Origin of the sequence: Nocardioides sp. Leaf285 (assembly GCF_001422955.1) — a bacterium.
Classification (GTDB): Bacteria; Actinomycetota; Actinomycetes; order Propionibacteriales; family Nocardioidaceae; genus Nocardioides; species Nocardioides kribbensis.
In genome coordinates this window covers 510,973-568,643 of sequence record NZ_LMNH01000001.1, presented here as the reverse complement: position 1 = coordinate 568,643, position 57,671 = coordinate 510,973, and the positions used below count along the sequence as shown (strand labels likewise).

Below are 57,671 nucleotides of genomic sequence, written 5' to 3'. Positions count from 1 at the left end.
ACGTCAACGCCGCCCGCCTCGCGATGTCGGCCGACGCGGTGCAGCCCGACGAGGTCATCAACGGCGCCGAGGTCGACGTCGTGGAGCGGGTCATGGAGCTCACCGACGGTCGCGGCGCCGACGTCATCATCACCGCCACCGCGGCCAACGTCACCCAGGAGCAGGCCATCGCCATGGCCGCGCGCAACGGCCGCATCTCCTTCTTCGGCGGGCTGCCCAAGACCGACCCGACCATCACCTGCGACTCCAACGTCGTGCACTACCGCCAGCTGCACATCCACGGCGCCAACGGATCGGCCCCCGAGCACAACAAGCGCGCGCTGGAGTACATCTCCACCGGTCAGGTGCCGGTCAAGGACCTCATCACCGAGCACGTGCCGCTCGAGCGCGCCCTCGACGCCTTCGCGATCGTCAAGGCCGGCGAGGCCATCAAGGTCACCGTCGAGCCCTGAGCGGGCCGACGGTCAGCGACACAGGGACAGATGAAGGCCCGCACCCCGAGGGGTGCGGGCCTTCGTCGCGTCCGGTCCCTCCCCCACGGAGGACCGGGTCCGCGACCAGGTGGGACCGTGCCGTTTCCGTCCGGCACGAGCCCACGGTCAGGGGGCGTGCCGGGTCAGGCCACGCTCACGGCGCTCCAGGCCGCGGCCACCGCCGACTCCTGGGCGCTCCCGGCGCCGTAGAGGTCGCGGGCGGCGGACAGCGTCGCCGCCCGGGCCTGCGTGTAGGTGGTGCCGGAGGTCATGTAGACCGTCAGCGCGCGGAACCAGATCGCGTCGGCCTGGTCGCGGCCGATGCCGGTGACCGTGGAGCCGTCGCAGGTCGTCGAGCGGTGCGCGACCCCGCCGATCGTCTTCGCACCCGAGCCCTCGGCGAGCAGGTAGAAGAAGTGGTTGCCCACGCCCGAGGAGTAGTGGACGTCGAGGTTCTTGGTGTCGGCGGAGTAGCAGTTCGGCGAGCTGCCGTCGGCGATCGGGTCGTCCATGCGCCGGAAGCCGACCTTCTCCTTCAGGTCGAACTCCTCGCCGATCAGGTAGTCGCCCGGGTCGGCGGGGTTGGCGGCGTAGAACTCGACCATGGTGCCGAAGATGTCGGAGGTGGCCTCGTTGAGACCGCCCGACTCCCCCGAGTAGGTCAGGCCGGCGGTGTTCTCGGTGACGCCGTGGGACATCTCGTGGCCCGCGACGTCGAGGGAGACGAGCGGACCGAAGTTGGTGCCGTCACCGTCGCCGTAGGTCATCTTCTCGCCGTCCCAGAAGGCGTTGACGTAGTTCTTGCCGTAGTGGACCCGGTTGAAGGACCCCGAGCCGTCGCCGAAGATGCCCTCGCGACCGTGCACGTCGGAGTAGTAGTCCCACGTGACGTCGGTGCCGTACTGCGCGTCGACGCCGGCGGAGTCGGGGTCGCTGGTCGTGCCGTTGCCGAAGCTCGTCGTGGGGCTGGAGACGACCTTGCCGGTGGCGCAGCCGACGCCGAGCACACCGCACAGGGCGGAGTCCTGCTTGCCCGCGAGGTCGACGGTGTAGGTGCCGCCGCGGGTCACGTCGCGCAGCTCGTACGCCGACCCCGCGGGGGCGACCTGCAGCGGCACCGTGCCGCCGTAGAGCGACTGGCCGGAGCCGTCGACGGTCTGGATCTGCTCCTCGCGCCGCAGCACCTGCCCGGTGCGGGCGTCGACGTAGCTGGCCAGACGGCTGGGGGTGCCGTCGTCCTGGCGACCGGTCGTGACGACCTCCCACGCGAGGCGGGGCGTGCCGGCCAGGGCGTCGACGACCAGGCGGGGAGCCTGGTCGGCGGAGACCTCCATGCGGGCGATCGAGCGGGTGCCGGCCGCCGGGGCGGTGGCCCGCGCGGCGGCACGGGAGGCCGCGACGGTGGGCGTGACCGACAGGTCGAGGGGGGTGTCGAGCGACTGGCTCACGCCGCGCCAGGCGTCGGAGGCCCCCTGGTGGACCACCAGGTCACCGCCCAGCACGGGCAGGCCGCGGTAGGTGCGCTCCATGCGCACGTGGGTGGCGCCGCTGGGGTCGAGCATCGTCTGGGTGGCGCGCACCTGCTGGCCCGGGGCGTCGAGCGCGGCGCGCGGGTGGGCGGCGAGCGCCGCGACCGCGTCGCGCGCCGCGCCGGTGGCGCCGTCGAGCTGCTGCACCGTGCCGCCCGCGGCGGGGCCGGCGGACGGGCCCTCCCCGGGGCCCGCGAGCGCGCCGGTGGTCTGGGCGCCGAGCGCCCCCAGCGCCAGCACTGCGGCCGCCGCGATCCCCGTGGTCCTTCTCATGCGTGCATCCCTCTCGCCTGCGCCGTCCGGAGGGACGGCGTCGGGGACGACCCTGCCAAGCGGGGAGCGGGCGCGGAACCGGCGCCGCACCTCAGGTTCGTGCATCGCACGAACCTGCAGATGTCCGCGACGCCGCGTCAGCGCGGGCCTGCGGACGGATCGCCGGCCAGCGGCGCCCGGCCCCTCGGGTGTCGGTCCGGCCCCGGGGCCGGTCGACCCCCCGTCGACCCTCAACCCAGGTCGAGCAGGTGCTCCAGCCCCACCGTGAGGCCCGGGCGCGACCCGATGACGCGCAGGGAGGCCAGCACCCCGGGGGTGAAGGAGGCCCGGTCGAGGGAGTCGTGGCGGATGGTGAGGGTCTCCCCCACGCCGCCGAGCACGACCTCCTGGTGGGCCACGACACCGCGCACCCGCAGGGCGTGGACCGGCACGCCGTCGACGTCGGCCCCGCGGGCCCCGTCGAGGGCGGTCGACGTCGCGTCGGGCGCAGGGCCCAGCCCCGCCTCGCGGCGGGCGGCGGCGACGAGCTCCGCCGTACGACGGGCCGTGCCGGAGGGGGCGTCGGCCTTGTCGGGGTGGTGCAGCTCGACGATCTCGACCGACTCGTAGTGCGGCGCCGCCAGGGCCGCGAAGCGCATCATCAGCACCGCCCCGATGGAGAAGTTGGGGGCGATGAGCACCCCGGTGCCCGGGGAGTCCTCCAGCCAGCCGCGCAGCGTGGCCAGGCGCTCCTCGTCGAAGCCCGTGGTGCCGACCACGGCGTGGACGCCCTCGGCGACGCAGCGCTCGAGGTTGCCCATGACCACGTCGGGGTGGGTGAAGTCGACAACGGCCTCGACCCGCTGCTCGGCCAGCACGTCGAGGGAGTCGCCGGCGTCGACCTGCGCGACGAGCTCGAGGCCCTCGGCCCCGCGCACCGCGGCGCAGACGGCGCTGCCGACCTTGCCGCGCGCGCCGAGCACACCGACCCTCAGGGCTCCCGGGGCGTGCCCCTGCCGACCGTCCTGCGACTGCGCTGCTTCCACGGCGCCAACCTACCGGCCACGCGCTCGCGGACTTCTGGCAGTCTTGCCCCCATGGTGCTGCAGACGATCCCGGCCCGGATCCGCTGGTCGGTCGACCTCATGGACGTCCAGCCGGGTGACCACGTGCTCGAGATCGGCTGCGGACCCGGCGCGGGCGCGGAGCTGATCTGCAGCCGGCTGGAGACCGGCAAGCTCTTCGCGATCGACCGCTCGGAGTCCGGCGTCGACCGCACCAAGCGCCGCTGCGCGCGCTACGTCGAGTCGGGGCGCCTCACCGTGCGCCAGATCGACCTGGCCACCCTGCGGGTGCCGGTCAAGCGCCTGAACAAGGTCTACGCCTTCAACGTCAACCTCTTCTGGGTGCGCGACTGCGCCGACGAGATCGCGCTGCTGCACGAGCGGGTCGTGCCGGGCGGCGCGGTCTACCTCTTCTTCGAGGCCACGCGCCCCGAGGAGGTCCCGACCATCGTCGAGAAGTGCTCCGCCGCGCTCGCCGAGGGCGGCTTCCGCGTGCAGGTCGTGCAGCGCAAGGTGCCCTCGGTGGTCGGCATCGTCGGACGGCGCTGAGCGCGCCGCCCGACGACGCCGCCCGCCGCAGGGCGCGCGGGACGGGGCCGGCTCAGGCCGGCCCGACCACCGCGAGGATCTCGGGGCGGGCGAAGATCTCGGCCGCGATCCGCCGGGTCTCCTCCAGGGTCACCGCGTCGATGCGCTCGATGACCTCGTCGATGCCGAGCAGCTCGTCGTAGACCAGCTCGGCCTTGCCCAGCCGTGACATCCGCGAGCCGGAGTCCTCCAGGCCCAGCACGAGGCCGCCGCGGAGCATGCCCTTGCCGCGCTCGAGCTCCTCGGCGGTGATGCCCTCGGCGGCCACCCGGGCCAGCTCGGCGCGCACCACGGCGAGCACGTCGTCGAGCTTGGCCGGCAGGCAGCCCACCGAGACCCCGACCAGGCCGGAGTCGAGGTGGTGGCTCTCGAAGGAGTAGACCGAGTAGGCCAGTCCGCGACGCTCCCGCACCTCCTGGAAGAGCCGGCTGGAGGTGCCGCCGCCCAGGGCGGTGTTGATGACCCCGAGCGCGAAGCGGCGGGGGTCGTTGCGGGTGATGCCCTCCATGCCGAGCACGACGTTGACCTGCTCGAAGGGGCGGGTCGTGGCCACCGTGCCGGGGCGCACGGGCAGCAGGGCCCGCCCGCCGGCCGCGTCGTCCGCGCCGCCCGGGGCCAGGGTCACCGGCTCCTCGTCGCCGTCGAGGAACCCCCCGCGGCCGAAGGCGGCCTCGACCTGCGCCACGACCACGTCGTGGTCGACGTTGCCGGCCACCGCGACCACCATGGTGGCGGGGCGGTAGTGGCGCCGGTAGAAGGCCACGATGCGCTCGCGCGTCATCGCGGTGATCGACTCCTCCGTGCCCGCGATCGAGCGGCCCAGCGGTGAGGTGGAGCCCCACGCCTGCTCGGCGAAGAGGTTGTGCACCACGTCGTCGGGGTCGTCGTCGTGCATCGCGATCTCGTCGAGGATGACGTCGCGCTCGGCCTCGACGTCGTCGGCGTCGATGCGGCTGGCGGTGATCATGTCGCCGAGCACGTCGACGGCCAGGGGCAGGTCGTCGTCGAGCACCCGGGCGTGGAAGCAGGTGTACTCCTTGGCGGTGAAGGCGTTGAACTCACCGCCCACCGCGTCGAGCGCGATGGAGATGTCCAGCGCCGAGCGCTCCGCGGTGCCCTTGAAGAGCAGGTGCTCGAGGAAGTGCGAGCAGCCGTGCAGGGTGTCGTCCTCGTCGCGGGAGCCGACGCCGACCCACACCCCGATGCTGGCCGAGCGGACCCCGGCCATGTGCTCGGTGATGACCCGCAGACCCCCGGGCAGGACCGTACGCCGCACCAGCGACACCACGGCGCCCGCGGCGTCGGTGACGGTCTGCAGCGTGTGGGCCGTGCCCGTGCCGCGGGCGGCGAGCCCACGGTCGGACGGGGCGAGGGGGCCGGGCGCACCGGCCTGGGAAGCGGTCGACCCGCCCGAGGTGCTCGGGCGGGTCGACCGGGGTGCAGCAACCACGAAGGGTCAGGCCTCCTCGGGGGCGGTCTCCGCGGCGGCGTCGTCGCCGCCCTCGGTCTCCTCGACCACGGGGATCAGGGAGAGCTTGCCGCGGTCGTCGATCTCGGCGATCTGGACCTGGACCTTCTGGCCCACCGCGACGACGTCCTCGACGGCGTCGACGCGCTTGCCGCCGGCCAGGCCGCGCAGCTTGCTGATGTGCAGCAGCCCGTCCTTGCCCGGCATCAGCGACACGAAGGCGCCGAAGTTCGTCGTCTTCACGACGGTGCCGAGGTAGCGCTCGCCGACCTCGGGCATCGTCGGGTTGCCGATCGCGTTGATCGCGGCCTTCGCGGCGTCGGCGGCGGCACCGCTGGTGGCGCCGATGTAGACGGTGCCGTCGTCCTCGATGGAGATCGAGGCGCCGGTGTCGTCCTGGATCTGGTTGATCATCTTGCCCTTCGGGCCGATGACCTCGCCGATCTTGTCGACGGGCACGCGCACGGTGATGATGCGCGGCGCGGTCTCGGCCATCTCCTCGGGCTCGTCGATGGCCTCGGCCATGACGTCGAGGATGGCCAGGCGCGCGTCGCGGGCCTGGGTCAGGGCCGCGGCGAGCACCTCGGCGGGGATGCCGTCGAGCTTGGTGTCGAGCTGCAGGGCGGTGACGAACTCGCGCGTGCCGGCGACCTTGAAGTCCATGTCGCCGAAGGCGTCCTCGGCGCCGAGGATGTCGGTCAGCGCGACGTACTGCGTCGAGCCGTCGACCTCGCCGGAGATGAGGCCCATCGCGATGCCGGCGACGGCGGCGCGCAGCGGCACGCCGGCCTGGAGCAGCGACATCGTCGAGGCGCAGACCGAGCCCATCGAGGTGGAGCCGTTGGAGCCCATGGCCTCGGAGAGCTGGCGGATCGCATAGGGGAACTCCTCGCGGGTGGGCAGCACGGGCAGCAGGGCGCGGCGCGCGAGCGCACCGTGGCCGACCTCGCGGCGCTTGGGCGAGCCCACGCGGCCGGTCTCGCCGGTGGAGAACGGCGGGAAGACGTACTTGTGCATGTAGCGGCGCGACTTCTCCGGGGAGAGGGTGTCGAGCTGCTGCTCCATCTTGAGCATGTCGAGGGTGGTGACACCCAGGATCTGGGTCTCGCCGCGCTCGAAGAGCGAGGAGCCGTGCACGCGCGGGATCACGCCGACCTCGGCGTGCAGCGGGCGGATGTCGGCCAGGCCGCGACCGTCGATGCGGACCTTGTCGCGCAGGACGCGCTCGCGCACCAGCGACTTGGTCAGCGAGCGGAAGGCGGCGCCGAGCTCCTTCTCGCGACCCTCGAACTGGCCGGCGAGCTTCTCCAGGACGGCGGCCTTGACCTCGTCGGTCTTGGCCTCGCGCTCCTGCTTGTCGCCGATGGTCATCGCGGCGGCCACGTCGGACTGCGCGGCGGCCTCGACGGCGGCGTAGACGTCGTCCTCGTAGTCGAGGAAGATCGGGAACTCCTGCACGGGCTTGGCGGCCACGTTGGCCAGCTCGACCTGCGCCTCGACCAGCTGCTTGATGAAGGGCTTGGCCGCGTCGAGACCGCCGGCGACGATCTCCTCGGTCGGGGCCTGCACGCCGCCCTGGACCAGGGTCCAGGTCTGCTCGGTGGCCTCGGCCTCGACCATCATGATGGCGACGTCGCCGGTCTCGGTCACGCGGCCGGCGACGACCATGTCGAAGACGGCGCGCTCGAGCTCGGAGTGCTTCGGGAAGGCGACCCAGCGGCCGTCGATGAGGGCGACGCGCACGCCGCCGACCGGGCCGGAGAAGGGCAGGCCCGAGAGCTGGGTGGAGATCGACGCGGCGTTGATGGCCAGCACGTCGTAGGGGGTGTCGGGGTTGAGCGCCATCACCGTGATGACGACCTGGACCTCGTTGCGCAGCCCCTTCTTGAAGGTCGGGCGCAGCGGGCGGTCGATGAGGCGGCAGGTGAGGATGGCGTCCTCGCCCGGACGACCCTCGGAGCGGAAGAAGGAGCCGGGGATCTGGCCCGCGGCGTACATCCGCTCCTCGACGTCGATCGTCAGGGGGAAGAAGTCGAAGTGGTCCTTGGGGTGCTTGCCCGCGGTGGTCGCGGAGAGCAGCATCGTGTCGTCGTCGAGGTAGGCCGTGACGGAGCCGGCGGCCTGGCGGGCCAGCAGCCCGGTCTCGAACTTGACGGTGCGGGTGCCGAAGGGACCGTTGTCGATGACGGTCTCGACGGCGGAGATCACGGGCTCAGCCGTGGTGTTCTCGGTCAAGGGGTGTCCTTGTTCTGTGCTCGCGGAGCGGACCGCGGCGTCCCCGCTCGAGGTGGCGGGCGTCTTGCGACGAGGATCCCGCGTGGGTGACCCTCCCGATAGCTGCTGGGAGGGGGCCGGTCTTCGATCGAGGCCCGCAGCGCGTCCGCCTCCTGGCGGGTCTGAGGGCCACTACCGAGGACCGGGCCGACGATGCGGGTCGCTCCTGGTGGGTGGAGATGGTGTGGAGATTCAGTTGTTCCGTCTCCGAGCGTAGTGCCCGGAGCCGTAAATGCGAGGGAGCGGCTGCCCACGAGGGGCAGCCGCTCCGCCCGTCAACGCGGTGTCAGCGACGCAGGCCGAGACGCTCGACGATCGAGCGGTAGCGGGCGATCTCCGTCTTCTGCAGGTAGTTCAGCAGGCGACGGCGCTGGCCGACGAGCAGCAGCAGACCACGACGGCTGTGGTGGTCGTGCTTGTGCTGCTTGAGGTGCTCGGTGAGGTGGCTGATGCGGTGGCTCAGCAGCGCGATCTGCACCTCGGGCGAGCCGGTGTCGCCCTCGGTCGTGGCGTACTCGGCGATGATCTTCTTCTTGGTCTCCGCGTCGGTACCGATCGACATGCGGTCTCCTTCCGTGCCCGAGGTGGGCGTTCGCTGCGCGGCGCGCCGGGGCCTGTTCTCCCGGGCACTCTCGTTCCGCGGCCGTTGGACGGCGGTGTTCGTGTGAAGGTCGTGCGAGGTGGTGCCGCTGCCCGTGGCCACGTCGTGCGACGTGCTGCGGGCAACCGGTGAAGGCTACCGCGCGCACACCGGGGCCCCCAAAAGGGCGTCAGCCGACGCTCACGTCGACCCAGGCGGGGGTCGCGTCGGCGCGACCGCCGCCGTCGCGCGCCCGGGCGCCCATCCGGTAGGACCCCGGCGCCAGGGCCGGCCAGGTCCACGACCAGGTGGTGGGGCTGGCGAAGCGCGCGGCGGGTGTCGAGGCGCCGTCGTTCCAGGTGAAGGCTCCCCAGCCCCCGGTCGCGGCGTCCCACCACAGCCCCGTGGCACGGTCCTGCAGCGCCACGTCGACCCAGCCCACCCCCGAGAGGTCGGTGGCCCGGCCGGTGACGACCACGTCGCCCGGCGGGAGCACCTGGCCCGCGGTCGGTGCCGTCACCCGGGTCTCCGCGCCGGTCTGGTCGGGCTCGGCGAGGCCGACCACGAAGCCCGCCGAGGCGCCGACGGGGTCCTCTCCCCCGCCGGTGTCGACGGCGCGGGCGACCACGACGTACTGCTCCGCGGCCGGCGGGGTCCAGGTCGCGCTCCAGCCGGTGGCGGTGGCGCCGGGGGCCGCCAGCGTCGCGGTCGACCAGGTCGGGTCGAGCGCCCACGCGCTGCCGGTCCACCAGCGTCCGCTGCGCACGTGCTGCACCGCCCAGCGCACCGCGGCCACGCCGCGGTCGTCGCCCGCGTCGCCGGAGAGGGCGACCGTGCCGGGCAGGAGGGTGGTGCCGGGCGGGGTCACGGTGGTGCTCGGCGCCACCTGGTCGGGCTCGCGCACCGAGACCTCGGTGCTGCGCACCGGGGCCGAGACCGTGCCGTCGGCGTCGCGGGCCCGGGCCTCGAGGTGGTAGTCGTGGTCGGTCTCGGCGCCGGGGAAGACCCAGCGCCACCGGGCCGAGGTGGGGCTCCCCGACCACGGGGCGAGACCCCAGGTCTGCGCGGTCGCCCAGGTCGCCGTGGTCGGGTCCCACCACAGGCCCGTGGCCCGGTCGCGCACCGACACCTCGACCGAGGCCAGCGACCGGTCGTCGCCCGCCAGGCCCTCGACCACCACCGGGCCGGGCGTGACCGAGCCCGTGGCCGGCGAGGTCAGGGTCAGCGTGGGCCGTGAGAAGAGGTACGCCGGGCGCGCGCGGCCCGGGTCGAGCACGACGACCCGGTCGTTGGAGGAGTCCGCGACGTAGAGCAGGCCCGCCGCGTCGTGGGTGATGCCGGCGGGGTTGCGCAGCTGCAGCGGACCCGAGCCCACCGAGCCCCAGCGCCCCAGGAAGGCCCCGCCGGTCGTGAAGGCCTGCACCCTCGACTGCGCCTCGTCGGTGGCGTAGACGACGCCGTCGGAGACGGTGACGCCCCACAGGCCGGTGAACTTGCCGGCCGCGGTGCCCCTGCCGCCGAAGCTGCGCAGCGCCGGACCGCCGGTGGGGCCGTAGACGTAGATCTTCTGCTGGTTGGTGCCCGTGTCGGCGACGTAGACCAGACCGGTGGCCTCGTCGACGGCCACGGTCCGGGCGTTGCGCGCGATGGTGGCGACCTGCGCGCCGGTGTCGGCGTCGAGCACCTTGACCTGGGCGCTGCTGTTCTCGTAGGTCGACCCGGGGTCCGCGACGTAGGCGTAGCCGCTGCCGAAGGCCATCCCGAAGGGCTTCTCGAGCATGCCGGGCTCGTTGTTGCGCCGGTTGCCCTCCTCGCCGACCTGGAAGAGGAAGCCGGCCTCGTCGTCGTAGACGAAGATGGTGCCGCCGGCGTTGTTGCTCACCCAGACGCGGTCGCGCGCGGCGTCGACGGCGATGCCGCGGGGGTACTTCACGCCGTAGGGCGGGGTGTTGCCGCGCCCGCCCCAGCAGCCGGTCCACGTGCCGTCGGCGGCGTAGCGGCAGAAGCGCTGGTTCCAGGAGTCCGCCACCCAGACCTCGCCGGTCGCGGGGTCGACGCCGACGTCGCGCGGCTGGCCGAGCTGCCCGCCGGGGCGCTCGGGCAGCGGGGTCGGCTCGACCCCGCGCGAGACGCCGGTCAGGGGGTCGAAGGCCTGGATGCGGTAGTTGCCGTACTCGCTGACCCACAGGTCGCCCTCGGGCCCGAAGGCGAGCTGGCGCGGGGCGACGAGGCGCCCCGGCTCGGTGCCGTGGCCGCCGATCTGCAGCAGCGGTCGGCCCTCGAGGTCGAAGACCTCGACCTGGTCCTGCACCGCGTCGACGACGTAGAGGCGCCCGGCCTCGTCGTCGACCACCACGCTGCGCAGGTCGCCCGAGAGCGCGCCGGGCACGTCGGCCTCGCCGGAGGTGCCGATCGAGCGGATCAGGGTGCCGTCGGGCGAGAGCACCTGGACCCGGCGGTTGACGGCGTCGGCGAGGTAGACGCGTCCGTCGGAGCCCACGTCGATGCCGTAGAACTGGCCCGGCTTCTGGCCCGGGAAGGACAGGTCCCACGAGGAGACCTGGGCGCCCCCGCCGGGAGCCAGGCGGATCAGCCGCGAGGGGTCGGCGTCGGTGTTCCACAGGTGGCTGTCGAGCACCCACACGTAGCCCTCGTCGTCGACGGTGACCCACGCGGTGTAGGTCTGGGAGCCGGACGTCGGGTCGACCACCACGTCGGGCAGTCGCGTGCCGTCGGCGGCGTAGTGGGCCAGGGTGTCGGGCTTGGGCTTGCCGACGTAGGTCTCGCCGGTGCGCGGGTCGACGGCCACCGAGGCCAGGACCGACTCGGGGTCGCCCGAGGCCGCGCTGGGCTGCGGGAGCACGCCGGTGGAGCGCCAGTCGGCGTCGAAGGTGCGCACCTGGTAGTTGAAGTAGTCGCCGACGATCCAGCGCTGCGAGACGGGGTTCCACGCCAGGCCCCAGGGGAAGAGGCTGGCGCGACCGGTGCCGCCGATGGTGCGCACCAGCGCGGGGGGCTTCCACGGCTCGGCCGCCGCCGCCGCGCCGGGGCCGACCCCGGCCCGGTGCGGGCCCGGCGCCGGGAGGAGCGGGAGGAGGGGCAGGGCGAGGGCGAGGAGCGCGACGAGCGCCCCGGTCACCGCACGGCGCGCAACAGGCTTCACCCAGCGAGTCTGCGAGCGCACCGCCGCACCCGCGACCCCCATTGTGGGGAGCCGGTCCGGGCCGGGCTCCCCCGGCCCGGACCCGCTCAGCCCTCCAGCAGCGCGAGCACCGCGGCCCGCGCGGCCTGCGGGTCGGGCGCCGACAGCGCGGCCTCCGCAGCCTCCTCGCACGTGGCCATCGACACGGTGCCGAGGCGGGCGCCGACCGACCGCACGGCGGCCGAGGCCATCGACAGCGAGGTGACCCCCATGCCGACCAGCGCGCAGGCCAGCAGCGGGTCGGCCGCGGCCTCGCCGCACACGCCCACGGGCTTGCCGGCCTCCTGGCCCGCGTGGGCGGTGATGGCGATCAGCTGCAGCACCGCGGGCTGCCACGGGTCGGTGAGGTGCGCCAGGTCGGTGGCCATGCGGTCGGCCGCCATGGCGTACTGCGTGAGGTCGTTGGTGCCGATCGAGAGGAAGTCGACCACCTCGAGCATCCGGTGGGCGAGCAGGGCGGCGGAGGGCACCTCGACCATGACACCGGCCTTGAGCCCGCGGGAGCGCACCGCCTCCGCGAACCCGGCCGCCTCGGCGACCGTGGCGACCATGGGCGCCATCACCCAGGTCTCGGTGCCGGTGCGCTCCGCGGCAGCGGCGATGCCGTCGAGCTGACGCTCCAGGAGGCCGGGGTTGTCGAAGGAGAGCCGCAGCCCGCGCACGCCCAGGGCGGGGTTCTCCTCCCCGTCGTGGGTGGCGAAGGCGACCGGCTTGTCGGAGCCGGCGTCGAGGGTGCGCACGACGACGTAGCGCTCACCGGAGAAGGGCGACAGGACGTCGGAGTAGATGTCGGCCTGCTCCTCGACCGAGGGCTCCTCGGTGCGGTTGAGGAAGCACAGCTCGGTGCGGAAGAGCCCGACGCCCTCGACGGGGCCGGTGGCCGCCCCCGCGGCGCTCTCGCCGTCGGCGACGTTGGCCAGGATCTTCACGCTCGTGCCGTCGGTGGTGCGCCCCGGGCCGGTCCAGCCCTCGACCGCCGCGCGGACCTCGCGGTCGGCCGCGACCCGGCGGGCCGTGTCGGCCTCGTCGGGGTCGAGCTCGACGACGCCGGTGGACCCGTCGACGAGCAGGCGGGTGCCCGAGCGCAGGCCCATGGCGCCCGCCGTGCCGACCACGCAGGGGATCCCGAGCTGGCGCGCGATGATCGCGGTGTGGCTCGTGGGCCCGCCGCGCTCGGTCACCAGCGCGACGACCACCGTGGGGTCGAGCCCCGCGGTGTCGGAGGGCGCGAGGTCCTCGGCCACCAGCACCGAGGGCTCCTGCGGCGTGGGCACGCCCGGCTCGGGCTCGCCCACGAGGTGCGCCAGCACCCGGCGCTCGATGTCGCGCAGGTCGGTGACCCGCTCGGCCATCAGCCCGCCCATCTGCGTGAAGACGCCCACGAACTGCTCGACGCCGGCGGCGAGGGCGCTCAGCAGGTCCTCACCGGAGCGCAGGTGCTTGCGCACGGCGATGCGCAGGCCCTTGTCACGGGCCAGGCCCGCGCTGGCGGTGAGCACCTCCGCGGCCGCGCCGTGGGCGCTGCCCGCGCGGCGCTCGAAGCCGGCCGCGACCGCGCCCGCGGCGTCGTCGTAGGCCCGCAGGGCCGCCTCCTCGTCGAGGGAGGCGCCGTCGAAGGCCTCGATCGCGGCGGGGCTGATCTCGGAGCGGACCACGAGCGCGGGCCCGGTCGCCAGCCCGGGCACCACCGGGGTGCCGAGGAGCTGGTCGGTGGACGTCTGGGTGACCATGGCCACAACTTATCCCCGGAATCACTTGACAGTCAAACAGAAACGGGGATAAAACAACATGAACGCAGAACCACACCGGCCGAGCCGGTGACCGACCAGACCGGCAGGAGCCGGCAACCGAGAGGGGGGACGAGGGCAATGTACGCAGAGGAACGCCAGCAGGCCATGGCCCAGCTCGTCGCCGACCGCGGCCGACTGTCGGTGACCGCGCTCGCCGAGACCTTCGAGGTCACCACGGAGACCGTGCGCCGCGACCTGTCGGCCCTCGAGCGGATGGGCCTCGTGCGGCGTGTCCACGGCGGGGCGATCCCGGCCCACACCCTCGCCGCCATCGAGTCCGGCCTGCTCGAGCGCGACCAGGCCAACGTCGCGCAGAAGGACCGCATCGCCCAGGCCGCACTCGACCTGCTGCCCGCGCCCGGCTCGGTCGTGCTCTTCGACGCCGGCACCACCACCGCCCGCCTCGCCAGCCTGCTGCCCCGCGACCACCAGCTGATCGTGCTCACCCACTCGGTGCCGATCGCGGCCCGCCTCGCGACCGTGCCCCACATCGAGCTCCACCTGCTGCCCGGACGCGTGCGCACGACGACGCAGGCCGCCGTCGGCGCCGACACGGTGGCCGCCCTCGAGCTGGTGCGCGCCGACGTCGCCTTCGTCGGCACCAACGGCATCACCGTGGGCCACGGCCTCAGCACCCCCGACCACGACGAGGCCGCCACCAAGCGGGCCATGGTCGCCGCCGCACGCCAGGTCGTCGTGCTCGCCGACGCCGCCAAGGTGGGGCAGGAGGCCCTCGTGCGGTTCGCGTCGCTGGAGGACGTCGACCTGCTCGTCACCGACGACGCCATCGACCCCGAGCACGCCGTCGAGCTCAAGGACCACGACGTGGAGGTCGTCATCGCATGATCGTCACCCTGACGCCCAACCCCAGCCACGACCGGACGGTCACGCTCGACGCCCCGCTCGAGCGCGGCGCCGTGCAGCGCGCGGCCTCGGTGCTCTCGCAGGCCGGAGGCAAGGGCGTGAACATCTCGCGCGCCTCCGTGGCCGCAGGAGTGCCGTCGATCGCGGTGCTGCCCGCGCCCTCCGACGACCCCTTCGTGCTCGAGCTGCTGGCCGCCGGGATCGACTGCCGCCCCGTCGACGGCACGGGCAGCCCGCGGGTCAACATCACGATCACCGAGCCCGACGGCACGACGACCAAGCTGAACAGCCCCGGGCCCGACGTGACCCCCGAGGTGCTGCGGGCGCTGGTCGACTCGCTGCGCCGCCGGGCGGGCAGCGCCGACTGGATCGTCCTGGCCGGATCGCTGCCCCCCGGCGCGCCCAGCTCCTGGTACGCCGAGGTCGTCACCGCCCTGCGCGACACCCCCGCCCGGGTGGCGGTCGACACCAGCGACGCCCCGCTGCGCGCCCTCGTCGACGCCCTGCCCGGGGCGGCGCCGTACCTGATGAAGCCCAACGGCGACGAGCTGGCCTCCTTCACCGGCGGCGACGCCGAGGAGCTCGAGCGCGACCCGCACGCCGCGGCCCGCGCCGCCCGGCTGCTGGTCGACCGCGGGGTCTCCACGGTGCTCGCCACCCTCGGCGGCAACGGCGCCGTGCTCGTGACCGCCGACGGCGCGTGGCACGCCACTCCCCCGCCCACCACCGTGGTCTCCACGGTCGGTGCGGGCGACTCCAGCCTCTTCGGCTACCTGCTGGGCGACCTGCGCAAGCACTCGCCCGCCCAACGACTCGCGCTCGCCGTCGCCTACGGCAGCGCGGCCGCCGGACTCCCCGGCACCACCATCCCGCTGCCCGCCCAGGTCCGCCCGGACCTGGTCGCGGTCCGCGACCTGCTCGACACCCAGGAGGGTGAACGTGTCTGACCTCATCACTGCCGACCTGGTCCGCCTCGACGCGGACCTCGGCTCGGAGAAGCACGACGTGATCCGTGCGCTGGCGGCGACGGTCGGTGAGGCCGGCCGCGCCACCGACGTCGCGCAGCTCGCCGACGACGCGATCGCCCGCGAGGGCACGTCGCCCACCGGCCTGCCCGGCGGCATCGCCATCCCCCACTGCCGCACCGCCGGCGTGGAGGAGCCGACGCTCGCCTTCGCCCGGCTCTCGCCGCCGGTCGACTTCGGCGCCAAGGACGGGCCGGCCGACCTCGCCTTCCTCATCAGCGCTCCCGCGGGCGGTGACGCCACCCACCTGCAGCTGCTGACCAAGCTGGCCCGCGCCCTGGTGAAGCCGGCCTTCACCGACGCGCTGCGCGCCGCCGAGACGCGCGAGGAGGTCGTGGAGATCGTCGCCGACGTGCTCGGCACGGCCCCCGCGGCCAAGCCGGCCGCCGCCGCGGCCCCGGCCGCCGCGAGCGCGTCGGCGTCCGCCGGCGGTGCTGCCGCCACCGCGCCCGCCGCCGCCCCGGCCGCCGCCACCGCCACCCGACGCCGCCTGGTCGCGGTCACGGCGTGCCCCACCGGCATCGCCCACACCTACATGGCCGCGGAGGCCCTCGAGGCCGCCGCCGAGCGGGCCGGGGTCGACCTCGTCGTCGAGACCCAGGGCTCGGCCGGCTCGACGCCGCTGGGCGCCGACGTGATCCGCCAGGCCGAGGCCGTCATCTTCGCCGTCGACGTGGGGGTGCGCGACCGGGCCCGCTTCGCCGGCAAGCCGCTGGTCTCCTCGGGCGTCAAGCGGCCGATCGACGCCGCCGACGCCATGATCGCCGAGGCGCTGCGCAACGCCGACGACCCGGCCGCTCCGCGCGTCGAGGGCTCCGGCTCCGACGCGGGCGCCGGCTCGGGTGCCGGCACCGGCGGCGGCGAGACGTGGGGCGGCCGCACGCGGCGGGTCCTCATGACCGGCGTGTCCTACATGATCCCGTTCGTGGCCGCCGGCGGTCTGCTGATCGCCCTGTCGTTCCTGTTCGGCGGCTACGAGATCGTCGGGCCCTACGGCGAGATCGCGGTCAACAACACGCTGTTCAACCTGCCCGACGTCGACGCCCTCGGCCTCGACCACGCCCTCTTCGGCTCCGGCCTCATGGCCTACATCGGCGCGCTCTTCTTCATCATCGGCAAGACCGCGTTCATGTTCTTCATCCCGGCCCTGGCCGGCTACATCGCCTACGCCATCGCCGACCGTCCCGGCATCGCGCCCGGCTTCATCGTCGGCGGTCTGGCCGCCAACATCTTCGGCGTCGTCGACGGCGACGGCGTCGGGGTCCCGGCCACCGGCTTCCTCGGGGCCATCGTCGGCGGTGTGCTCGCCGGCGTCATCGCCCACTGGATCGGCTCGTGGAAGGTGCCCGCCTGGGCGCGCGGCCTGATGCCCGTGCTGGTCATCCCGCTGCTGACCTCGATCATCGCCGGCCTGCTGATGCTGGTCGTGCTCGGCCGCCCGATCGGCTGGCTCATGGACCAGCTCAACGACGGTCTGAACTCGATGAGCGGCAGCTACGCCATCCTGCTCGGTGTCGTGCTCGGCCTGATGATGGCCTTCGACATGGGCGGTCCGCTCAACAAGGTCGCCTACTCCTTCGCCGCCGCCGGCGTCGGCGGCGCGGCCCTCGCGGCCGACGCCCCCGAGCTCAAGATCATGGCCTCGGTCATGCTCGCCGGCATGGTGCCCCCGATCGCGCTGGCCCTGGCCACCGTCGTGCGGCCGAAGCTCTTCACCCAGCCCGAGCGGGAGAACGGCAAGGCCGGCTGGCTCCTGGGCGCCTCCTTCATCACCGAGGGCGCCATCCCGTTCGCCGCGGCCGACCCGCTGCGCGTGATCCCCTCGATCATGCTCGGCAGCGCCGTCACCGGCGGCCTCTCGCAGGCCCTCGACGTCAGCGTCCGGGCACCGCACGGCGGCATCTTCGTGCTCTTCGCCGTGGACGGCGTGCTCGGCTTCATCATCGCCCTGGTCGCCGGCGTGCTCGTCGGCGCCGCCGCGGTCATCGTGCTGAAGTCCACGGCCAAGAACCCCGCTGTCGCGCCCGTCGCCTGACCCCGCCACACCCGCCCGCACCCACCCCCTCCGAAGGAGCACCATGCCCAGCAAGACCGTCACCGTCGGCTCCGCCGTCGGCCTGCACGCCCGCCCCGCCGCGATCATCTCCGAGGCGGCCGGTGAGCTCGACTCCGAGGTCATGCTCGCCGTCGAGGGCGAGGAGCCGGTCGAGGCCAGCTCCGCGCTGCTGATCATGACCCTGGGCGCCGGCAAGGGCGACTCGGTCACCGTCTCCGGTGACTCCGAGGCCGACGTCGAGGCCATCGCGGCCCTCGTCGAGAAGGACCTCGACGCCTGACGTCGTCCCACCCGCGCGGACGCAGCGGCCCGGCACCCTCCAGGGTGCCGGGCCGCGGCGCGTCCGGAGGCGTCGCGGCGACGCCGCCCGTCGACCCTCAGTCCGCCGCGCGGGCGCGCAGCGTGAGGTAGACCGCGCGCATCCCCACCGCCCGCTCGACGTGGCGGGTCACGCCGGAGAAGAACTGCTCGCGGTAGGTCTCGTCGGTGACCGCCGAGACCGTGAAGTAGAGACCGGAGAAGGCGGCGAGGAAGAGCGCGACCTTCACCAGCTCCACCGAGACGCTCGGCAGCCAGGTGAGGCTCGTGATGCTCTCGCGGGCGGTCCAGGCCAGCTGCACCTGCTCCCCCATGGCCAGGGAGCCGAAGAGCAGGAAGAAGGCGAAGACCATCGCCACCAGCAGCAGCACCTGCACGGCCTGGATGACCAGGAGGACGAGCACGAGGTTCCACCGCTCGAAGCCGGTGACCTCGGCGCGGGACGCAGGATCGGCCGTCGCGTCGGCGAGCAGCTCCTCGCAGGCGGCCTCCAGCGGTGTGCCCCGGCAGGCGCGTCGCAGGAACGCGTCGTCGACCGCGTCGTCGGCGCGGTCGACCTCCTCGGGCAGCCGCACCAGCAGGAAGGCCACGGCCAGGCCGCCGAGCAGCAGCACCAGCAGCCACAGCACGCCGGGGGCGAGGCTGGCCGAGAGCTGCCACACCTCGGCGTTGATGAAGAGGAAGGTCATGAAGAGCAGCAGCAGCGGCAGCGCCCGGGTGGCCATCGGCAGCAGCAGCCGCAGGCTGCCGAACGTCCGGCCCAGCGCCCAGGCGAGGATCGGGCGCAGCCGCAGCGCCGTGAGGGCGTACCAGCCGAGGGCCGCCAGCCCGAGCGAGACGAGCAGCGCCGGCGCCGCGCTGAGCTCACCCACCCACCAGGCCAGCAGCCCGCCCAGGGTGCCGGCCACGACCGCGACGACCAGCAGCAGGGGTGCGGTGCGCCCGGGCTTGAGGGCCTGGCGCGCCGCGGCCCGCTCGGAGGGCACGAAGTAGGTCAGGCCGTTGCGGGAGAACCAGGTCTCCGCGGCGGCGAGCTCGGTCCGGGTCGACGACTCCCCCATCAGCCGCGGAGCAGGTCGCGGGCCCGCGCGACGTCGTCGGCCATCTGCACCAGCAGCTCCTCGACCGAGGCGAAGGCGGTCATGCCGCGCAGGCGCTCGACGAAGGAGACCTCGACCTCGACGCCGTAGAGCTCGAGGTCGGTGCGGTCGAGCACGTAGCTCTCCACGCGCCGGTCGCGCTCCCCGGCGAAGGTCGGGTTGGTGCCGACGCTGATCGCGGCGGGCAGCGGGTCGCCCGTCGCGCCGACGCGGCGCAGCCAGCCGGCGTAGACGCCGTCGGCCGGGGCCGCGACGCTCGCGTCGATCGGCACGTTGGCCGTGGGGTAGCCGAGCTCGCGCCCGCGCTGGTCGCCCTGCACCACGAGGCCGCGCACGGCGTAGGGCCGACCGAGCGCCTCGGCCGCGCCGGCCACGTCGCCGGCGGCCAGGCACGTGCGGACGTAGGTCGACGACCACACCATCGGGCCGCCGTCGAGCGGGATGCCCTCGGCGGCGAAGTCGTGGCGCAGCCCCTCCTCGACCAGCGTGGTCACGTCGCCGGCGGCCTTGTGGCCGAAGCGAAAGTTGGCCCCGACCACGACGCTCGCGGCGTGCAGCGCGTCGACGAGGACCTTGACCACGAACTCCTCCGGCGTCCAGGCCGCCACGGCGCGGTCGAAGGGCAGGGCCAGCACGGCGTCGGCGCCGGCCTCGTCGAGCAGCGCGGCGCGCGCCTCCATCGTGGTGAGCGTCGTCGGCGCGTGCTCGGGACGCAGCACGGCCATCGGGTGCGGGTCGAAGGTGACCGCGACGACGGGGCGGTCGCCGGCGAGCGAGCGCGCCCTCGCCAGCACGCGACGGTGACCGAGGTGGACGCCGTCGAAGTTGCCGACCACCACGACCGAGCGCGGCTGGTCCGGGGGGACGTCGTCGAGGGAGCGCCAGATCTGCACGGTCAAACCCTAGACCCGGGCCCTCAGACGAAGACGGCGACCGCCCGGGCCCGGTCGTCGCGGGGCTCGTAGAGGGCCAGGAACTCCCCCGCCGGGTCGAAGAGGGCGGTGAGGCCGTCGAGCGCCAGGTCGAGCGGCCGCCCGATGCGCACGTCGCCGGCCTGACGCGCGTCGAGGTCGAGGGACGCGAACGCCGCGCGTGCGGCGGCGGCGACCGGCAGCAGTGCGCCGGGACCCTGCTCGGCCAGCTGCTCCAGGGTGGTGGCGACCGTGAGGTCGTAGGGCCCGACGGCCGTGCGGCGCAGCGCGGTGAGGTGGCCGCCCACGCCGAGCACGCGACCCGCGTCGCGGGCGATGGCGCGCACGTAGGTGCCGCTGGAGCAGCGCAGCGCGACGTCGACGTCGACCACGTCCGTGGTCGGGGACCCGCCGGCGCCGTCCCCCGTCACCGCACCGCCGGGCACCCGGCGCACGTCGAGGACCGTGAGCTCGTGCACCGTGACCGGCCGGGCGGCGAGCTGCACGTCCTCGCCGTCGCGCACGCGCTGGTAGGCGCGCTTGCCGTCCACCTTGATGGCCGAGACCGCGGTCGGCACCTGCTCGATGTCGCCCACGAAGCCCGCGAGGCTCTCGCGCACCGCCGCCTCGTCGAGGTGACCGGCCGGCGTGGTCGCGACGACCTCGCCCTCGGCGTCGTCGGTGGTCGTGGCGACCCCGAGGCGCACGGTGGCGGCGTAGGCCTTCTCGGTGAGCATGAGGTGGCCCAGCAGCCGGGTCGCCCGGTTGACGCCCAGCACGAGCACGCCGGTGGCCATCGGGTCGAGCGTGCCGGCGTGGCCGACCTTGCGCGTGCCGAGCGCCCGGCGCGCCCGGGACACCACGTCGTGCGACGTGATGCCGCCGGGCTTGTCGACGACCAGCAGGCCGGCGAGGTCGGTCACCGGAGCTCGTCGCCCCCGGTGTCGGGCTCCGCCGCCGAGGGTCCCTCCGCGACGGTCCCGGCCTCGTCGTCGGCCTCGTCGTCGGCCTCGTCGTCGGCCTCGCGGGGCTTCTTGTACGGGTCCTCCCCGCCGGCGTACGTCGCACCGCGCGCAGCGGCCACGGCCTCGTCCTGGGCCCGGGCACGCGCGAGGACCTCGTCGAGCTGCCGGGCGGTGTCGGGGAGCGCGTCGGCGACGAAGGTCAGCGTGGGCACGTGGCGCATGCCGAGCTGCTTGCCGACCTCCGAGCGGATCAGGCCCTTGGCCGACTCGAGCGCGGCGGCGGTGCCGGCCCGGGCGGCCTCGTCGTCGCCGTCGGCGCCGAGCACGGTGTAGAAGACCGTGGCCTGCTGGGTGTCGCCGGTGACGCGCACGTCGGTGACGGTGACGAAGCCGAGGCGCGGGTCCTTGACGCGACGCTCGAGCATCTCGGCGACGATGACCTGGATCCGGTCGGCGATCTTGCGGACTCGGGGGCTGCTCATGTTCTCACTCTCTCGCACGCCCGGCTGGGGCGCTGGCTGGCGGTGGCCTCGCGGACCGGCTGGACGACGGTCCGGGGCCTGGACCGACACCGAGCCGGCGCGACGACCCGGGTGGGGTCGTCGCGCCGGCTCGGAGGGTCGATCAGGAGCGCGGGATCTCGCGCATCTCGAAGGACTCCACGACATCGCCGATCTTGATGTCCTGGAAGTTGCGCAGCACCAGACCGCACTCGAAGCCCTCGCGGACCTCGGAGGCGTCGTCCTTCTCCCGGCGCAGGGAGGACAGGTCGAGGTTGTCGGCGACCACGGCGTTGTCGCGCAGCACGCGCGCCTTGGCGTTGCGTCGCACGACACCGCTGGTGATCATGCAGCCCGCGATGTTGCCGATCTTCGACGAGCGGAAGATCTCGCGGATCTCCGCCTGGCCGAGCACCGACTCCTCGTAGACCGGCTTGAGCATGCCCTTGAGGGCCGCCTCGATCTCCTCGATCGCCTGGTAGATGATCGAGTAGTAGCGGATCTCGACGCCTTCCTTGTCCGCCATCTCGGTCGCCTTGCCCTGGGGCCGGACGTTGAAGCCGATGATGATGGCGTCGGAGGCGGCGGCCAGGTCGACGTTGGTCTCGGTGATCGCACCGACACCGCGGTCGATGACCCGCAGGCTGACCTCGTCGCCCACGTCGATGTGCGACAGGGCGTCCTCGAGCGCCTCGACCGAGCCGGACACGTCGCCCTTGAGGATGAGGTTGAGCTCCTGGCTCTCGCCCTTCTCCATGGAGGCCATGAAGTCCTCGAGGGTGCGACGCACGCGGCGCTTGGCCTGCATGGCCGCCCGCTCACGCGACTCGCGCTTCTCGGCGATCTGGCGGGCCATCCGGTCGTCCTCGACGACGATGAAGTTCTGACCCGCGCCGGGGACGGCGGTCAGACCCAGCACCATCGCGGGGCGCGACGGGTCGGCCTCGGTGATGTTCTCGCCGTGCTCGTCGAGCATCGCCCGCACGCGGCCGTAGCCGGCGCCGGCGACGATCGAGTCGCCCACGCGCAGCGTGCCGCGCTGGACCAGCACCGTGGCGACCGGGCCGCGACCGCGGTCCAGGTGCGCCTCGACCACGAGGCCCTGCGCGTCCTGCGTGGGGTTGGCCCGCAGGTCGAGCGAGGCGTCGGCGGTGAGGACGACGGCCTCGAGGAGCTTGTCGAGGTTGAGCTCGGACTTGGCCGAGACGTCGACGAACATCGAGTCGCCGCCGTACTCCTCGGGCACGAGGCCGTACTCGGTGAGCTGGCCGCGGACCTTGGTCGGGTCGGCGTCGGGCTTGTCGATCTTGTTGACCGCGACCACGATCGGCACACCGGCGGCCTTGGCGTGGTTGAGCGCCTCGACCGTCTGCGGCATGACGCCGTCGTCGGCCGCGACCACGAGGATCGCGATGTCGGTCGCCTGGGCACCACGGGCACGCATGGCGGTGAACGCCTCGTGACCGGGGGTGTCGATGAAGGTGATGCGACGCTCGTCGCCGTCGACCTCCGCCGCGACCTGGTAGGCACCGATGTGCTGCGTGATGCCGCCGGCCTCCTTGGCCACGACGTTGGCGTTGCGCAGCGCGTCGAGCAGCTTGGTCTTTCCGTGGTCGACGTGACCCATGACGGTCACGACCGGCGGCCGGATGACCAGGTCGCTCTCGTCGCCCTCGTCCTCGCCGAACTCCAGGTCGAAGGACTCGAGCAGCTCGCGGTCCTCGTCCTCGGGGGAGACGACCTGGACGACGTAGTTGAGCTCCTCGCCGAGCAGCTCGAAGGTCTCGTCGTTGACCGACTCGGTGGCCGTGACCATCTCGCCGAGGCTGAAGAGCATCTGCACGAGGGAGGACACGTCGACGCCGATGCGCTCGGCGAAGTCGGTCAGCGAGGCGCCTCGGGGCAGCTTGACGGTCTCGCCGTCGCCCTTGCGGACGCGCACGCCGCCGATGGTCGGCGCCTGCATCGCCTCGAACTCCTGGCGACGCGCCCGCTTCGACTTGCGGCCACGACGCGAGGGGCCGCCGGGGCGACCGAAGGCACCCTGCGTCTGACCGCGCTGGCCGGGACGACCGCCGCCGGGACGACCGCCACCGGTGGGGCCGAAGCCGCCGGGACGACCCGGAGCACCGCCGCCGCCGGGACCACCGCGACCGGGGGCGCCGGGACGACCCGGAGCACCGCCGCGACCGGGGGCACCCGGGCGACCCGGAGCGCCGGGACGACCGCCCGGACCCTGGCCGAACGCGGCCGGGGACTTGGGCATCATCGCGGGGTTGGGACGGGGCATGCCCGAGCGACCCGGCGCACCGCCGTCGCGACCGGCCGGCGGACGCGGCGGACGCTGGTCACCGGCACTCGCGCCGCCACCGGCACCGCCGGGAGCGGGCGCGGCGGGACCGCGGTCGCCGCCCGGGGCCGGGGCGGAGGGCCGACGGCCCATGCCCTGGTTGGACGAGAAGGGGTTGTTGCCCGGGCGCGGCGCACCGGGGCGGCCGACCGGACGGGGTGCCGGCGACTTGGGGGCACCCGGAGCGGGGGCCGCCTTCGCGGCGGGAGCAGCCGGCGCAGCGGGGGTGGCCTTGGCCGCGGGTGCAGCCGGCGCCGTGGGGGCGGCCGGAGCCTCCGGAGCCGCGGGCGCCTGCTTGCGCGGGGCCGGCTTGGGGCCCGGGCGCGGGCCCGACGGGGCGGGCGCGCTCGGGGCGGCGGCGGCCGGCGCGGCGGCCGGGGGCGTCGACGCGGCCGGCTGGGCCGGAGCGGCGGGCGCCGGGGCGGCGGGCTTCGCCGCAGCGGCGGGGCCGGGCTTGGCGGCGGGGGCGCTGGGCGCGGGGGCGGCAGCGGGGCCGTCGCTCTTCAGCTGGGGTCCGACCTCCTTGCGGAAACGCATCTCCGCAGGGAGCTCGACGGTCGAGCTCGCCGACTTGACGAACTCCCCCATCTCCTTGAACTTCTCGAGAACGAACTTGCTCTCGACACCGAACTCCTTGGCGAGCTCGTGAACGCGGGTCTTGGCCACAATTCTCCTAATCGGCCCCTCGACCCGGTCGGGTGTCTACGAGAGGCGGTGGTGGTGGTGCAAACTCATCGGAAAGAACTCATCGAGTGCTCATGAGCTGCTGCTCCAGTCCTGGTCGTTCGATCCGGAAGTGGATCTGCTGGTCGATCGTGATCGGTCGTCGTGCTCGCGGGCTGCGACCCACTCCCCCACCGGCGCGCTGCCCGGGCCGTCGGTGAGCCGAAGGGCCCGCCCGAACGCCTTGCGTCGCACCGCGAGGTCGTAGCAACCGGTGGTGGGGTGCAGGTGTGCTCCCCGGCCGGGCGCGGTGCCGTCGGGATCGGGCACGACGACCGAGCGGCCGTGCGCGTCCGAGCCGGCGGTGACCCGCAACAACTCGCGCTTCGCGGCCCGGGTCCGACAACCCACGCAGGTCCGGACGGGGCCCTCGAGGGGCCGGTCGTCCGGGGAGGTGCGGGAGCTGTCTGGTCGAGCCACTGTGACGATCCTAGCCCGACACGCCCGACCTTTCCGAACCGGCGCCACGGTGCGGCGCCGCCGCAGCCCCCGACGGCACCGGGTCCGGCCGGTCGCCCGACCGGTCAGTCGCCCGGTCGCTCGGTCGGCGCCTCGTCGGAGCGGATGTCGATGCGCCACCCCGTCAGGCGGGCGGCCAGGCGGGCGTTCTGCCCCTCCTTGCCGATGGCCAGGGAGAGCTGGAAGTCGGGCACGACCACGCGCGCCGAGCGGGCGGCGAGGTCGACGATCTCCACCGAGGTGACCCGGGCCGGGGACAGGGCGCTCGCGACGAGGGTCGCGGGGTCCTCCGACCAGTCGACGATGTCGATCTTCTCGCCGTTCAGCTCGGCCATCACGCTGCGCACGCGCTGCCCCAAGGGCCCGATGCACGCCCCCTTGGGGTTGATGCCGGTGGTGCCGGGGCGGGCGTGCACGGCCATCTTCGTGCGGTGACCGGCCTCGCGCGCGATCGCGGCGATCTCGACCTGGCCGCTGGCGATCTCGGGCACCTCGAGGGCGAAGAGCTTCTTGACCAGGTTGGGGTGGCTGCGCGAGAGCGTGATCTGCGGGCCGCGCATGCCCTTGCGCACCGACACCACCAGGCACTTGATGCGGCTGCCGTGGGTGTACTGCTCACCCGGGACCCGCTCGCCCACCGGCAGCAGGGCCTCGAGCTTGCCCAGGTCGACCATCACGTCGTCGGGGTTGCGTCCCTGCTGGACGACCCCGGAGATGATGTCGCCCTCCTTGCCGGCGAACTCCCCGAAGCGGATGTCGTCCTCGGCGTCGCGCAGCCGCTGGAGCATGATCTGCTTGGCGGTCGTCGCCGCGATCCGGCCGAAGCCGGCCGGGGTGTCCTCGAACTCCCCGACCTTGACGCCGTCGTCGTCGAGCTCGGCGGCGAGCACCGTGACGTGGCCGCTCTTGCGGTCGAGCTCGACCCGCGCCTGCTCGCTGGCCCCCGGGGACTTGTGGTAGGCCGTGAGCAGGGCCTGCTCGATCGCCTCCACCAGCACCTCGAAGGAGATCTCCTTCTCGCGCTCCAGCATCCGCAGGATGCTCATGTCGATGTCCATCAGGCGTCCTCCCCCTCGTCGTCCCCGTGCTCGGCGTCGTGCTCGGCGTCGTGCTCGGCGTCGTGCTCGGTGTCGTCCTCGGCGTCCCCGGCCCCGTCGGGCTCCTCGGAGCCGGCCCGGCCGCCGCCCGGGCGGTTGAACTCCACCTGCACCAGCGCCTTGGCCACGTCGGTGTAGGTGACCAGCTGCTGCTGGCCCGCGACGTCGAGCGTCGCGGTCTCCTGGCCGGTGTCGGTGATGCGACCGGTCATGCTCGTGCCGTCGGCGAGGGTGACCTTGACCAGGCGGTCGGTGTTGCGGCGCCAGTGGCGCGGGAGCGTGAGCGGGCGGTCGACGCCGCGGGAGGTGACCTCGAGGGTGTAGGGGTGCTCGCCCATCACGTCGGACTCGTCGAGCACCCGGTTGACCTCACGGGTGGCCTCGGCGACGTCGTCGAGGGTGACCCCGCCGTCCTGGTCGACCGCGACCCGCAGGACCCGACGCTTGCCGGCGGGGGTGATCTCCACCGCCTCCACGTCGAGCCCGAGAGCGGCGAGGGGGCCGGTGAGCTCCGCCTCGATCCGCTCGCTGTCCTGTCGTGTGCTGCTCACGGGTCGCAGCCTCCCTCTTCTCTTGTGTGCACTGCCGTCCGGCCCACGGTGGAGACCCACCGGGTCGGGCGGTCCACGATAGCCCGTGGACCGACCCCTTCGCCCATCGCGGGCGACCGCGCGGCCACGGCCCGGCACCGGGTCGCGCTAGGGTCGTGCGGTGCCTGCGCCGCTCCGTCGAACCACCACCGGACCGGCCGCGTCGGCCGGTGCGTCGCGGCGCTCGGTGCTGACCGGCCTCGCCGGCGCCGCCGTGGTCCTGCCGGCGGTCGGCGGGTGCAGCGGCGGCGAGCCGAGCCGCACGGCCCCGGCCCCGGCCGGCTCGGGCGCAGCCGGCACCGCCCGGGAGCAGGACGCGTCCACCCCCGGCGCCGACGACGACCTCGTGACGACGGTCGTCGCCGACCTCGCCGCCGCCCGCGCCCTCGCGGAGAGGACCGTGCGCCGCCACCCGGGCCTGCGCTCGGCGCTGCGCCCCGTGGCGGGACTGCACACGACCCACCTCGACCTGCTCGGAGGTGCGCCCGCCGACGACGGGCCCCGGGACGACTCCCCCGTGGCCCCCGGGGCGGGTGCGGCGCTGCTCGGCGTACGACGGGGCGAGGAGCGGCTGGTGCGGCGGCTGACGACCTGGGCCGTGGCGGCCGAGAGCGGCGAGCTGGCCCAGGCGCTGGCGGCGATGGCGGCGGGCACCGCGCAGCGCCTGGCCGTCCTCCCGGCGACGCCGCCTCGCGGGGGTGCGGCATGAGCGGCTCCGCGACCTCCGACGCCACGGCGCAGGACGGCACCGGCCGCGCCGCGCTCGTCACGGCGCTGCAGACCACGCTCGAGGGCGAGCACGCGGCCCTCTACGTCCTCGGAGTGCTCGGCGCCCGCACCTCCGCGTCGGCCTCCCCCGAGCTCTACGCGCGCCTCCAGGGGCTCTACGCCGCACACCGTGCGCGTCGCGACGACCTCAGCGGCACCCTGCTCTCCCTCGGCGAGGACCCGGTCGGGGCCGCGGTCGCCTACGACGTGCCCGGGCCGGCCGCCGGGGTGGCCGCGCAGGGGGCCGGCCCGGTCGTCGACACCGCCCGCGGCGTCGAGGCACGGTGCGCGCGGGCCTACGCCGTGCTCGTCGGGAGCAGCACCGGGGCGCGACGCCGGTGGGCCGTCGACGCGCTGCGCGTCACGGCGGTGGGGCTGCTGGACCTGGGGGGCTCGCCGGAGGCGCTGCCCGGCACCGCCTGAGCCGCCGGCCGCAGGACCACGCGCAGGCCCCGGGCCGCCGCGGCTGACCGCCCGACGGAGCCTGCCGCCCCGTCGACAGCCCCCGGAAATGCGACGATCCGCGAACTCGCGTCGTCGAGGAAGTCCCGAGATCTCCCCCGAGGACGCGAGTCCGCGGACCGTCGTGGCCGGGGACGTGGCCGGTGCTCACGCGGATCGGTGTGGGTCCGTCCCGCGCTACGTGCAGAATCATGCAACGCCCCGCCGGAGCGCCGCGAGCCGCGCGGTTCCTCAGGAAGTTGCATTGCACAAACCTGCAGAACGGCAGGTCCGTGCAAGCGGCACCTACCTGCCACATGCACGCACGGCCCGTCCCGCGGTGCGGGACGGGCCGTGCGTGAGGCCGTGCGTGCGAGGCCGTACGTGTGGGGCCGAGGGCGGGCCCCGGCGGACCGGTGTGGATCAGCCGCGGTAGGCGGTCCACATCTGCTGGCTGCGGGTCGCCTGGCCCGCGGTGAACATGGTGTAGCAGGAGTCGTAGCTGTAGTCCATGAAGTTGTGGATGGGGTCGAGGCCCGGCAGCGTGCAGGAGTCGCGACCCTCGGGGCAGCCCGTGGTCGAGCTCGACTGCGCGGGGGTGTCGCCCACCTCGTCGTTGGTGCTCGTGCAGCCGCCCTGGAAGGTGTGGTAGAGCCCGAACCAGTGACCGGCCTCGTGGGTGGCGGTCTCGCCGAGGTTGTAGTTGGCGGCCGCACCGCCCGGCAGCGAGGTGTACTGCACGCGGATGCCGTCGATGCCGGGGTTGCGCTTGTAGTCCCACGGGAAGGTCGCGATGCCGAGGTAGTCGAAGTCGACCAGCCAGATGTTCAGCGCGTTGGCCCCGCCCTGGCGGGTCTGCTTGCGGTAGGTGGCGCTCTGCTTGTCCTGGTGCCACTGGGTGTTGTTGAAGCGGTCGACTCCGGCGAGGGTGAACTGGAAGCCGGTGTCGGCGGCCTCGGCGGACTTGCCGCCGCTGAAGCTGGTGTTCATGACCGCGATCTGCTGGGCGATCTGGCTGTCGGTGACGTCGCCCCCGCCGTTGGCGTCGCGCATGACGTGGACGTAGACGGGCACGGTCGCACCGACCGCGCGGATGCCGGGGCGGCGCTCCTGCTCGAGGCTCTCCTGCTCCAGGCGGCGCTGGAAGTCGCGCTCGATCCGCTCCTGCTCGAGGGTGTCGATCGCCCGGTGGTCGCGCACGTGCTTGCCGCCGCGGGCGGCGGCCGCCTCGTCGTGGGCGTGGGCGTCGGCGACGACGCAGTCGCGCGAGACGTCGCCGGTGGTCATGGCCTGGGCCGGCGCGAGCGAGCCGAGGGCCAGGGTGGTGAGGAGGAGCGCGCCCGGGCCGAGGACGGCGGCGGAGCGGCGGAGCTGGAGCGTCATGCCCATGGAGTGGGGATCCTTCGTGCGGGCCGCCGTTCGTCGCGGCCAGGTGGGCTGATCCTGCAATAGAACGACCGGGCGCAGAGGCCTCACGACGCTGCACGTTCGTGCAATGCAGGAACGTGCAGGAGATCGTGCAGCGCGTCGCCCCGGCGCACGACGCGGTGGCGCCGGGGTCAGGCCCAGCCGCGCACGACGTCGAGCACCCCGCCGATGCTCGACACCACCGCGTCGGGCACGCCCTCGGTGTGGCCGCGCTGCTCGTCGGGGATGGTGCTGTGCGGCACGTGGACGGCGCGCAGACCGGCCTGCTGGGCGCCCCACACGTCGTCGAAGAGCCGGTCGCCGACGTAGACGCACCGGGCGGGGTCGCTGGCCCCGACGGCGTCCATCGCGGCCCGGAAGGCGTGGCGGGACGGCTTGGTCCAGGCGATCTCCGAGGTGTAGACGTCGCCGTCGAGCAGGTCGAGCACGCCGTCGCGCTCGAAGAAGCCGCGGTGCCAGGCGCGCGGCCAGATCGTGTTGGAGAGCACCCCGACGAGGATCCCGTCGGCGCGCAGCGCCTCGAACAGCGGTCGGACCTCGGGGTCGGTGGCGGTGTGGGGCTCCCAGAAGGCGCGGTAGGCCTCGAGGAGCTCGGGGTCGTGGGCCAGGCCGGCCTCGTCGAAGAGGTCGGCCACGGTGGCGCTGCGCTGGTGGTCGCGGCTGCGGCCCCACACCACGCCGCCGGCCTCGTGCAGGCGCGCGGCGTGGACGTCGTCGCCGTGCTCCGACTCCACCACCGCCCGCGCGAGGGCCAGCGACTCGGCGTGGAAGTCGACGTCGTGCCACCGCGTCAGCGTGCCGCCCCAGTCGAAGAGGACCGCCTCGACGCCGCCTGCCCCGCCCATCGCGCCTGCTCCCCTCAGGCGCGGACGAGCCGCACGAGGTGGTCGACGACGTGGTCGGCGACGACGTCCTCCCGCTCGCCGGAGGCGCGGTCGCGCACCTCCACCGTGCCGGTCTCGGCCAGGCTCTTGCCGACGACCACGACGGTCGGCACGCCGATCAGCTCGGCGTCCTTGAACTTCACGCCGGGGCTGACCTTGCCGGTGCGGTCGTCGTAGAGCACGTCGAGCCCCTGGCCCGACAGCTCGTGGGCGATGCGCTCGGCCGCGGCGAGGACCGCCTCGTCCTTGCCGGCCGCGACCAGGTGGACGTCGGCGGGCGCGACGTTGCGCGGCCAGGACAGCCCGCTCCCGTCGAGGGTGCCCTCGGCGATCGCGGCCACCGCGCGGGTGCACCCGATGCCGTAGGAGCCCATCGTGACCGTGACCAGCTTGCCGTTCTCGTCGAGCACCTTGAGGTCGAGCGCGTCGGCGTACTTGCGACCGAGCTGGAAGATGTGGCCCATCTCGATGCCGCGCGCGGTCTCCAGCACGCCGCCGTCGGTGCCGCCGCAGGCGGGGCACAGGTCGCCGTCGCGCACCTCGGCGGCCTCGATGGTGCCGTCGGCGGTGAAGTCGCGGCCGGCCACGAGGTCGAGCACGTGGCTGCCGTCGACGTCGGCGCCGGTGACCCAGCGGGTGCCGTCGACGACGCGGGGGTCGAGGACGTAGCGGATGCCGGAGGCGCTCTCCTCGCCCAGCACGCCGGGGCCGATGTAGCCCTTGACCAGCGCGGGGTGGGCGGCGAACTCGGCCTCGCCGAAGGGCTCGACCTCGATCGGCTCGAGCTGGCCCTCGAGCCGCTTCTGGTCGACCTCGCGGTCGCCGGGCAGGCCGATGGCGAGCGGCTCGCGCGTGCCGTCGGGGTGCTTGAGCACCACCAGCACGTTCTTCAGGGTGTCGGCGGCGTGCCAGGGGCGGTCCTCGCGGGGGAACGCCTCGTCGAGGTGGGCCACCAGCGAGTCGATGGTGGGGGTGCCGGGGGTGGCCTCGGCGTGCGCGGCGGGCGCGTCCTCCCAGCCGGAGGCGGGCGGGGTCAGGACCTCGACGGCCTCGACGTTGGCGGCGTAGTCGCAGCGGGTGCAGCGCACGTAGGTGTCCTCCCCCACGTCGGCCTTGGCCAGGAACTCCTCCGAGCGGGAGCCGCCCATCGCGCCCGAGGTGGCCTTGACCACGACGTACTCGAAGCCGAGACGGTCGAAGATGCGCACGTAGGCGTCGCGGTGGGCCTGGTAGCTGGCGTCGAGGCCGGCGTCGTCGACGTCGAAGGAGTAGGAGTCCTTCATCGTGAACTCGCGTCCGCGCAGGAGCCCCGCGCGGGGACGGGCCTCGTCGCGGTACTTGGTCTGGATCTGGTAGATCGAGAGGGGCAGGTCCTTGTAGGAGGAGTACAGGTCCTTGACGACGAGGGTGAACATCTCCTCGTGCGTCGGGCCGAGCAGGTAGTCGGCGCCCTTGCGGTCCTTCAGGCGGAAGATGCCGTCGCCGTACTCGGTCCAGCGGTTGGTGGCCTCGTAGGGCTCCCGGGGCAGCAGTGCGGGGAAGCTGAGCTCCTGGGCGCCGATGGCGTCCATCTCTTCGCGCACGATGGCCTCGACCTTGCGCAGCACCTTCAGGCCCAGCGGCAGCCAGGAGTAGATGCCGGGCGCGGCGCGACGGATGTAGCCCGCGCGCACCAGCAGGCGGTGGCTGGGCACCTCTGCGTCGGCGGGATCGTCCCTCAGGGTGCGCACGAACAGGGTCGACATCCGCAGGATCATGGGCTCAGCGTAGGGGTGGTGCCGCCGACGGCACGAACCAGTTACCCGCTCCCCGCGGGAGCGGGCACAACCGATCACGCCGGGCGCGCGTCTCCCCCAGGAGCCCGGACCCGCCGGGCCACCAGCCCGGGCGGACCGACCACCCATGGACCGCACCCGCACCCGCACCCGACGACTCCCCTCCGCGCTCGCCGCGGCAGCCGCGGTGGCCGCCCTGGCCGCCCTGTCGTGCTCGACCCTCGTCGGGCCGGGCGCCGGCGCGGCGGCCGCCGAGGCGGCGACGCAGATCGCGCCCGGCTCGCTGACCCGTGGCGCCGACCCGGCGGTGCCCGTGCTCGCGGGACGCACGATCACCGACGGTGAGCGCACCGTCCGCGTGCCCGGCCGCTCCCCCTCCCTGCTCGGGGCCTCCGGCGACGGGTACGTCGTCACCACCGAGCTCGACGGTCGCCGGCCGGTGCTGCTGCTCGACGGGTCGGGGCGCCGCACCCTCGTCGACGACCTCGGCACCGACGACGCGCGGCTGGCCTCCGACGGCTCCGTCGTCGTCCTCACCCGCTACCGGTTCGCCGCGCAGAGGTCACGGGTGCGGGTCCTCGACGTCGCCACCGCGTCGATCGGGCAGCGCCGAGGGTTCGAGGGCTTCGCGAACGTCCTCGACGCCGACGCCACCCGGGTCGTCGTCTCCACCTTCCCTCCCCGCGCCACGATGCTCTGGGACCTGTCCGCGGACCGGGTCGAGCTCGTCGGCCGGCAGCCGGGCTACGCCGCCTCGCTCGCCGACGACCGGCTCGCGGTCTACACCGGCGACCCCTACCGGGGCGGGTGCAGCCGCGTCGTGCGGCTGCAGGACCCCTCGCGGACGCTGTGGCGCTCGTGCGAGGAGCGGGTGACGGCCTTCGCCCCGGGCGGTGAGCGCCTCGCCACGGTCGGTCTGCTGGCCGACGGCCGCGGCCCGCAGGACGTGTGGGCGCGCGGCACCGACGGCACCCTGCTGCAGCACTACACCGTGGCCGGCTGGTTCGGGCTCGTGCAGTGGGAGGACACGACCGGGCTGCTGCTCGACAGCCACGGGGTGAGCCGAGCGGCTCTCGTGCGCTGCGACACCGACGCCACAGCCGGCGCCACCGACGCAGGGTGCGAGCGCGCCGGGGACCTGAGAGCGGTGACCGCAGGGCCCTGACGTACGTCGATCCGGCCGGTCCGGTCGGGCCGCGCGGCTCAGGCGCCGCGGGCGACCTTGAGCGCCACCCGCACCAGCTCGGCCTGCAGCGGCAGCCGGGCCAGCGTGCCGGCGCGCAGCACCGCGCTGCTGCTGCGGCGTGCGTCGGCGGCCATCTTCACGTTGCCCGGGAAGACCCCGACCAGGAGCGCGGCGCTGGCCCAGCCGGCGGCGCGGCGCGTCGCCGGCACCGCCATGCCCGCGGCGCACGCCAGCTCGGCGACGCCACTGCCCCGGATGACCTCGCGGTGGGCCGGCACCCACGCGGGCATCAGCGGCTCGAAGGTCTGCGGTCGCACGAGGTGCACCACACCGCTGGTGACGAAGGCCCCGGCGAGGAGCTTGGCGGCGAGGGGCAGCGGAGCGGCGGTGGGTGCGGGCACGGCCCGAGGCTAGTGGGCCGCCGGGGCGGAGAGCGGGCCGGCTCAGAACATGACGGTCGAGAAGCGCGCGGTCTCCTCGAAGCCGACCGCGGCGTAGGTCCTCCGGGCGGGCTCGTTCCACTCGTTGACGTAGAGCGAGACCGTCGGGGCGATCTCGGCGCGCACCAGCTCGGCGACCGCCGCCATGCCCGCGACGGCCAGCCCCTCGCCGCGACGGTCGGCGGGCACCCAGACGCCCTGCACCTGCGCGGCGTGGGGCGAGGCGCAGGCGACCTCGGCCTTGAAGACGAGCCGGCCGTCGTCGAAGCGGGCGAAGGACCAGCCCCGGCTCACCAGCTGCGTGACCCGGGCGCGGTAGAGCTCCGCACCGCCGCCCTGCTCGGGGGAGACGCCCACCTCCTCGGTGTACATCGCCACGCACGCGGGGTAGAGCTCGCCCATGTCGGCGCGCGTCGTGCGCCGTACGCCCGGGTCGGGGGCGACGTCGGGGGTGCGGGCGAGCTCGAGGTGGGGCTGGCGCCACCGGGTCTCGCGGGGCCGGCCCCACGACGAGGCGAGGTGACCCCACAGCACCTCGACGGCCTCGTGGGGGCCCACGATGGTCGACACGCTGCGGCCGCGCGTCAGCGCGCGCTCCGCGAAGGCGCGGGCGTCGTCGGCGGTGGCGCCGATCGGCACCAGGTTGGCGCCGACGTGGCACGCGGCGACGAGGCGACCGTCGACGAAGCGGCCCCACACCTCCCCGCCCAGCCAGCGCGGCTCCAGGTTGGTCGTGCGCGCCCGGTAGTCGGCGAAGACGTTGACCACGGGGTCGAGCTCGACGAGCGCGAGGAACTCGTGGAGGTCGGCCGCCCCCAAGGGGCGCACGCCGTGGCGGGTCGTCAGCACGCCTGGAGCCTACGACCACCGGCCCTCCGGGGTGTCACCCCGACGAGGGGCGGGCGGGACCGGGACGCGCGACGCGACGGCGGCGCGCGGACCACTCAGAGGTCGTCGAGGACGACACGGCGACGCGCGTCGTACTCCTCGTCGGTGATGAGGCCCTGCTCGCGCAGGTCGAGGAGGGTCCGCAGGCGGGCGGCGACGGAGGGCGGGTCCGACGCCGGGGGGACGGCGGCAGCCGGACCGGCCGGGCCGGCCGGAGCGCTGCCGCGCAGGCTGGCCGCGAGGTAGGTCGCCTCGAGCCCGTCGTCGCTGCCCAGCGCCATCAGCGAGGCGTCGCGCTCGCTCATGCCGGACTCGCGCGCCATGCGACGCGCCACCGAGACCCGCCACAGCGCGGCGACGAGGCCGGCGACCAGGCCGAGCACCACGAGCGCGGCCACCAGGCCCGCGGCACCGCTGGCTCCCCCGGACTCGGTGAACGGGCTGTCGGGGTAGGTGGCCACCCACCCTCCGTCGGAGCGGGTGCAGGTGGGGAGCTGGCCCTCGGCGTTCATCCGGGCGCACTTGTCCGGCAATCGACCCGACCCATCGGCGGCGACCGCGGGGCGCGGGAGCACACCCAGCAGCAACGACACCGACCCGAGCGCGGCCCCGAGCCGCCAGACCCTCGTCATGGCCGACACTCTAGGGCGCTCGCACGCCCTGTGGGCGGGACTCAGCCGACGCTGACCTCGGCGGCGGCGCCGTCGACGGCCTCCATGCCCTCGGCGATGCGCATGGCCTCCTCGATGAGGGTCTCCACGATCTGCGACTCCGGCACGGTCTTGATGACCTCGCCCTTGACGAAGATCTGGCCCTTGCCGTTGCCGGAGGCGACGCCGAGGTCGGCCTCGCGCGCCTCGCCCGGGCCGTTGACGACACAGCCCATGACGGCGACGCGCAGCGGCACCTCCATGCCCTCGAGACCGGCGGTGACCTCCTCGGCGAGCTTGTAGACGTCGACCTGGGCGCGGCCACAGCTGGGGCACGAGACGATCTCGAGCTTGCGCGGGCGCAGGTTGAGCGACTGCAGGATCTGGATGCCGACCTTGACCTCCTCGACCGGCGGGGCCGAGAGCGAGACGCGGATCGTGTCGCCGATGCCCTGGCTCAGCAGGGCCCCGAAGGCGGTGGCCGACTTGATGGTGCCCTGGAAGGCCGGGCCGGCCTCGGTGACCCCGAGGTGCAGCGGCCAGTCACCGGCCTCGGCGAGCAGCTCGTAGGCGCGGACCATCACGACGGGGTCGTTGTGCTTCACCGAGATCTTGAAGTCGTGGAAGTCGTGCTCCTCGAAGAGGCTGGCCTCCCACACCGCCGACTCCACGAGGGCCTCGGGCGTGGCCTTGCCGTACTTGTCCATGATGCGCTTGTCGAGGGAGCCCGCGTTGACGCCGATGCGGATGCTCGTGCCGCGGTCCTTGGCGGCCCGGGCGATCTCCTTGACCTGGTCGTCGAACTTGCGGATGTTGCCGGGGTTGACGCGCACCGCGGCGCAGCCGGCGTCGATCGCGGCGAAGACGTACTTGGGCTGGAAGTGGATGTCGGCGATGACCGGGATCTGCGACTTCTGCGCGATCGCGGGCAGGGCCTCGGCGTCGTCCTGGCTCGGGCAGGCCACCCGCACGATGTCGCAGCCGGTCGCGGTGAGCTCGGCGATCTGCTGCAGCGTGGAGTTGATGTCGGACGTCAGCGTCGTGGTCATCGACTGCACCGAGACCGGCGAGTCGCTGCCGACCCCCACCGAGCCGACCTTGATCTGGCGGGTGGGGCGGCGCGGGGCGAGCACGGGCGGCGGGGCCGACGGCATCCCCAGGTTGATCTCGGTCATGCCCCCAGGCTACTGCGCACCCCGCAGGGGCCCAGTACGGCGTGGTGGGCCGCGGTGAGGGGTGCGGGGAGGGGTGCCGGGAGGGTGTCGTCACGAGCCGGTCGGCGCGTCATGCGCATCGTGGATGCGCATCCACCGAGCGCATGACGTCCGGGTGCCGGTCGACGGGCCCGGTCGGCACGTCATACGAGACGTGGATGCGCATCCACCCAACGCATGACGTCCCGGCGCGGGTCGACGGGCCCGGTCGGCACGTCATACGAGACGTGGATGCGCATCCACCCAGCGCATGACACCCGGGGCACACGGGCCCCCGATCGGGCCGCGCCGAGGCGCGGAGGCGTCCTGGTCCTGTTCAGGCCGCGGGAGCCCCCCAGCCGGCGCGCACGAGAGCGGCCCGGATCTGCTCGAAGAACTCGTCCGGCCGCAGGCGCAGGCCCAGCAGCGGCAGCCGCAGGACGGTGGCGTCGCCGAGCGCGAGCGCGTTCTGCCGGAGGGCGTCACTCACCACCTCCTCGGCCCAGGTGTGGTGGATGCCGTCGACCTCGACCACGAGCCGCCAGTCGGGCCAGTAGAGGTCGCGGTAGAAGCGGCCGGACGGGCCGCGACGCAGGACCTGGCGCTGCGGAGCAGGCATGCCCCGGCGCGCCAGCTCGCGGGCGACGTCCATCTCGCCCAGCGACCGTGCCCCGTCAAGCAGCTCGTTGACCACCTCGTGCACGAGCAGTCGTCGGCGGTCGCGACGTACGCGCAGCGCTTGCGCGGCCAGCATCTCGGGCGTGGCCAGACCCTGCTGGACCGTCGCGCTGAGCAGGTGGACGGCCTGCTTCTCGCTGGCCGCCCAGAGAGCGGCACGGATGGCGGCGACCTCCGGTCTCACGCGCGGAGGGCCGGAGGCGACGACGGTGTCGCCGGCGGCCCAGCGACGGGTCTGGCGGATGTCGTAGGACGGCGTGCGCCGCACGCGTGCGCCGCGCGGCACCGAGACCCGGACGCGCGAGGGCTCGAAGCGCTCCAGTCCGCCGGCCACCAGCGCGCTCGATGCGTCTAGCACGGCGCGAGGGCCTCCCTGGAAGACCGCAGCCCAGTGATGGGCCTGCTGCGACAGCTCGCCGGTGTGCAGGCACACCGACTGGTCGCCGACGCGCTGCCACCGGCGGGCCCGCAGCTGGCCGGTCACCTGCCACCGGGTCACGCCCGCGGCGTAGAGCTGGCGGCGCGAGACCACGCCGTGCTGCTGTCGGGCGAGGCGTCGGACCCGGCGAGCAGCGAGGGAGTCGTCAGGGAGGGGCTTGGGCATGCCGCCAGCCTCGGCCGTCGAGCCGGTCGGCGGGGCCGGCCGTCACCGACCTGTGGACGAGCCGTCGCAGGAGCGGCGCGGTGGACGACTCGCGGGCCGCGCCGCACGCCGAGCCCAGGTGGCGACGTCATACGAGCCGTGGATGCGCATCCACCCTCCGTATGACGCCGCGCCCACGACCCGAGCGACCACCCACGCGACACACCGGACGTCATGCGCGACGTGGATGCGCATCCACCCTCCGTATGACGCCCCGCCCACGCCCCGAGCAACCACCCACACGACACACCGGACGTCACGCGAGACGTGGATGCGCATCCACCCTCCGTATGACGCACAGCCCGCGCCACGCGCACGCCGCACCTACGACGCGCGCGCCCCGCCCGCGTCCCGAGCGGCCCCGCGTGGGCGGGAGGGCGGCCTCAGAACGGCGTGGCGACGGGGGCGACGAGGTCGCCGACGATGAGCACGACGCCCATGACCAGCAGCGCGGAGGCGACGACGTAGGCGACCGGGAGGAGCTTGGCCGCGTCGACGTAGCCGGGGTCGGGTCGACCGCGCAGGCGGGCGGCGCCGCGACGGATCCACTCCCAGCTGGCACTGGCGATGTGGCCGCCGTCGAGGGGCAGCAGCGGCACGAAGTTGAAGACGCCGATGAAGAAGTTGAAGCCGGCGATCAGCGAGAGCAGGAAGGCGACCTTGTCGCCGCCGGGGATCTGCTCGGCCGAGCTGACCTCGCCCGCGATCCGGCCGCCGCCGACGATGCTGACCGGGCTGTCGGCCGCGCGCTCCTCGACCCCGACGATGGCCTGGCCGACCTCGTAGACCTTGACCGGGAGGGTGACCAGCGCCTGCACGGTGTCCTTGGCCATGACCCCCATCTGCTCGAGGGTGTAGAGCGGGCCGCCCTGGGTGACGACGAGCTCGACGGTGGGCGTCACACCCAGGAAGCCGACCTGGCGCAGGGTCTCGTCGGTCTCGGAGGTCGGCCGGGTCTCGACCGTGGTGCTGGTCGTGCCGGTGAGCTCCTGGCCGTCGCGCTCGTAGCCGATGACGGCCTCGCCGTCGGCGTTGTCGCGGATCAGCTCGCGCAGCTGGTCCCAGCCGGTGACGGCCGTGCCGTTGAAGGAGGTGATGGTGTCACCGGGTCGCAGGCCGGCGTCGCTGGCGGGGCTGGCGGGGTCGTCGGCGGCGCACTCGCGACCCTCGTCGGAGTAGGGGATGACGCACCGCGACACCGTGTCGACGACCGGCGCACCGGCCTCGGGCTCGATGGTGCGGGTGCCGTAGGTGCTGAAGACGATCCAGAACAGGAAGAAGGCGATGAGGATGTTGACCGTGGGGCCGCCGGCCATCACCACGATCTTCTTCCAGGAGGCCATCTTGTAGAAGAGACGGTCGCTGTCCTCGGGGCGCACCAGCTCCCACTCCGCCGCGCGGGCGTCGGAGATGAGCTGGGTGAACATGCCGGTGTTGGACTTGCGCACGCGGGTCACGGTGTTGCCGTCGGCGTCGACGGTGGTCTCGTCGGCCAGCTGCGCGGCGCCGGGCGGCAGCATGCCGACGATCTTGACGTAGCCGCCGAGCGGGATGGCCTTGACGCCGTACTCGGTCTCGCCGACCTGCTTGCTCCACACGGTGGGGCCGAAGCCGATGAAGTACTGCGTCACCTTCCCGCCGAAGCGCTTGGCCGGGATCATGTGGCCGAGCTCGTGCAGACCGATCGAGACCAGGATCGCGACGACGAAGACGAGCACGCCGAGGAGGTAGAGCAGGGCGGTGGTCATCGGCTTCCTCGGCTCGTGGAGCGGATCGTGGCGCGGGCCGTCTCACGGGCCCAGGTGTCGGCAGCCAGCACGCCGTCGAGGGTGAGCTGCTCGTCCGAGGGTACGTCGTGACCACGCAGCACCGCAGCGATCACGTCGACGATCCCGGTGAAGCCCAGCCGGCCGTCGCGGAAGGCCGCGACGCACTCCTCGTTGGCAGCGTTGTATACCGCGGGGGCCGTGCCGCCGCGCCGACCGGCCTCGCGGGCCAGGGCGACGGCGGGGAAGGCCTCGTCGTCGAGCGGGTCGAAGCGCCACGTCTGCGCCGTCGACCAGTCGACGGGGGCCGCGGCGCCGGGCACCCGGTCGGGCCAGGCCAGGCCGAGCGCGATCGGGATCATCATCGTGGGCGGGCTGGCCTGCACCAGCGTGGAGCCGTCGGTGAACTCCACCATCGAGTGCACGACGCTGGTGGGGTGCACCACGACCTCGATGTCGTCGTAGGGCACGCCGAAGAGCAGGTGGGCCTCGATCACCTCCAGGCCCTTGTTGACCAGGGTCGCGGAGTTGATCGTGATCACCGGGCCCATCGACCAGGTCGGGTGGTCGAGCGCCTCGGCCGGGGTCACCTCGGCCAACTGCTCGCGGCTGCGGCCGCGGAAGGGCCCACCGCTGGCGGTGAGCACGAGGCGGCGCACCTCCTCGCGCGCCCCTCCGCGCAGGCACTGCGCGACGGCGGAGTGCTCGGAGTCGACCGGCACCACCTGGCCGGGGGCCGCCGCGGCCAGCACCAGCGGGCCGGCCATGATCAGCGACTCCTTGTTGGCCAGGGCCAGCGTCGAGCCCGACTCGAGCGCGGCGAGGGTCGGGCACAGCCCGACCGCGCCGGTGATGCCGTTGAGCACGACGTCGGCCCCGAGACCGGCGGCCTCGACCGAGGCCTCCTCCCCCAGCCCGCTGTACGCCGGGCGCAGCTCGGCCACCTGCTGCGCGAACAGCTCGGGCTGGCCTCCCCCGGCGCTCAGCCCGACCACGCGGAAGCGGTCGGGGTGGGCCCGCACGAGGTCGAGGGCCTGGGTGCCGATCGAGCCGGTGGAGCCGAGGATGACGATGTCGCGACGCTCACTCACGCGCGCCAGTCTCCCCCGTCGCGCCCGGGCCGGCCGCAGGACCCCGCGACCGGCCCCACGACCGGCCCGGCCGAGGTCGCCGTCAGGGAGCGACCGGGGTGACGGGCTCGGCGTCGGGGGCGGTGGCGGCGAAGGCCTCGGCGACGACGTCGAAGGCCTCGTGCAGCAGCGCGTCGGGGATCGACAGCGGCGGCAGGAAGCGGAAGACGTTGCCCCACGTGCCGCAGGTGAGCACCACGACGCCGTTGCGGTGGCAGTGCGCGGCGACGGCGGCGGTGCGGGCGGCGTCGGGGGTGGTCGTGCCGGGCTCGCAGAGCTCGATGGCCATCATGGCGCCGCGACCACGGACGTCGGCGACGACGGGGTGCTCGGCGGCCAGCGCGGTGAGGCGCTCGGTCATGAGCGCGCCGAGGTCGCGGGCGCGACCCACGAGGTCGTGCTCGCGCATCTCCTCGATGGCGCCCAGCGCGGCGGCGCAGGCCAGCGGGTTGCCGCCGTAGGTGCCGCCGAGGCCGCCGCCGTGCACGGAGTCCATCAGCTCGGCACGGCCGGTGACGGCGGCCAGCGGCAGCCCGCCGGCGATGCCCTTGGCCGTGGTGACCAGGTCGGGCACGACGCCCTCGTGGTCGCTGGCGAACCAGTCGCCGGTGCGGCAGAAGCCGGACTGGATCTCGTCGGCGATGAGCACGACGTCGTTGTCGGTGCACCACTGCGAGAGCGCCGGCAGGAAGCCCGGGGCCGGCACGACGAAGCCGCCCTCGCCCTGCACGGGCTCGATGACGACGCAGGCCAGGTTGGTGGCGCCCACCTGCTTCTCGATGACGTCGAGGGCGCGTGCGGCCGCCTCGGGGCCCGAGAGCCCGTCGCGGAAGGGGTAGGACATCGGGGCGCGGTAGACCTCGCCGGCGAAGGGCCCGAAGCCGTGCTTGTAGGGCATGTTCTTGGCCGTCATGGCCATCGTGAGGTTGGTGCGGCCGTGGTAGGCGTGGTCGAAGACGGCCACGGCGTCCTTGCCGGTGGCGACGCGGGCGATCTTCACGGCGTTCTCGACGGCCTCGGCGCCGGAGTTGAACAGGGCCGACTTCTTGGCGTGCGAGCCCGGGGTGAGCTCGGCGAGGGCCTGCGCGACGTCGACGTAGCCGTCGTAGGGCGTGACCATGAAGCAGGTGTGGGTGAAGGCCTGGACCTGCTCGGTGACGTTGCGGACCACCGCGGGGGCGGCGTTGCCGACCGTGGTGACCGCGATGCCCGAGCCGAGGTCGATGAGGGAGTTGCCGTCGACGTCGACGAGGACGCCGCCGCCCGCGGCGACGACGAAGACGGGCAGGGTCGTGCCCACGCCGTCGGCGACGTAGGCCTTCTTGCGCTCGAGGCGCTCGAGCGAGGCCGGGCCGGGGATCGCGGTGACCAGGCGCCGCTCCTGGGGCAGGCCCACGTTGGTGGCGGGGCCGGTCGGGGTGGTCGGGGCGTGCTGCTGGGTGTCGGTCACGAGTCCATCTCCTTCATTCCCCACGGGCTGCCGTAGGCCGTGAGCAGGTCGAGGAAGGGTACGGCGTCGAAGGCCTCGGGGCCCAACACGCCGGCCCCGCGCCACACGCCGGTGGCGAGCAGCTCGAGGGCGACCACGGGGTTGACCGCGGTCTGCCACACCACGCACTGGTGGCCGTACTCCTGCATCGTCCAGGCGTTGTCGACCACGTGGTAGAGGTAGGTCGAGCGGGGCGCGCCGTCCTTGCCGAGGCCGGTGACCCAGAGCCCCGCGCAGGTCTTGCCGCGCATCCGCGGGCCCACGGTGGCCGGGTCGGGCAGCACCGCGGCGACGACGTCGCGCGGGCTGACCTCGACGCCCTTGACGCGCACCTTCTCGGTGCGGTCGAGGCCCAGGGTGTGCAGGGCCTTGAGGATGGAGATGAACTCCTCGCCCAGGCCGTACTTGAAGGTCGCGCGCCGGCAGTCGATCCAGCGCGGCATGAGGAGCACCTCCTCGTGCTCGACGTTGACGCACTCGACCGGCCCGATGCCCTCGGGGAAGTCGAAGACCTCGGGCTCGCTGAAGGGCGCGGTGGTCGACCACTGCCCGTCCTGCCAGACGACGGGCGGGTTGAGGCACTCCTCGATCGTGGTCCACATCGAGAACGACGGCGCGAAGACCTCGTTGCCGTCGTCGTCGGTGACCACGAGGTTGGCGCCGTCGCGCGTGCCGAGCTCGTCGATCTCGCTGAAGAGGTGGTCGGCGGCGTAGCGGGCGAAGACGTCGGACAGGCCCGGCTCGACGCCGATGCCGACCAGGGCCAGCCGTCCGGCGGCCTCCCACTCCCCCGCGACCGCGAACTGCTCGTCGCCCAGCTTCACCCCGCACTGCTCGTACGGCGCCTCCGGGTGCGGCCGCGAGAGCGACATCGCCATGTCGAGGTAGTCGGCCCCCGCGGCGAAGGCGCCCTCGAAGACCGGCATGTCGAAGACCGGGTCGACCGCGTTCATCACGTGGGTGATCCGGTGCTCGCGGCACAGCGCGCTCACCGAGCCCGCGTCGGAGGCGTCGACGCGCGCGGCGGCGTACCGCTCGTCGATCGCGGCGGCGCTCTGCGCCTTGGCCTCGTCGTAGTCGGCGACGACCAGGGCCTCGAAGAAGTCGCGGCGCGCGGCGATGGCCGCGAAGGCCGAGCCGACGCCGCCGGCACCGACCAGGAGGATGCGCATGGGGCTGCTCGTCGGCTCGCCCGTGCGGCCGCTCACCGGGTCACTCACCGTGGTAGCTCATGACGTGCTTGACCCGGGTGTAGTCCTCGAGGCTGTAGGCCGAGAGGTCCTTGCCGTAGCCGGAGTGCTTGAAGCCGCCGTGGGGCATCTCGGAGACGAAGGGGATGTGGGTGTTGATCCACACCACGCCGAAGTCGAGGCGCTTGGACATGCGCAGGGCCCGGGCGTGGTCGGCGGTCCACACCGAGGACGACAGCCCGTACTTCGTGCCGTTGGCCCAGCGCAGGGCCTCGGCCTCGTCGGAGAAGCGCTGCACGGTGATGACCGGGCCGAAGATCTCGGTCTGCACCTGCTCGTCGTCCTGGCGCAGCCCCGAGACCACGGTCGGCTCGTAGAAGTAGCCCCGCTCGCCCTGGCGGGCACCGCCGGTCTGGAGCGTGGCGTGGTCGGGCAGCCGGTCGACCATGCCGCTGACGCGGGCCAGCTGGTCGGCGTTGTTGAGCGCGCCGTAGAGCACGTCCTCGTCGTCGGGCAGTCCGGTGCGGGTGCCGCGGGCGGCCTCGGTGAGCGCGGCGACGAACTCGTCGTGCACCCCGGGGGCGACCAGCACGCGGGTGGCGGCGGTGCAGTCCTGACCGGCGTTGAAGTAGCCGGCCTCGGCGATGGCCGCGGCGGCACGCTCCACGTCGGCGTCGTCGAAGACCACGACCGGGGCCTTGCCGCCGAGCTCGAGGTGCACCTTCTTCAGGTCGGCGGCCGCGGCTCCCGCGACCTCCATGCCGGCGCGCACCGATCCCGTGATCGAGACCATCTGCGGTGTCGGGTGCTCGACCAGGCGCCGGCCGGTGTCACGGTCGCCGCACACGACGTTGAGCACCCCGGGCGGCAGGAACTCCTGGGCCAGCTCGGCGAGCAGCACCGAGGTCGCCGGGGTGGTGTCGCTGGGCTTGAGCACGATGGTGTTGCCGGCGGCCAGCGCCGGGGCGATCTTCCAGATCATCATCATCAGCGGGTAGTTCCACGGCGTCACCTGGCCGATGACGCCGATCGGCTCGCGGCGGATCCACGAGGTGTGGTCGGCCATGTACTCCCCCGCCGACTTGCCCTCCAGCAGCCGCGCCGCACCGGCGAAGAAGCGGAAGTGGTCGACGCCGACCGGGAGCTCCTCGGTGGCGGTCAGGCCCAGCGGCTTGCCGGTGTCGCGCGACTCGACGCGCACGAACTCCTCGCTGCGCCGGTCGAGGGCGTCGGCGATGCCCAGCAGCGCGGTCATCCGCTCCTGCGGGGTCGTCTCGCCCCAGGTCTCGAAGGCCCGGTCGGCGGCGGCGTAGGCGCGGTCGACGTCCTCGGCGTCCGAGAGCGGCGCGGCGGCGTAGACCTCCCCCGTCGTGGGGTCCTCCACGTCGTAGGTGGCACCGGAGGCGGCGGCGACGAGCTCGCCGTTGACAACGTTCTGGAAGGTCTGGTCGGCCATGACCGGAGCCTAGTCAGAAGACAACGGAATCTGTAGACCTCCGCCCGATCCGATGCGAAATCGGTCGTGACTGAGACCTCAGACCGCGAAGACGCACGCTCCGTCGACCCAGGTCGAGCTGACCCGGGTCGCCCCGACCTCCTCGGCGGGTCCGAGGAACGGGTCGCGGTCGAGCACGACCAGGTCGGCCACCGCGCCGGGAGCCACCGTGCCGGCGCCGACGTCGTCGCGGCGGTTCACCCACGCGCTGCCCGAGGTGTAGGCCGCCAGCGAGGTCGCGAGGTCGAGCGCCTGCTCGGGCAGGAAGGCCTCGGTGCCGCCGCGGCCCGCCTCGTCGCGCGCCCAGCGGTTGACCGCGACGTGCACCGCCTCGAGCGGGTGCGGCGTCGAGACCGGCCAGTCGCTGCCGGCCACGAGCCGCGCACCCGTGCGGTGCAGGGAGCCGAAGGGGTACTGCCACCCGGCCCGCTCCAGGCCGAGGAACGGCAGCGTCAGCTCGACCATCTGCTCGTCGAGGCAGGCCCACAGCGTCTGCAGGTTGGCGGCGACGCCCAGGGCGCCGAAGCGCGGCACGTCGTCGGGGTGCACGAGCTGCAGGTGCGCCACGTGGTGCCGTCCGGCGCGACGCAGGTCGTCGTCGAGGGCCTCGAAGGCGTCGAGCGCCTCGCGCACCCCCCGGTCGCCGATGCCGTGCACGTGCACCTGGAAGCCCTCCGCCGCGAGGGCCGCGACCGCCGCGGTGAGGGCGGCGGGGTCGAGGAAGGAGTGCCCGGCGTTGTCGGTGGGGTGGCCGCACCGGTCGAGATAGGGCGCGGTGAGGGAGGCCGAGCCGTTCTCCGCCACGCCGTCCTGCATGACCTTGACGCTCGTGGCGCGGAAGCGGCCGTGGCTGTAGGCGGCGCGGCGGGCGACCAGGTCGGCGACCTGCTCGAGGCCGCGGTCGCGCTCCCACCACAGCGCGCCCACGACGTGGGCGGTGAGCACCCCGCGCTGCGCCGCCCTCAGGTACGCCGGCCCCGGGTCGTCCATGCCGGCGTAGGCCCCGACGATCGCGTCCTGCCACCCGGTGACGCCCACCGAGTGCAGGTAGGACTGCCCCGCGAGGAGCGCCGCGTCGTACTCCGCCTCGGTGGTCGCCGGGGCGAGGTCGGCGACCAGCGCCATGGCCGCCTCGTGGAGGGTGCCGGTGGGCCGGCCGTCGGCGTCGCGCTCGATGCGCCCGTGGGGCGGGTCGGGCGTCTCCGCGGTGATCCCGGCCAGCTCGAGGGCGCGGGTGTTGACCCAGGCTCCGTGGTGGTCGCGGTTGGGCAGCAGCACCGGCCGGTCGGGCACGACCGCGTCGAGGTCGGCCGCGGTCGGCGTGCCGCCGGGGAAGGCGGCCATCGCCCAGCCCCCGCCGAGCACCCACGCGCGCTCGGGGTGCGCGTCGGCGTAGGCGGCCACCGCCGCGACGTAGCCCTCGCGCGTGCCGACGTCGGAGAGGTCGCAGCGCACCCGCTCGAGACCGCCCTGCACGGCGTGCACGTGGGCGTCGACGAACCCCGGGGCCAGCATCCCGCCGGCGAGGTCCACCACCTGCTGACCGGGCTCCGGGCGCGGGCGGCCCTGCCCGGCGCGGCGTACGTCGGTCACGACACCGTCGCGCACCACCACCGCGTCGACGGCGCCCACGTGCTCGTGGCCGTCGAAGAGGCTCCCACCGGTGAACACCGTCGAGGTCATGGCTGCAGTGAACCAGAGCGCCGGGCCGGTCGCGCCCTGACGCCCGACGGGCGGGATTCGACGGATTCCGTCATGAAAAGGCGCCTGCACCATCGATTCCGCTTGCACACCTCCCCTTGGAGCGCGCACGATGAGCGCATGCTCCCTGACTACGACCACCTCCAGAAGGCCGCCAAGGACCACCTCTGGATGCACTTCACGCGCCACGGGTCCTACGAGGCCGCCGACGTGCCGGTGATCGTGCGCGGGGAGGGCGTGCACCTCTACGACGCCCACGGCAAGCGCTACCTCGACGGCCTGGCCGGGCTCTTCGTCAGCCAGCTCGGTCACGGCCGCCGCGACCTGGCCGAGGCCGCGGCCACGCAGGCCGGCGAGCTGGCCTTCCACCCGCTGTGGTCCTACGCCCACCCCACCGCGATCCGGCTGGCCGAGCGGGTGGCGTCCTACGCCCCCGGCGACCTCAACCGGGTCTTCTTCACCACCGGCGGCGGCGAGGCGGTCGAGAGCGCCTGGAAGCTGGCCAAGAACTACTTCAAGCTCACCGGCCGCCCGATGAAGCACAAGGTCATCAGCCGCTCGATCGCCTACCACGGCACCACGCAGGGGGCGCTGTCGATCACCGGCCTGCCGCTGCTCAAGCAGCAGTTCGAGCCGCTGGTGCCCTCGACCTTCCGCGTGCCCAACACCAACGCCTACCGCGCCCCCGCCCACGCCCTGGGCCCCGGCGGCGACGACCTCGAGGCCTACGGCCGCTGGGCCGCGGACCAGATCGCGGTCGCGATCGAGAACGAGGGCCCCGACACCGTGGCCGCGGTCTTCCTCGAGCCGGTGCAGAACGCGGGCGGCTGCTTCCCGCCGCCGCCCGGCTACTTCCAGCGCGTGCGCGAGATCTGCGACCGGTACGACGTGCTCCTGGTCTCCGACGAGGTCATCTGCGCCTTCGGCCGCCTCGGCCACATGTTCGGCGCCGAGCGCTACGGCTACCAGCCCGACATCATCACCTGCGCCAAGGGCCTGACGTCGGGCTACTCCCCGCTCGGCGCGATGATCGCCTCCGACCGGCTGATGGAGCCCTTCCTGCACGGCAGCGAGTGGTTCGCCCACGGCTACACCTTCGGCGGCCACCCGGTCTCCTGCGCGGTCGCGCTGGCCAACCTCGACGCCTTCGAGGAGGAGGGGGTGCTCGAGCACGTGCGCGCCAACGAGCCCGGCTTCCGCGCCACGCTGGAGCGGCTCAAGGACCTGCCCATCGTCGGCGACGTGCGCGGCGACGGCTACTTCTACGGCATCGAGCTGGTCAAGGACCAGGCCACCAAGGAGTCCTTCGACGACGACGAGAGCGAGCGCCTGCTCTACGGCTTCGTCTCCAAGTCGCTCTACGCCGAGGGTCTCTACTGCCGCGCCGACGACCGCGGCGACCCCGTCATCCAGCTCGCGCCCCCGCTCGTCGCGACCCAGGAGCACTTCGACGAGATGGAGCAGATCCTGCGCTCCGTGCTCGACAAGGCCTGGGCCCAGATCTGAGGCGGCGGCCCGCCGCCGACCCGCGCGGGGCGGCGGGCCTCAGGAGTCGAAGCCGAGACCGGCGCGGTCGAGGCCGCGCAGCCACAGGTTGCGCCGCCCGCCGCGGGCGTCGGCGCGCGCCAGCGACCAGCGGGTGAGGTTGATGCCCACCGAGCGGGCCGGCTCGGGCGGGAAGGGCAGCGGCTGCTCGCGCACCATGCGCAGCCGGGTGCGCTCGGTGTCGGCCCCCTCCAGCAGGTCGAGCACGACCTGGGCGCCGAAGCGGCTGGCGCCGACCCCGAGACCGGTGTAGCCCAGCGCGTAGCCGACGCGACCCGACACGGCCGTGCCGTAGAAGGCCGCGAAGCGGGTGCAGGTGTCGATCACCCCGCCCCAGCGGTGGGTGAAGCGCAGCCCCTCCAGCTGCGGGAAGGTCGTGAAGAAGTGCTCGGCCAGGAGCCCGTGGGTGCGCTCGCGCTGCTCCAGGGCGGCGTCGATGCGGCTGCCCCAGTGGTAGACGGCGTCGTAGCCGCCCCACAGGATCCGGTCGTCGCGGGTGAGGCGGTAGTAGTGGAAGAGGTTGGCCCCGTCGCCGACCCCCTGCCGGCCCTCCCAGCCGATCGCGGCCTTCTGGGCCGGCGAGAGCGGCTCGGTCATCAGCACGTGGTCGTAGACCGGCACGCTCATCAGCCGCAGCCGCCGCAGCAGGGGCGGGAAGGCGTTGGTGGCCAGGGCCACCCGTCCCGCGCGCACCGCGCCGGGCCCGTCGGCGCCGCGCACCGTGAGGCGCACCCCGGCGCCGTCGCGGGTCAGACCGGTGACGCGGCTCTGCTCGCAGACCTCGACACCGGCGTCCAGGCAGGCCTGCCGCAGGCCCCAGGCCAGCCGCGCGGGCTCGACGAGGGCGGTCGAGGTGGGGTCGTGCAACGCCCCGAGGTAGGTCGGCGAGTCGACGAGCGCCCGGGTCTGCGCCGCGTCGAGCCAGCGTGCGTCTCCGCCGTGGGCCGCGACCTCGGCGGCCACCGCCCGCAGCTCCTCGACCTGGTGCGGCGCGGTGGCCACGGTCAGCTCCCCGCTGCGGCGCCAGTCGCAGTCGATGCCGAGGTCGGCGATGGTCGCGCCCATCTCCTCGAGGTTGGCCGCCCCGAGCCGGTCGAGCTGCGCCAGCTCCTCGGGCCAGCGCTCCAGGCCGTTGCCGAAGCCGTGGGTGAGGCTGGCCGCGGCGAAGCCGCCGTTGCGCCCGCTGGCCTGGTCGCCGCAGGTGCCGGCCTCGAGCAGGAGCACCGAGCGGGAGGGATCGCGGTGGCGGGCCAGCAGGGCGGTCCACAGCCCGGTGTAGCCGCCGCCCACCACGACCAGGTCGGCCTGGCGCTCGCCGGTCAGCGACGCCGTCGGGCTGGGGCGCGCCGGGTCGTCGAGCCAGTAGGTGCGCGGCTCGGCGTACGCCAGGGAGGCCGCGGCGCCCGCTCCCGGGTCGCGGCTGCGGCCCGGCACGGAGGTGACGCTCACCGCGACAGCGCCCGCGAGCGGCGGCGGCTGCCGAGCTCGCCGACCAGCACGACGGCGATGGACAGCACGAACATCACGGTGCCGATGACGTTGACCTGCATGGGCACACCGCGCTGGCTGGCACCCCACACGTACATCGGGAAGGTCAGCTCGGTGCCGGCGTTGAGGTTGGTGACGATGAAGTCGTCGAAGGACAGCGAGAAGCTCAGCAGCGCCGCCCCGAGGATGCCGGGGAAGACGAGGGGCAGGGTGACGCGCCAGAAGGTCTGGGCCGGGGTGGCGTAGAGGTCCATGGCCGCCTGCTCCAGCGAGTCGTCCATGCCGGCCAGCCGGGAGCGCACGGTGACGACCACGAAGGACAGGCAGAACATGACGTGGGCGATCAGGATCGTCCAGAAGCCCAGCTGTCCCGAGAAGCCGGCGGCCACGAAGAGGGCCAGCAGCGAGGAGCCGAGCACGATCTCGGGTGCGGCCATCGGCAGGAAGATGAGCAGGTTCGAGGCCGAGCGGCCCCGGAAGTCGTGGCGCACGAGCGCGAAGGCCGCCAGCGTGCCGAGCAGGGTGGCGCCGAGGGTGGCGAGCACCCCGATCCGGATGGACACCCACAGGGCGTCGCACATCGACTGGTCCTCGCAGACGTTCGCCCAGTTGTCGAGGGTGAAGGACTGGAAGGCGTAGACGTTGCGGGTGCCCTCGTTGAAGCTCATCAGCACGACGACCGCGATCGGCACGAAGGTGTAGAGCAGCACCAGCAGGCCGAGCACCAGCACGAGGTGCTCGCGCAGCCAGCGACCGGCCGGGGGCCGCGCCGCCCGGGCCGCGCCGGCGCTCCGGCCGGACGTGCGGTCGGGGCGGGTGGTGGAGCGGGTGGCGCTCACAGCAGCTCCTCCGTGCCGGCGCGGCGCACGTAGACCAGCACCAGCGCCACGATCAGCACCATCAGCACCATCGACAGCGCGGCCGCCGAGGGGTAGTCGCCCGCGTCGGTGAACTGGCTCTGGATGACGCTGCCGATGACGCGCTGGTTGGGGCTGCCCAGCAGCTGCGCGTTGATGTAGTCGCCGGCGGCCGGGATGAAGGTGAGCAGCGTGCCCGACACGACGCCGGGCAGCGACAGCGGCCAGGTGACCTTGAGGAAGCCGACCGCCGGGTGGGCGTAGAGGTCGGAGGAGGCCTCGATCAGCCGGGGGTCGATCTTGTCGATGCTGGCGTAGAGCGGCAGCACCATGAAGGGCAGGAAGTTGTAGGCCAGCCCCGCCACCACCGCGACCGGCGTGGCCAGCAGCCGGCCGTCCTCGCCGAGGAGGTGGAGGAACTGCAGCGTGTCGACGACGTAGCCGTCGTCGGCGAGGATCAGCTTCCACGACAGGGTGCGCAGCAGGAAGCTGGTGAAGAACGGCGCGATGACCAGCACCAGCATGAGGTTCTTCCACCGCCCGGCCTTGAAGGCGATGGCATAGGCGAGCACGTAGCCCAGCACCAGGCAGATCAGCGTGGCGGCGGCGCCGTACGCCAGGGCGCGCAGCAGGGGCGTCCAGTACTCCTGGACGGCGTCGACGTAGTTGCCGAAGGCGTAGGTCATCTCGTAGCCGCGGAAGTCCGACCCGCTGGGGTCGTAGAGGCTGGTGGCGGCCAGCGAGTAGAACGGCACGACGAAGAAGAGGGCCAGCCAGACGGCGGCCGGCAGGAGCAGCAGGTAGCCCGTGAGGCCCCGCTTGCGCCCGGTGTCGGGCTCGGCGTCGGCGAGCTCGGCCTGCGGTGGCGGCGCGTCGGGCGGCGCCAGGGTCGGGGTGGTCGGGGGCGCCATCACACGCCGTCCCGCTGCGCCCCGGCCGAGGCGTCCTGGGCGGCGTCGAGGAGGAAGGCGTACTCGGGGCGCCACGACAGCTCCACCCGCTCACCCGTGGTGAAGAGGCGCTGGCGGCCGGTGTTCTGGGCGAAGACCTGGAGCTCCTGGCCCCAGGGCATCCGCACGAGGTACTGCGTGCTCACCCCGACGAAGCTGACGTCGGTGACGACGCCGCCGGGGATGGTGTTGCCCGGCGCGTCGAGCTCGGCGCCCTCCTCCCCGATCAGCACCTTCTCGGGGCGGATGCCGACCCAGCCGGCGTCGCCATCGGTGTGGGTGCGCGCGGTCGGCACCGAGACCTGGATGCCGTGCATGTCGACCGTGGTCAGGTCGGCCGAGCGCGAGACGACGGTGCCGGCGACGAGGTTGGACTGGCCGAGGAAGTTGGCGACGAAGGTGCTGCGGGGGTTCTCGTAGAGCTCGGCCGGCGCACCCATCTGTTCGATGACGCCGGCGTTCATCACCGCGACCGTGTCGGCCATGGTCATGGCCTCCTCCTGGTCGTGGGTGACGTGGACGAAGGTGAGACCGACCTCGGTCTGGATCCGCTTGAGCTCGATCTGCATGCCGCGGCGCAGCTTGAGGTCGAGCGCCCCGAGCGGCTCGTCGAGCAGGAGCACCTCCGGCTCGTTGATCAGCGCCCGGGCCAGGGCCACGCGCTGCTGCTGGCCGCCGGAGAGCTGGGCCGGCTTCTTGCGGGCCTGGCTGCCCAGCTCGACGAGGTCGAGCATCTCGGCGACCTTCTCCTTGACGTCCTTGCGCTTGCGCCGACGCAGGCCGAAGGCGACGTTCTCGAAGATGTCGAGGTGGGGGAAGAGGGCGTAGCTCTGGAAGACGGTGTTGACCGGACGCCGGTAGGGCTTGGCCCAGGTGATGTCCTGCTCGCCCAGGGTGATGCTGCCCGAGGTCGGCGTCTCCAGGCCCGCGACCATGCGCAGGGTGGTGGTCTTGCCGCAGCCCGAGGGGCCCAGCAGCGCGAAGAACGACCCGGCCGGCACGTCGAGGTCGAGGTCGTCGACCGCCGTGAAGGTCGCGAACCGCTTGGTCACGCTGCGCAGCCGCAGCCCGTCGTACGCCGCGCTGCGCGCACCGCCCGGGTCGGCGCCGGGTGCGACGCCCGGAGCGCTCGCCGGTCCTGCTCCCTCAGCCACCTGTGACATCGGCCCACTCCCCTTCGTACTGCGCGGTCTGCTGGTCGTCGAGCGGCATGAAGTCGAAGGTCGCGGCGAGCGCCTCGTCGTCGGGGAAGATCAGCGCGTTGTCGACGAGGCTGGGATCGATCTTCTCCATCTCCTCGCGGGCGCCCTCGACGGGGCAGATGTAGTTGACCCAGGAGGCGAGCTTCGCCGCCACGGCCGGCTCGTAGTAGTAGTCGATCCACGCCTCGGCGTTGGCGGTGTGGGTGGCGAGGTTGGGCACGATCATGTTGTCGCTCCACAGCGCCAGCCCCTCCTCCGGCGTCACGAACCTGATGTCGGGGTTGTCGAACTGCAGCTGGATGATGTCGCCCGACCAGGCCTCGCAGGCCACGACGTTGCCCGCGGCGAGGTCCTGGACGTACTCGTTGCCGGTGAAGGAGCGCACGTGGCCGTCGGCCACGACCTGGCGCAGCCGGTCGATGGCGTCGGCCCACTCGTCGTCGTCGAAGTCGCCCGGGTCGGCTCCGGTGACCTTGAGCATGAAGGCCATCGTGTCGCGCATCTCCGAGAGCAGGCTGATGCGGCCCTTGAGGTCGGGACGGGTGAGGAGCTCCTCGAAGCTGCCGACGGCGTCGGTCCTGCTCGCGTCGTAGGCGATGCCGGTCAGGCCGGTCTGCCACGGCGCGTGGTAGCGCAGGTCGGGGTCCCACTGCACGCCGCGCAGGGGCTCGATGAGGTTGGCGTGCAGGTTGGGCACCCGCTCGGGGTCGAGGGGCTGGATCCAGCCCAGACCGATCATGCGCGCCGCCATCCAGTCGGTCAGCATGATCATGTCGCGGTCGATGGGCTCGCAGGTGCCGAGCTGGTTGCGCACCTTGGCGTAGAACTCCGCGTTGTCGTTGACGTCGTCGGTGTAGTCGACCGTGATCCCGGTGCGCTCGGTGAACCCCAGGAACGTGCCGTTCTTGTTGTTGCGGGGGTCGATGTACTGCGGCCAGTTGGAGATGACCAGTGAGCGGTCGCTCCCGGAGCGGTCGGCGGCGCGGCAGCTGGCGGGATCCTGGGCGGCGCCCGCGACCTCGAAGACGGGCAGCTTGAGGGCGGCGAGGCTGGCTCCGCCGAGGGCGAGCGCGCCGCCGCCGCGCAGGAGGGAGCGGCGACTGAGGCCGGTGGGTCGGTGGGACGGGACGCTCACGACACTCCTTCCGGGGCACGGGCTGGCACGAGAGCAAGTGCTCGGATCGTGCCACGATCACCCCGGGTCGACAAGCGATCCGGTCGACACGAAACCTCCTCGCAACGAAATCGTTCGTCAAACCCCCCGCCATGCGTCCGAGAGCACCCCCTGAGGCGGTACCTTGCGGGCATGAGTCGCAAGCCCGGTCGTCCCACGACCCACCTCGACGACGTCTCCAAGGCCATCATCGAGCAGCTGCAGCAGGACGGCCGGCGCTCCTACGCCGCGATCGGCAAGGTCGTCGGCCTCTCGGAGGCCGCCGTGCGCCAGCGGGTCCAGCGACTCACCGAGAGCGGCGTCATCCAGGTCGTCGCGGTCACCGACCCGCTGCAGCTGGGCTTCGCCCGCCAGGCGATGGTCGGCATCAAGGCCACCGGCCCGCTCGAGCCGCTTGCCGACACCCTGGCCGAGATGCCGGAGGTCGACTACGTCGTCATCACGGCCGGGTCCTACGACCTGCTGGTGGAGGCCGTCTGCGAGTCCGACGAGCACCTGCTGGAGCTGCTCTCGACGCGCATCCGCACCATCCCCGGCGTCGTGGCCACGGAGACCTTCATGTACCTCGAGCTGCGCAAGCAGACCTACTCCTGGGGTGTGCGCTGAGCCAGGACCCGCGCACGCTGTCCCTGTGGCACGACAGCGCGGGCGGGTCGTGGGCACCGCGGCCGGCGCTGCCCGGGGACCGCGAGGCCGACGTGGCCGTCGTCGGCGCCGGGCTCACGGGTCTGTGGACCGCGCTCTACCTCGCCCGCGCCGACCCCACGCTGCGGATCGTCGTGCTCGAGGCCGAGACCGCCGGCTTCGGGGCGTCGGGACGCAACGGCGGCTGGTGCTCCGCGCTCTTCCCGGCCTCGCTGCCCACCCTCGCGGCGGCGTCGACGCGGCGGGCCGCCCTGGCCCAGCACGCCGCGATGCGCGCGACCGTCGACGAGGTCGCCCGGGCCTGCACCGAGGAGGGCGTCGACGCCCAGCTGGCCAAGGGCGGCACCATCGTGCTCGCGCGCGACCGGCCCCAGCTCGCCCGGGCCCGCGCCGAGGTCGACGCCGCCCGCGACTGGGGGCGCGACGAGGACGACCTGCGTCTGCTCGGCCCCGCCGAGGCCGACGCCGTGCTGCGAGGTCGCGGGACCCTCGCCGCGACCTACACCCCCGACTGCGCGGCGCTCCACCCGGCACGCCTCGTGCGCGGCCTGGCCGAGGCCGTCGAGCGTCGCGGGGTGCTCCTCCACGAGCGCACGCGGGCCACGTCGATCGGGCCCGGCCGGGTCGAGACCACCCACGGCACGGTGCGGGCCGACGTGGTCGTGCGCGCCACCGAGGGCTACACCGCCCGCCTTCCGGGCCACGCGCGCACGCTGGCCCCGGTCTACTCACTGATGATCGCCAGCGAACCCCTCGGCGCCGAGGTCTGGGAGGAGATCGGGCTGGCGCGCCGCGAGACCTTCAGCGACCACCGCCACCTCGTGGTCTACGGCCAGCGCACCGCCGACGACCGGATCGTCTTCGGCGGCCGCGGCGCGCCCTACCACCTGGGCTCGCGCACCCACCCGTCCTTCGACCGCGACGACCGGGTCTTCGCCGGCCTCCACGCAGCCCTCCTCGACCTCTTCCCGGTGCTGCGCGGCACCCGCTTCACCCACGCCTGGGGCGGGGCGCTCGGCATCCCCCGTGACTGGTGCGCCTCGGTCGGCCTCGACCGCCGCAGCGGCCTGGCCTGGGCCGGAGGCTACGTCGGTGACGGCCTGAGCACGACCAACCTCGCCGGACGCACCCTGCGCGACCTGGTGCTGGGCCACGACACCGACCTCACCGCGCTGCCGTGGGTCGGCCACCGCTCCCCCGCCTGGGAGCCGGAGCCGCTGCGCTGGCTCGGCATCAACGCCGGCCTGACCGCGACGACCTGGGCCGACGCCGAGGAGCGGCTCACCCGCCGCCGCTCGCTGCTGGCGCGGGCCACCGCCCCCTTCCTGGGCTGAGCCGGGCCCCCTCCGGCGGCCGGCGCCCCCCGCACATCCGCACCCCTGGCGGGGGTGACAGGCAACTCCTGCCGCCGGCTCGGTCGACCCGAGCACGCCTGTACTGATATATCTCTAGTGCTTTACTCGACTTAGGCACTCGGAGGACCTCATGCACGTCGTCACCATCCCCCTGCCCGCCCTGGGCAACCGGTGCCACCTGGTGCACGACGGCGCCTCGGCGCTGGTCGTCGACCCGCCGCGCGACCTGCGCCCGGTCGAGCGGGCCGCCGAGCAGGCCGGCGTGGACATCCGCGTCGTGGCCGACACCCACGTGCACAACGACTACGTCTCCGGCGCCCTCGGGCTCGCCCGCCGCCACGGCGCCGACTACCTGCTCTCGGCCGAGGAGAAGGTGGACTTCGAGCGGGTCGGCGTGCGCGACGGCGACCGCGTCGCCGTCGGCCGGATGAGCCTGAAGGTGCTCGCCACCCCCGGCCACACCCGCCACCACCAGTCCTTCCTCGTCACCGCGGCCACCGCCGGCGCCGGCGGCCCCACCGCCGGCGCCGTGTTCAGCGGCGGCAGCCTCCTGCACGGCACCGTGGGTCGCACCGACCTGGTCGACCCACGCCTGGCCACCGACCTCGCCCGCGCCCAGTGGCGCAGCGCCCGGCGCCTCGCCGCGCTCGACCCCGCCACCCTGCTCCACCCCACCCACGGCTTCGGCTCGTTCTGCGCCAGCCGGCCCGCCGAGACCGGTGACGGTGACGTCACCCTCGGCTCCCAGCGGGGCACCAACCCCGTGCTGACCACCGACGAGGAGACGTTCGTGTCCGACCTCGTCGCAGGCTTCGGCCCGGTCCCGCGCTACTACGGCCACATGGCCCCGCTCAACCGGGCCGGCGCGGGGCGCAGCGCGGGGCGGGCGGCGCGGCCGGTGACCGCGGCCCAGGTCTCCGACGCGGTGCTCGCCGGGGCCTGGGTCGTCGACCTGCGCGGACGCGACCGCTTCGCCGAGGGCCACCTGACCGGGTCGGTGAGCGTGGAGCAGGGGCCGCAGCTCGCGACGTACGTCGGCTGGCTGGTGCCGTGGGGCGACGACATCGTCCTGCTGACCGACGACCCCGCCCGCCTCGGCGAGGCCGTGAGCGACCTCGCGGCCATCGGCGTCGAGGGAGTCGGCACCCACGTGCTCGACGGCAGCGAGGCCATGGGGGCCCGCTACCGCCGCACCGACTGGGCCGGCTACCGCACGGCCCCCGCCGGCGTGCGCCGCGTCGTCGTCGACGTGCGACAGCGCGACGAGTGGCGGACGGGGCACCTGCCCGGGGCCCTGCACCTGCCGGTGCAGGACGTCGAGCGGGCCGCGCACCGCCTGCCCGCCGGCGAGCTGTGGGTGCACTGCCGCTCGGGCTACCGCGCCGGCATCGCCGCCAGCCTGCTGCACCGCACCGGCCGCTCGGTGGTGCACGTCGACGACGGCTGGGAGCGGGTCGAGGAGCTCGCCATCCCCACCGTCGCCGGTCTCGCCGCCTAGGCCCCCGACCCGGCGGCCACCACGGACCGCCCACCCCACGACCAGCCGTCCGGGCTCCCCGCGACGGCACCCCGCCCCACCACGACCTCGGAGGTGACCCGACCAGATCCCCCAGCGGGACCCCGCAACACCGCAAGGACATTGTTCAGAGGCGGCCCCCCGGCCGCCCCTCTCGGGAGGTGCTCCACCCCGTGTCAACATCCCACCCCGCGCGTTCGACGCGCCCCCGCACCCAGCGGGCCCAGAGCCGGTGGCGACTCGCCGCCGGCGCGAGCCTGGCCGCCCTCGGCCTGGCGTCCTCCGGTCTCGTCGCCCAGGCCCCCGCCTCGGCCAACGAGACCAACGAGCCGGGCAGCGACTCCGGCCAGCCCGTCGACATCGCCACCCCGGCGATCGCGACGCTCAACGGCCTGATCCAGTCGCTGTTCAACTCCGAGATCGTCAGCCAGACCTCGAAGATCGTCGGGGCCGACGACCGTGCCTACTGGCTCACCAACAACCTCAAGTCCGACCTCATCCCGACCACGGTCCTGCAGGACCTCGGCCTCGGCGAGGTCATCCCCGACCTCGGTCTGGGCGGCGGGGACTCCGGCGGCACGGTGCCCGACGACGGGCTGCGCCGCGAGTACCTCGTGGTCTGGGCCGGCGACAACAACATCCTCGACCGCACCGGCAAGGAGCTCACCTCGCTGCCGGAGGTCGTCAACTCCGACCTCCTCGGCACCCAGGACCTCATCGGCCCCGACTTCTTCGCGGTCGTCGACGCCACCAAGGGATCCCCCAGCTACGGCAAGGTGGTCAACACCGCCACGGTCGGCCCGCTGGTCGAGAACGAGCCCCACCACATGCAGTACATCTGGCACAAGGGCAACAACATCTTCGCCGGCGGGCTGTTCACCGACGTCACCTACGTCATCGACACCTCCCAGCTCCCCGCCCTCGAGCTCAAGCACGTCAACCTGCCCACCGACACCCTGTGCGGCTCGGTGCCCGACGCCTACTGGGTGACCAAGGACGGCGGCGCCTACGGCACC

At 73.7% G+C, this 57,671-nt stretch carries 48 protein-coding genes (2 of these 48 only partly in view); 14 read left to right on the top strand and 34 right to left on the bottom strand.

Annotated elements, in window-relative coordinates:
• A protein-coding gene (locus ASF47_RS02665) for a zinc-dependent dehydrogenase (RefSeq protein WP_056862430.1) crosses the window boundary here: on the top strand, positions 1-452 show its final stretch. The gene continues 607 nt to the left of window position 1, outside the view; the window shows 452 of its 1,059 coding nt (coding positions 608-1,059); its start codon lies off the left edge, out of view; the stop codon is at positions 450-452.
• 164 nt (positions 453-616) lie between these two features.
• Here the strand turns inward: ASF47_RS02665 and ASF47_RS02660 are convergent, their stop codons facing one another.
• Both ASF47_RS02660 and dapB read right to left on the bottom strand, forming a co-directional pair.
• Positions 617-2,275 (bottom strand): M4 family metallopeptidase, encoded by a 1,659-nt coding sequence (locus ASF47_RS02660; RefSeq protein WP_056862429.1) that lies wholly within the window; start codon positions 2,273-2,275, stop codon positions 617-619.
• Positions 2,276-2,505: 230 nt separating this feature from the next.
• A complete protein-coding gene (gene dapB / locus ASF47_RS02655) occupies positions 2,506-3,249 on the bottom strand; it encodes a 4-hydroxy-tetrahydrodipicolinate reductase (RefSeq protein WP_056862918.1) in 744 nt (247 codons plus the stop codon).
• Positions 3,250-3,351: 102 nt separating this feature from the next.
• On the opposite strand from dapB, the gene ASF47_RS02650 reads away from it, so the two are divergent.
• Complete coding sequence (locus ASF47_RS02650; RefSeq protein WP_056862428.1) at positions 3,352-3,867, top strand: class I SAM-dependent methyltransferase; 516 nt, start codon at positions 3,352-3,354, stop codon at positions 3,865-3,867.
• A 52-nt stretch (positions 3,868-3,919) separates the two neighbouring features.
• Here ASF47_RS02650 and ASF47_RS02645 read toward each other — a convergent pair whose 3' ends face one another.
• The 5 genes from ASF47_RS02645 to ptsP form a co-directional block, all read right to left on the bottom strand.
• Entirely contained in the window at positions 3,920-5,356 is a 1,437-nt protein-coding gene (locus tag ASF47_RS02645; RefSeq protein ID WP_082499921.1) for a M16 family metallopeptidase, read from the bottom strand.
• A gap of 6 nt (positions 5,357-5,362) precedes the next feature.
• A complete protein-coding gene (locus tag ASF47_RS02640; protein WP_056862427.1) occupies positions 5,363-7,609 on the bottom strand; it encodes a polyribonucleotide nucleotidyltransferase in 2,247 nt (748 codons plus the stop codon).
• Positions 7,610-7,934: 325 nt separating this feature from the next.
• On the bottom strand, positions 7,935-8,210 hold the full coding sequence (gene rpsO / locus ASF47_RS02635) for a 30S ribosomal protein S15 (RefSeq protein ID WP_056862426.1): 276 nt from the start codon (positions 8,208-8,210) through the stop codon (positions 7,935-7,937).
• Positions 8,211-8,418: 208 nt separating this feature from the next.
• Positions 8,419-11,391, bottom strand: a complete 2,973-nt coding sequence (locus tag ASF47_RS02630; protein WP_156697694.1) for an NHL repeat-containing protein — start codon at positions 11,389-11,391, stop codon at positions 8,419-8,421.
• A gap of 86 nt (positions 11,392-11,477) precedes the next feature.
• Complete coding sequence (gene ptsP / locus ASF47_RS02625) at positions 11,478-13,160, bottom strand: phosphoenolpyruvate--protein phosphotransferase (protein ID WP_056862916.1); 1,683 nt, start codon at positions 13,158-13,160, stop codon at positions 11,478-11,480.
• Between the two features lie 138 nt (positions 13,161-13,298).
• Here ptsP and ASF47_RS02620 point away from each other — a divergent pair, with 138 nt between their 5' ends.
• The 4 genes from ASF47_RS02620 to ASF47_RS02605 are packed head-to-tail and all read left to right on the top strand — an operon-like array spanning position 13,299 to position 17,445.
• Positions 13,299-14,066, top strand: coding sequence for a DeoR/GlpR family DNA-binding transcription regulator (locus ASF47_RS02620; protein ID WP_056862424.1), 768 nt, complete (start codon positions 13,299-13,301; stop codon positions 14,064-14,066).
• Positions 14,063-15,031, top strand: coding sequence for a 1-phosphofructokinase family hexose kinase (locus tag ASF47_RS02615; protein WP_056862423.1), 969 nt, complete (start codon positions 14,063-14,065; stop codon positions 15,029-15,031). The genes ASF47_RS02620 and ASF47_RS02615 overlap by 4 nt, the downstream gene beginning before the upstream one ends.
• Positions 15,024-17,144 carry a PTS fructose transporter subunit IIABC gene (locus tag ASF47_RS02610; RefSeq protein ID WP_056862422.1) on the top strand — a complete coding sequence of 707 codons (2,121 nt, stop codon included), beginning with the start codon at positions 15,024-15,026 and terminating at the stop codon, positions 17,142-17,144. Before ASF47_RS02615 ends, ASF47_RS02610 begins: the two co-directional genes overlap by 8 nt.
• Before the next feature lie 43 nt (positions 17,145-17,187).
• Complete coding sequence (locus ASF47_RS02605) at positions 17,188-17,445, top strand: HPr family phosphocarrier protein (RefSeq protein ID WP_056862421.1); 258 nt, start codon at positions 17,188-17,190, stop codon at positions 17,443-17,445.
• 97 nt (positions 17,446-17,542) lie between these two features.
• Here the strand turns inward: ASF47_RS02605 and ASF47_RS02600 are convergent, their stop codons facing one another.
• From ASF47_RS02600 to rimP, 8 genes are all read right to left on the bottom strand, one after another.
• A complete protein-coding gene (locus ASF47_RS02600; protein ID WP_056862420.1) occupies positions 17,543-18,544 on the bottom strand; it encodes a hypothetical protein in 1,002 nt (333 codons plus the stop codon).
• The gene (locus ASF47_RS02595; protein WP_056862915.1) at positions 18,544-19,476 is read right to left on the bottom strand and encodes a bifunctional riboflavin kinase/FAD synthetase; all 933 of its coding nucleotides are present in this window, start codon (positions 19,474-19,476) and stop codon (positions 18,544-18,546) included. The genes ASF47_RS02600 and ASF47_RS02595 overlap by 1 nt, the downstream gene beginning before the upstream one ends.
• A gap of 23 nt (positions 19,477-19,499) precedes the next feature.
• The gene (gene truB / locus ASF47_RS02590; RefSeq protein ID WP_056862419.1) at positions 19,500-20,417 is read right to left on the bottom strand and encodes a tRNA pseudouridine(55) synthase TruB; all 918 of its coding nucleotides are present in this window, start codon (positions 20,415-20,417) and stop codon (positions 19,500-19,502) included.
• A complete protein-coding gene (gene rbfA / locus ASF47_RS02585; protein ID WP_056862418.1) occupies positions 20,414-20,941 on the bottom strand; it encodes a 30S ribosome-binding factor RbfA in 528 nt (175 codons plus the stop codon). The genes truB and rbfA overlap by 4 nt, the downstream gene beginning before the upstream one ends.
• Before the next feature lie 142 nt (positions 20,942-21,083).
• Complete coding sequence (infB, locus tag ASF47_RS02580; protein WP_056862417.1) at positions 21,084-23,975, bottom strand: translation initiation factor IF-2; 2,892 nt, start codon at positions 23,973-23,975, stop codon at positions 21,084-21,086.
• Positions 23,976-24,065: 90 nt separating this feature from the next.
• On the bottom strand, positions 24,066-24,383 hold the full coding sequence (locus ASF47_RS20505; protein ID WP_228941882.1) for a YlxR family protein: 318 nt from the start codon (positions 24,381-24,383) through the stop codon (positions 24,066-24,068).
• A 173-nt stretch (positions 24,384-24,556) separates the two neighbouring features.
• Positions 24,557-25,549, bottom strand: a complete 993-nt coding sequence (gene nusA, locus ASF47_RS02575) for a transcription termination factor NusA (protein ID WP_056862416.1) — start codon at positions 25,547-25,549, stop codon at positions 24,557-24,559.
• On the bottom strand, positions 25,549-26,139 hold the full coding sequence (gene rimP, locus ASF47_RS02570) for a ribosome maturation factor RimP (RefSeq protein WP_082499919.1): 591 nt from the start codon (positions 26,137-26,139) through the stop codon (positions 25,549-25,551). Before rimP ends, nusA begins: the two co-directional genes overlap by 1 nt.
• 160 nt (positions 26,140-26,299) lie before the next feature.
• On the opposite strand from rimP, the gene ASF47_RS02565 reads away from it, so the two are divergent.
• Both ASF47_RS02565 and ASF47_RS02560 read left to right on the top strand, forming a co-directional pair.
• The gene (locus tag ASF47_RS02565; RefSeq protein WP_156697693.1) at positions 26,300-26,887 is read left to right on the top strand and encodes a hypothetical protein; all 588 of its coding nucleotides are present in this window, start codon (positions 26,300-26,302) and stop codon (positions 26,885-26,887) included.
• On the top strand, positions 26,884-27,369 hold the full coding sequence (locus tag ASF47_RS02560; protein ID WP_082499918.1) for a DUF4439 domain-containing protein: 486 nt from the start codon (positions 26,884-26,886) through the stop codon (positions 27,367-27,369). Before ASF47_RS02565 ends, ASF47_RS02560 begins: the two co-directional genes overlap by 4 nt.
• 441 nt (positions 27,370-27,810) lie before the next feature.
• On the opposite strand, the gene ASF47_RS02555 is transcribed toward ASF47_RS02560, so the two are convergent.
• The 3 genes from ASF47_RS02555 to ASF47_RS02545 form a co-directional block, all read right to left on the bottom strand.
• The gene (locus ASF47_RS02555) at positions 27,811-28,770 is read right to left on the bottom strand and encodes a zinc metalloprotease (RefSeq protein WP_235558592.1); all 960 of its coding nucleotides are present in this window, start codon (positions 28,768-28,770) and stop codon (positions 27,811-27,813) included.
• Positions 28,771-28,946: 176 nt separating this feature from the next.
• A complete protein-coding gene (locus ASF47_RS02550; protein ID WP_056862413.1) occupies positions 28,947-29,660 on the bottom strand; it encodes an HAD family hydrolase in 714 nt (237 codons plus the stop codon).
• 14 nt (positions 29,661-29,674) lie between these two features.
• Entirely contained in the window at positions 29,675-31,456 is a 1,782-nt protein-coding gene (locus tag ASF47_RS02545; RefSeq protein ID WP_056862412.1) for a proline--tRNA ligase, read from the bottom strand.
• Positions 31,457-31,601: 145 nt separating this feature from the next.
• Here ASF47_RS02545 and ASF47_RS02540 point away from each other — a divergent pair, with 145 nt between their 5' ends.
• The gene (locus tag ASF47_RS02540) at positions 31,602-32,639 is read left to right on the top strand and encodes a hypothetical protein (RefSeq protein ID WP_056862411.1); all 1,038 of its coding nucleotides are present in this window, start codon (positions 31,602-31,604) and stop codon (positions 32,637-32,639) included.
• A 38-nt stretch (positions 32,640-32,677) separates the two neighbouring features.
• Here ASF47_RS02540 and ASF47_RS02535 read toward each other — a convergent pair whose 3' ends face one another.
• From ASF47_RS02535 to ASF47_RS02485, 11 genes are all read right to left on the bottom strand, one after another.
• Entirely contained in the window at positions 32,678-33,061 is a 384-nt protein-coding gene (locus tag ASF47_RS02535; protein WP_235558591.1) for a DoxX family protein, read from the bottom strand.
• Between the two features lie 42 nt (positions 33,062-33,103).
• Positions 33,104-33,949, bottom strand: coding sequence for a GNAT family N-acetyltransferase (locus ASF47_RS02530; RefSeq protein ID WP_156697692.1), 846 nt, complete (start codon positions 33,947-33,949; stop codon positions 33,104-33,106).
• Positions 33,950-34,044: 95 nt separating this feature from the next.
• Positions 34,045-34,620, bottom strand: coding sequence for an SHOCT domain-containing protein (locus tag ASF47_RS02525; RefSeq protein WP_156697691.1), 576 nt, complete (start codon positions 34,618-34,620; stop codon positions 34,045-34,047).
• A gap of 41 nt (positions 34,621-34,661) precedes the next feature.
• A complete protein-coding gene (gene ispG / locus ASF47_RS02520) occupies positions 34,662-35,813 on the bottom strand; it encodes a flavodoxin-dependent (E)-4-hydroxy-3-methylbut-2-enyl-diphosphate synthase (RefSeq protein ID WP_056862409.1) in 1,152 nt (383 codons plus the stop codon).
• A 355-nt stretch (positions 35,814-36,168) separates the two neighbouring features.
• Positions 36,169-37,113 carry a hypothetical protein gene (locus ASF47_RS02515; RefSeq protein ID WP_156697690.1) on the bottom strand — a complete coding sequence of 315 codons (945 nt, stop codon included), beginning with the start codon at positions 37,111-37,113 and terminating at the stop codon, positions 36,169-36,171.
• A gap of 422 nt (positions 37,114-37,535) precedes the next feature.
• Complete coding sequence (locus tag ASF47_RS02510; protein ID WP_056862407.1) at positions 37,536-38,900, bottom strand: M50 family metallopeptidase; 1,365 nt, start codon at positions 38,898-38,900, stop codon at positions 37,536-37,538.
• Positions 38,897-40,009 carry a 1-deoxy-D-xylulose-5-phosphate reductoisomerase gene (gene dxr, locus ASF47_RS02505; RefSeq protein WP_056862406.1) on the bottom strand — a complete coding sequence of 371 codons (1,113 nt, stop codon included), beginning with the start codon at positions 40,007-40,009 and terminating at the stop codon, positions 38,897-38,899. Before dxr ends, ASF47_RS02510 begins: the two co-directional genes overlap by 4 nt.
• A gap of 82 nt (positions 40,010-40,091) precedes the next feature.
• The gene (gene gabT, locus ASF47_RS02500) at positions 40,092-41,498 is read right to left on the bottom strand and encodes a 4-aminobutyrate--2-oxoglutarate transaminase (protein WP_056862405.1); all 1,407 of its coding nucleotides are present in this window, start codon (positions 41,496-41,498) and stop codon (positions 40,092-40,094) included.
• Positions 41,495-42,709: a saccharopine dehydrogenase family protein gene (locus ASF47_RS02495; protein WP_056862404.1), complete on the bottom strand. Its 1,215-nt coding sequence runs from the start codon at positions 42,707-42,709 to the stop codon at positions 41,495-41,497. Before ASF47_RS02495 ends, gabT begins: the two co-directional genes overlap by 4 nt.
• A gap of 40 nt (positions 42,710-42,749) precedes the next feature.
• A complete protein-coding gene (locus tag ASF47_RS02490; protein ID WP_056862403.1) occupies positions 42,750-44,183 on the bottom strand; it encodes a gamma-aminobutyraldehyde dehydrogenase in 1,434 nt (477 codons plus the stop codon).
• A 78-nt stretch (positions 44,184-44,261) separates the two neighbouring features.
• Complete coding sequence (locus tag ASF47_RS02485; RefSeq protein ID WP_056862402.1) at positions 44,262-45,905, bottom strand: amidohydrolase; 1,644 nt, start codon at positions 45,903-45,905, stop codon at positions 44,262-44,264.
• A gap of 138 nt (positions 45,906-46,043) precedes the next feature.
• Here ASF47_RS02485 and ASF47_RS02480 point away from each other — a divergent pair, with 138 nt between their 5' ends.
• Positions 46,044-47,429 carry an aspartate aminotransferase family protein gene (locus ASF47_RS02480; RefSeq protein ID WP_056862401.1) on the top strand — a complete coding sequence of 462 codons (1,386 nt, stop codon included), beginning with the start codon at positions 46,044-46,046 and terminating at the stop codon, positions 47,427-47,429.
• A 39-nt stretch (positions 47,430-47,468) separates the two neighbouring features.
• Here the strand turns inward: ASF47_RS02480 and ASF47_RS02475 are convergent, their stop codons facing one another.
• From ASF47_RS02475 to ASF47_RS02455, 5 genes are read right to left on the bottom strand one after another with little or no spacing between them, the layout of a single operon-like run.
• Positions 47,469-48,917: an NAD(P)/FAD-dependent oxidoreductase gene (locus tag ASF47_RS02475; protein WP_235558590.1), complete on the bottom strand. Its 1,449-nt coding sequence runs from the start codon at positions 48,915-48,917 to the stop codon at positions 47,469-47,471.
• Positions 48,914-49,795, bottom strand: coding sequence for an ABC transporter permease (locus ASF47_RS02470; RefSeq protein WP_228941793.1), 882 nt, complete (start codon positions 49,793-49,795; stop codon positions 48,914-48,916). The genes ASF47_RS02475 and ASF47_RS02470 overlap by 4 nt, the downstream gene beginning before the upstream one ends.
• A complete protein-coding gene (locus ASF47_RS02465; RefSeq protein WP_056862400.1) occupies positions 49,792-50,724 on the bottom strand; it encodes an ABC transporter permease in 933 nt (310 codons plus the stop codon). The genes ASF47_RS02470 and ASF47_RS02465 overlap by 4 nt, the downstream gene beginning before the upstream one ends.
• Positions 50,724-51,917, bottom strand: a complete 1,194-nt coding sequence (locus ASF47_RS02460) for an ABC transporter ATP-binding protein (protein WP_228941795.1) — start codon at positions 51,915-51,917, stop codon at positions 50,724-50,726. Before ASF47_RS02460 ends, ASF47_RS02465 begins: the two co-directional genes overlap by 1 nt.
• Positions 51,910-53,100, bottom strand: coding sequence for a polyamine ABC transporter substrate-binding protein (locus tag ASF47_RS02455; protein ID WP_056862399.1), 1,191 nt, complete (start codon positions 53,098-53,100; stop codon positions 51,910-51,912). The genes ASF47_RS02460 and ASF47_RS02455 overlap by 8 nt, the downstream gene beginning before the upstream one ends.
• A gap of 171 nt (positions 53,101-53,271) precedes the next feature.
• Here ASF47_RS02455 and ASF47_RS02450 point away from each other — a divergent pair, with 171 nt between their 5' ends.
• The 4 genes from ASF47_RS02450 to ASF47_RS02435 all read left to right on the top strand — a co-directional run.
• Positions 53,272-53,745, top strand: coding sequence for an Lrp/AsnC family transcriptional regulator (locus tag ASF47_RS02450; RefSeq protein ID WP_056862398.1), 474 nt, complete (start codon positions 53,272-53,274; stop codon positions 53,743-53,745).
• A gap of 92 nt (positions 53,746-53,837) precedes the next feature.
• Positions 53,838-55,118, top strand: coding sequence for an NAD(P)/FAD-dependent oxidoreductase (locus tag ASF47_RS02445; protein WP_235558589.1), 1,281 nt, complete (start codon positions 53,838-53,840; stop codon positions 55,116-55,118).
• Between the two features lie 151 nt (positions 55,119-55,269).
• On the top strand, positions 55,270-56,637 hold the full coding sequence (locus ASF47_RS22065; RefSeq protein WP_056862397.1) for an MBL fold metallo-hydrolase: 1,368 nt from the start codon (positions 55,270-55,272) through the stop codon (positions 56,635-56,637).
• A 191-nt stretch (positions 56,638-56,828) separates the two neighbouring features.
• Positions 56,829-57,671 carry the 5' end (the start) of a hypothetical protein gene (locus tag ASF47_RS02435; protein WP_056862396.1) on the top strand. The gene runs 1,173 nt beyond the window's last position, so only the first 843 of its 2,016 coding nucleotides appear in the window; its start codon is at positions 56,829-56,831; its stop codon lies off the right edge, out of view.

Excerpts from the sequence above, each read along its gene's own strand:
- ispG (WP_056862409.1), bottom strand. The coding sequence starts at position 35,813 with ATGACCGAGATCAACCTGGGGATGCCGTCGGCCCCGCCGCCCGTGCTC.
- ASF47_RS02555 (WP_235558592.1), bottom strand. The coding sequence starts at position 28,770 with ATGACGCTCCAGCTCCGCCGCTCCGCCGCCGTCCTCGGCCCGGGCGCG.
- ASF47_RS02620 (WP_056862424.1), top strand. The coding sequence starts at position 13,299 with ATGTACGCAGAGGAACGCCAGCAGGCCATGGCCCAGCTCGTCGCCGAC.
- ASF47_RS02515 (WP_156697690.1), bottom strand. The coding sequence starts at position 37,113 with ATGCCCAAGCCCCTCCCTGACGACTCCCTCGCTGCTCGCCGGGTCCGA.
- ASF47_RS02465 (WP_056862400.1), bottom strand. The coding sequence starts at position 50,724 with ATGGCGCCCCCGACCACCCCGACCCTGGCGCCGCCCGACGCGCCGCCA.
- ASF47_RS02560 (WP_082499918.1), top strand. The coding sequence starts at position 26,884 with ATGAGCGGCTCCGCGACCTCCGACGCCACGGCGCAGGACGGCACCGGC.
- ASF47_RS22065 (WP_056862397.1), top strand. The coding sequence starts at position 55,270 with ATGCACGTCGTCACCATCCCCCTGCCCGCCCTGGGCAACCGGTGCCAC.
- ASF47_RS02495 (WP_056862404.1), bottom strand. The coding sequence starts at position 42,709 with ATGCGCATCCTCCTGGTCGGTGCCGGCGGCGTCGGCTCGGCCTTCGCG.
- nusA (WP_056862416.1), bottom strand. The coding sequence starts at position 25,549 with ATGGACATCGACATGAGCATCCTGCGGATGCTGGAGCGCGAGAAGGAG.
- ASF47_RS02550 (WP_056862413.1), bottom strand. The coding sequence starts at position 29,660 with ATGGGCGGGGCAGGCGGCGTCGAGGCGGTCCTCTTCGACTGGGGCGGC.
- rpsO (WP_056862426.1), bottom strand. The coding sequence starts at position 8,210 with ATGTCGATCGGTACCGACGCGGAGACCAAGAAGAAGATCATCGCCGAG.
- ASF47_RS02450 (WP_056862398.1), top strand. The coding sequence starts at position 53,272 with ATGAGTCGCAAGCCCGGTCGTCCCACGACCCACCTCGACGACGTCTCC.
- ASF47_RS02510 (WP_056862407.1), bottom strand. The coding sequence starts at position 38,900 with ATGACCACCGCCCTGCTCTACCTCCTCGGCGTGCTCGTCTTCGTCGTC.
- ASF47_RS02480 (WP_056862401.1), top strand. The coding sequence starts at position 46,044 with ATGCTCCCTGACTACGACCACCTCCAGAAGGCCGCCAAGGACCACCTC.
- ptsP (WP_056862916.1), bottom strand. The coding sequence starts at position 13,160 with ATGGTCACCCAGACGTCCACCGACCAGCTCCTCGGCACCCCGGTGGTG.
- ASF47_RS02660 (WP_056862429.1), bottom strand. The coding sequence starts at position 2,275 with ATGAGAAGGACCACGGGGATCGCGGCGGCCGCAGTGCTGGCGCTGGGG.
- rbfA (WP_056862418.1), bottom strand. The coding sequence starts at position 20,941 with ATGAGCAGCCCCCGAGTCCGCAAGATCGCCGACCGGATCCAGGTCATC.
- ASF47_RS02540 (WP_056862411.1), top strand. The coding sequence starts at position 31,602 with ATGGACCGCACCCGCACCCGCACCCGACGACTCCCCTCCGCGCTCGCC.
- ASF47_RS02545 (WP_056862412.1), bottom strand. The coding sequence starts at position 31,456 with ATGATCCTGCGGATGTCGACCCTGTTCGTGCGCACCCTGAGGGACGAT.
- ASF47_RS02605 (WP_056862421.1), top strand. The coding sequence starts at position 17,188 with ATGCCCAGCAAGACCGTCACCGTCGGCTCCGCCGTCGGCCTGCACGCC.
- ASF47_RS02525 (WP_156697691.1), bottom strand. The coding sequence starts at position 34,620 with ATGACGAGGGTCTGGCGGCTCGGGGCCGCGCTCGGGTCGGTGTCGTTG.
- ASF47_RS02485 (WP_056862402.1), bottom strand. The coding sequence starts at position 45,905 with ATGACCTCGACGGTGTTCACCGGTGGGAGCCTCTTCGACGGCCACGAG.
- ASF47_RS02615 (WP_056862423.1), top strand. The coding sequence starts at position 14,063 with ATGATCGTCACCCTGACGCCCAACCCCAGCCACGACCGGACGGTCACG.
- ASF47_RS02490 (WP_056862403.1), bottom strand. The coding sequence starts at position 44,183 with ATGGCCGACCAGACCTTCCAGAACGTTGTCAACGGCGAGCTCGTCGCC.
- ASF47_RS02650 (WP_056862428.1), top strand. The coding sequence starts at position 3,352 with ATGGTGCTGCAGACGATCCCGGCCCGGATCCGCTGGTCGGTCGACCTC.
- ASF47_RS02600 (WP_056862420.1), bottom strand. The coding sequence starts at position 18,544 with ATGGGGGAGTCGTCGACCCGGACCGAGCTCGCCGCCGCGGAGACCTGG.